The 57,275-nt window shown below is 64.3% G+C and carries 49 protein-coding genes (1 of these 49 running past the window's edge); 31 read left to right on the top strand and 18 right to left on the bottom strand.

Annotated features, from left to right (window positions below; translation table 11 throughout):
* A protein-coding gene (locus HMPREF3227_RS10590; RefSeq protein ID WP_066493482.1) for a superoxide dismutase crosses the window boundary here: on the bottom strand, positions 1–179 show its start. 424 nt of this gene lie to the left of the window's left edge; 179 of the gene's 603 nt are visible here — the first part of the coding sequence; the start codon lies at positions 177–179; its stop codon lies beyond the left edge, outside the window.
* A gap of 144 nt (positions 180–323) precedes the next feature.
* Here HMPREF3227_RS10590 and msrA point away from each other — a divergent pair, with 144 nt between their 5' ends.
* Positions 324–974, top strand: coding sequence for a peptide-methionine (S)-S-oxide reductase MsrA (gene msrA / locus HMPREF3227_RS10585; protein WP_066493483.1), 651 nt, complete (start codon positions 324–326; stop codon positions 972–974).
* Here msrA and HMPREF3227_RS10580 read toward each other — a convergent pair.
* Positions 971–2,764, bottom strand: a complete 1,794-nt coding sequence (locus HMPREF3227_RS10580) for an alpha/beta-hydrolase family protein (protein WP_066493485.1) — start codon at positions 2,762–2,764, stop codon at positions 971–973. The two genes, msrA and HMPREF3227_RS10580, sit on opposite strands and share 4 nt — an antisense overlap.
* Before the next feature lie 130 nt (positions 2,765–2,894).
* Between HMPREF3227_RS10580 and HMPREF3227_RS10575 the strand changes: the two genes are divergently transcribed.
* From HMPREF3227_RS10575 to HMPREF3227_RS10565, 3 genes are read left to right on the top strand one after another with little or no spacing between them, the layout of a single operon-like run.
* Positions 2,895–3,842: an L-lactate dehydrogenase gene (locus HMPREF3227_RS10575; RefSeq protein ID WP_066493493.1), complete on the top strand. Its 948-nt coding sequence runs from the start codon at positions 2,895–2,897 to the stop codon at positions 3,840–3,842.
* Complete coding sequence (locus HMPREF3227_RS10570; protein ID WP_066493495.1) at positions 3,842–4,546, top strand: glycerophosphodiester phosphodiesterase family protein; 705 nt, start codon at positions 3,842–3,844, stop codon at positions 4,544–4,546. Before HMPREF3227_RS10575 ends, HMPREF3227_RS10570 begins: the two co-directional genes overlap by 1 nt.
* Positions 4,547–4,569: 23 nt before the next feature.
* Entirely contained in the window at positions 4,570–5,493 is a 924-nt protein-coding gene (locus HMPREF3227_RS10565) for a DUF5926 family protein (protein ID WP_066493497.1), read from the top strand.
* A gap of 173 nt (positions 5,494–5,666) precedes the next feature.
* Here the strand turns inward: HMPREF3227_RS10565 and HMPREF3227_RS10560 are convergent, their stop codons facing one another.
* The 3 genes from HMPREF3227_RS10560 to HMPREF3227_RS10550 all read right to left on the bottom strand — a co-directional run bounded on the left by HMPREF3227_RS10560 (position 5,667) and on the right by HMPREF3227_RS10550 (position 8,859).
* A complete protein-coding gene (locus HMPREF3227_RS10560; RefSeq protein WP_082723347.1) occupies positions 5,667–6,905 on the bottom strand; it encodes an LCP family protein in 1,239 nt (412 codons plus the stop codon).
* Between the two features lie 110 nt (positions 6,906–7,015).
* Positions 7,016–7,726, bottom strand: coding sequence for a CPBP family intramembrane glutamic endopeptidase (locus tag HMPREF3227_RS10555; RefSeq protein ID WP_066493499.1), 711 nt, complete (start codon positions 7,724–7,726; stop codon positions 7,016–7,018).
* Positions 7,723–8,859, bottom strand: coding sequence for an amidase (locus tag HMPREF3227_RS10550; protein WP_066512952.1), 1,137 nt, complete (start codon positions 8,857–8,859; stop codon positions 7,723–7,725). Before HMPREF3227_RS10550 ends, HMPREF3227_RS10555 begins: the two co-directional genes overlap by 4 nt.
* 19 nt (positions 8,860–8,878) lie before the next feature.
* Between HMPREF3227_RS10550 and pheA the strand changes: the two genes are divergently transcribed.
* A complete protein-coding gene (pheA, locus tag HMPREF3227_RS10545) occupies positions 8,879–9,769 on the top strand; it encodes a prephenate dehydratase (protein WP_066493503.1) in 891 nt (296 codons plus the stop codon).
* A gap of 11 nt (positions 9,770–9,780) precedes the next feature.
* Positions 9,781–10,413, top strand: a complete 633-nt coding sequence (locus tag HMPREF3227_RS10540) for a histidine phosphatase family protein (RefSeq protein WP_066493505.1) — start codon at positions 9,781–9,783, stop codon at positions 10,411–10,413.
* On the opposite strand, the gene HMPREF3227_RS10535 is transcribed toward HMPREF3227_RS10540, so the two are convergent.
* Genes HMPREF3227_RS10535 through HMPREF3227_RS10525 form a run of 3 tightly spaced genes read right to left on the bottom strand, consistent with a single transcriptional unit; the run spans position 10,410 to position 12,542 of the window.
* Entirely contained in the window at positions 10,410–10,757 is a 348-nt protein-coding gene (locus tag HMPREF3227_RS10535; RefSeq protein WP_066493507.1) for a metallopeptidase family protein, read from the bottom strand. The two genes, HMPREF3227_RS10540 and HMPREF3227_RS10535, sit on opposite strands and share 4 nt — an antisense overlap.
* Positions 10,758–11,774, bottom strand: coding sequence for a septum formation family protein (locus tag HMPREF3227_RS10530; RefSeq protein ID WP_066493508.1), 1,017 nt, complete (start codon positions 11,772–11,774; stop codon positions 10,758–10,760).
* A gap of 27 nt (positions 11,775–11,801) precedes the next feature.
* Positions 11,802–12,542, bottom strand: a complete 741-nt coding sequence (locus HMPREF3227_RS10525; RefSeq protein ID WP_066493509.1) for a GntR family transcriptional regulator — start codon at positions 12,540–12,542, stop codon at positions 11,802–11,804.
* Between the two features lie 101 nt (positions 12,543–12,643).
* Here HMPREF3227_RS10525 and serS point away from each other — a divergent pair, with 101 nt between their 5' ends.
* Genes serS through glpK form a run of 4 tightly spaced genes read left to right on the top strand, consistent with a single transcriptional unit; the run spans position 12,644 to position 17,113 of the window.
* The gene (gene serS / locus HMPREF3227_RS10520; protein WP_066512947.1) at positions 12,644–13,903 is read left to right on the top strand and encodes a serine--tRNA ligase; all 1,260 of its coding nucleotides are present in this window, start codon (positions 12,644–12,646) and stop codon (positions 13,901–13,903) included.
* Positions 13,904–13,909: 6 nt separating this feature from the next.
* On the top strand, positions 13,910–14,833 hold the full coding sequence (locus HMPREF3227_RS10515) for a lysophospholipid acyltransferase family protein (RefSeq protein WP_066512943.1): 924 nt from the start codon (positions 13,910–13,912) through the stop codon (positions 14,831–14,833).
* 4 nt (positions 14,834–14,837) lie between these two features.
* Positions 14,838–15,659 (top strand): Cof-type HAD-IIB family hydrolase, encoded by an 822-nt coding sequence (locus tag HMPREF3227_RS10510; protein ID WP_066493515.1) that lies wholly within the window; start codon positions 14,838–14,840, stop codon positions 15,657–15,659.
* Positions 15,659–17,113 (top strand): glycerol kinase GlpK, encoded by a 1,455-nt coding sequence (gene glpK, locus HMPREF3227_RS10505; protein ID WP_066493517.1) that lies wholly within the window; start codon positions 15,659–15,661, stop codon positions 17,111–17,113. Before HMPREF3227_RS10510 ends, glpK begins: the two co-directional genes overlap by 1 nt.
* 48 nt (positions 17,114–17,161) lie before the next feature.
* Here glpK and HMPREF3227_RS10500 read toward each other — a convergent pair whose 3' ends face one another.
* The gene (locus HMPREF3227_RS10500; protein WP_066512937.1) at positions 17,162–19,075 is read right to left on the bottom strand and encodes an N-acetylmuramoyl-L-alanine amidase; all 1,914 of its coding nucleotides are present in this window, start codon (positions 19,073–19,075) and stop codon (positions 17,162–17,164) included.
* A 144-nt stretch (positions 19,076–19,219) separates the two neighbouring features.
* Between HMPREF3227_RS10500 and glf the strand changes: the two genes are divergently transcribed.
* From glf to HMPREF3227_RS13375, 7 genes are all read left to right on the top strand, one after another.
* Positions 19,220–20,416, top strand: coding sequence for a UDP-galactopyranose mutase (gene glf / locus HMPREF3227_RS10495; protein WP_066493521.1), 1,197 nt, complete (start codon positions 19,220–19,222; stop codon positions 20,414–20,416).
* A 338-nt stretch (positions 20,417–20,754) separates the two neighbouring features.
* On the top strand, positions 20,755–20,904 hold the full coding sequence (locus HMPREF3227_RS13380; RefSeq protein WP_154666880.1) for a helix-turn-helix domain-containing protein: 150 nt from the start codon (positions 20,755–20,757) through the stop codon (positions 20,902–20,904).
* 120 nt (positions 20,905–21,024) lie between these two features.
* The gene (locus HMPREF3227_RS10490; RefSeq protein ID WP_066493525.1) at positions 21,025–22,749 is read left to right on the top strand and encodes a carbon starvation CstA family protein; all 1,725 of its coding nucleotides are present in this window, start codon (positions 21,025–21,027) and stop codon (positions 22,747–22,749) included.
* Between the two features lie 6 nt (positions 22,750–22,755).
* The gene (locus HMPREF3227_RS10485; protein WP_066512933.1) at positions 22,756–22,998 is read left to right on the top strand and encodes a cory-CC-star protein; all 243 of its coding nucleotides are present in this window, start codon (positions 22,756–22,758) and stop codon (positions 22,996–22,998) included.
* The gene (locus HMPREF3227_RS10480) at positions 22,992–23,891 is read left to right on the top strand and encodes an ArsA family ATPase (protein WP_141628694.1); all 900 of its coding nucleotides are present in this window, start codon (positions 22,992–22,994) and stop codon (positions 23,889–23,891) included. Before HMPREF3227_RS10485 ends, HMPREF3227_RS10480 begins: the two co-directional genes overlap by 7 nt.
* A 116-nt stretch (positions 23,892–24,007) precedes the next feature.
* Positions 24,008–24,613, top strand: a complete 606-nt coding sequence (locus HMPREF3227_RS10475) for a three-helix bundle dimerization domain-containing protein (protein ID WP_066493531.1) — start codon at positions 24,008–24,010, stop codon at positions 24,611–24,613.
* Between the two features lie 306 nt (positions 24,614–24,919).
* A complete protein-coding gene (locus HMPREF3227_RS13375; protein ID WP_154666878.1) occupies positions 24,920–25,069 on the top strand; it encodes a hypothetical protein in 150 nt (49 codons plus the stop codon).
* Positions 25,070–25,272: 203 nt separating this feature from the next.
* On the opposite strand, the gene HMPREF3227_RS10470 is transcribed toward HMPREF3227_RS13375, so the two are convergent.
* From HMPREF3227_RS10470 to HMPREF3227_RS10460, 3 genes are read right to left on the bottom strand one after another with little or no spacing between them, the layout of a single operon-like run.
* Positions 25,273–25,545 (bottom strand): type I restriction enzyme endonuclease domain-containing protein, encoded by a 273-nt coding sequence (locus tag HMPREF3227_RS10470; RefSeq protein WP_066493533.1) that lies wholly within the window; start codon positions 25,543–25,545, stop codon positions 25,273–25,275.
* Positions 25,518–26,093 (bottom strand): histidine phosphatase family protein, encoded by a 576-nt coding sequence (locus HMPREF3227_RS10465; protein WP_066493535.1) that lies wholly within the window; start codon positions 26,091–26,093, stop codon positions 25,518–25,520. The genes HMPREF3227_RS10470 and HMPREF3227_RS10465 overlap by 28 nt, the downstream gene beginning before the upstream one ends.
* Positions 26,094–26,104: 11 nt before the next feature.
* A complete protein-coding gene (locus tag HMPREF3227_RS10460; RefSeq protein WP_066493538.1) occupies positions 26,105–27,451 on the bottom strand; it encodes a DUF5129 domain-containing protein in 1,347 nt (448 codons plus the stop codon).
* A gap of 583 nt (positions 27,452–28,034) precedes the next feature.
* Between HMPREF3227_RS10460 and HMPREF3227_RS10455 the strand changes: the two genes are divergently transcribed.
* From HMPREF3227_RS10455 to HMPREF3227_RS10400, 12 genes are all read left to right on the top strand, one after another.
* The gene (locus tag HMPREF3227_RS10455) at positions 28,035–30,005 is read left to right on the top strand and encodes a glycosyltransferase (protein ID WP_066493544.1); all 1,971 of its coding nucleotides are present in this window, start codon (positions 28,035–28,037) and stop codon (positions 30,003–30,005) included.
* Positions 29,995–30,552, top strand: a complete 558-nt coding sequence (locus HMPREF3227_RS10450) for a phosphatase PAP2 family protein (protein WP_066493546.1) — start codon at positions 29,995–29,997, stop codon at positions 30,550–30,552. Before HMPREF3227_RS10455 ends, HMPREF3227_RS10450 begins: the two co-directional genes overlap by 11 nt.
* Positions 30,549–31,541: a decaprenyl-phosphate phosphoribosyltransferase gene (locus HMPREF3227_RS10445; RefSeq protein ID WP_066493548.1), complete on the top strand. Its 993-nt coding sequence runs from the start codon at positions 30,549–30,551 to the stop codon at positions 31,539–31,541. Before HMPREF3227_RS10450 ends, HMPREF3227_RS10445 begins: the two co-directional genes overlap by 4 nt.
* Before the next feature lie 22 nt (positions 31,542–31,563).
* Positions 31,564–33,294 carry an arabinofuranosyltransferase AftB family protein gene (locus HMPREF3227_RS10440; RefSeq protein ID WP_231732351.1) on the top strand — a complete coding sequence of 577 codons (1,731 nt, stop codon included), beginning with the start codon at positions 31,564–31,566 and terminating at the stop codon, positions 33,292–33,294.
* A 112-nt stretch (positions 33,295–33,406) separates the two neighbouring features.
* Complete coding sequence (locus HMPREF3227_RS10435) at positions 33,407–34,438, top strand: alpha/beta hydrolase (protein WP_066493550.1); 1,032 nt, start codon at positions 33,407–33,409, stop codon at positions 34,436–34,438.
* Positions 34,439–34,709: 271 nt separating this feature from the next.
* The gene (locus HMPREF3227_RS10430; protein ID WP_066493551.1) at positions 34,710–36,680 is read left to right on the top strand and encodes an alpha/beta hydrolase-fold protein; all 1,971 of its coding nucleotides are present in this window, start codon (positions 34,710–34,712) and stop codon (positions 36,678–36,680) included.
* A complete protein-coding gene (locus HMPREF3227_RS10425; RefSeq protein WP_066493552.1) occupies positions 36,680–37,204 on the top strand; it encodes a DUF732 domain-containing protein in 525 nt (174 codons plus the stop codon). The genes HMPREF3227_RS10430 and HMPREF3227_RS10425 overlap by 1 nt, the downstream gene beginning before the upstream one ends.
* Positions 37,205–37,330: 126 nt before the next feature.
* Positions 37,331–38,275: a cutinase family protein gene (locus tag HMPREF3227_RS10420; RefSeq protein WP_066512926.1), complete on the top strand. Its 945-nt coding sequence runs from the start codon at positions 37,331–37,333 to the stop codon at positions 38,273–38,275.
* Between the two features lie 107 nt (positions 38,276–38,382).
* Positions 38,383–40,251, top strand: a complete 1,869-nt coding sequence (locus HMPREF3227_RS10415; RefSeq protein WP_066512921.1) for a FadD32-like long-chain-fatty-acid--AMP ligase — start codon at positions 38,383–38,385, stop codon at positions 40,249–40,251.
* Between the two features lie 359 nt (positions 40,252–40,610).
* Positions 40,611–45,470 carry a polyketide synthase Pks13 gene (gene pks13 / locus HMPREF3227_RS10410; protein ID WP_066512990.1) on the top strand — a complete coding sequence of 1,620 codons (4,860 nt, stop codon included), beginning with the start codon at positions 40,611–40,613 and terminating at the stop codon, positions 45,468–45,470.
* Between the two features lie 148 nt (positions 45,471–45,618).
* Entirely contained in the window at positions 45,619–47,163 is a 1,545-nt protein-coding gene (locus tag HMPREF3227_RS10405) for an acyl-CoA carboxylase subunit beta (protein ID WP_066512918.1), read from the top strand.
* Positions 47,164–47,668: 505 nt separating this feature from the next.
* Positions 47,669–48,262 (top strand): DUF4126 domain-containing protein, encoded by a 594-nt coding sequence (locus tag HMPREF3227_RS10400; protein WP_066493569.1) that lies wholly within the window; start codon positions 47,669–47,671, stop codon positions 48,260–48,262.
* Here HMPREF3227_RS10400 and HMPREF3227_RS10395 read toward each other — a convergent pair.
* From HMPREF3227_RS10395 to trmB, 5 genes are read right to left on the bottom strand one after another with little or no spacing between them, the layout of a single operon-like run.
* Positions 48,183–48,551, bottom strand: coding sequence for a DUF3054 domain-containing protein (locus HMPREF3227_RS10395; protein WP_066512916.1), 369 nt, complete (start codon positions 48,549–48,551; stop codon positions 48,183–48,185). The genes HMPREF3227_RS10400 and HMPREF3227_RS10395 overlap by 80 nt on opposite strands.
* On the bottom strand, positions 48,529–49,548 hold the full coding sequence (locus HMPREF3227_RS10390) for a lysylphosphatidylglycerol synthase transmembrane domain-containing protein (RefSeq protein ID WP_066493571.1): 1,020 nt from the start codon (positions 49,546–49,548) through the stop codon (positions 48,529–48,531). Before HMPREF3227_RS10390 ends, HMPREF3227_RS10395 begins: the two co-directional genes overlap by 23 nt.
* A complete protein-coding gene (locus tag HMPREF3227_RS10385; protein WP_066512914.1) occupies positions 49,545–51,788 on the bottom strand; it encodes an MMPL family transporter in 2,244 nt (747 codons plus the stop codon). The genes HMPREF3227_RS10390 and HMPREF3227_RS10385 overlap by 4 nt, the downstream gene beginning before the upstream one ends.
* 9 nt (positions 51,789–51,797) lie before the next feature.
* Positions 51,798–52,394 carry an NYN domain-containing protein gene (locus tag HMPREF3227_RS10380; protein WP_066512912.1) on the bottom strand — a complete coding sequence of 199 codons (597 nt, stop codon included), beginning with the start codon at positions 52,392–52,394 and terminating at the stop codon, positions 51,798–51,800.
* A complete protein-coding gene (trmB, locus tag HMPREF3227_RS10375; RefSeq protein ID WP_066493583.1) occupies positions 52,395–53,174 on the bottom strand; it encodes a tRNA (guanosine(46)-N7)-methyltransferase TrmB in 780 nt (259 codons plus the stop codon).
* Positions 53,175–53,489: 315 nt separating this feature from the next.
* On the opposite strand from trmB, the gene HMPREF3227_RS10370 reads away from it, so the two are divergent.
* The gene (locus HMPREF3227_RS10370; protein WP_066512910.1) at positions 53,490–55,322 is read left to right on the top strand and encodes a phosphoenolpyruvate carboxykinase (GTP); all 1,833 of its coding nucleotides are present in this window, start codon (positions 53,490–53,492) and stop codon (positions 55,320–55,322) included.
* 91 nt (positions 55,323–55,413) lie between these two features.
* On the opposite strand, the gene HMPREF3227_RS10365 is transcribed toward HMPREF3227_RS10370, so the two are convergent.
* Complete coding sequence (locus HMPREF3227_RS10365) at positions 55,414–56,151, bottom strand: class I SAM-dependent methyltransferase (RefSeq protein ID WP_066493595.1); 738 nt, start codon at positions 56,149–56,151, stop codon at positions 55,414–55,416.
* A gap of 24 nt (positions 56,152–56,175) precedes the next feature.
* On the opposite strand from HMPREF3227_RS10365, the gene HMPREF3227_RS10360 reads away from it, so the two are divergent.
* Entirely contained in the window at positions 56,176–57,243 is a 1,068-nt protein-coding gene (locus tag HMPREF3227_RS10360) for a glycosyltransferase family 4 protein (RefSeq protein ID WP_066493599.1), read from the top strand.
* Positions 57,244–57,275: the final 32 nt, after the last annotated feature.

The raw sequence follows: 57,275 nt of genomic DNA, 5'->3' as shown, positions 1-57,275 counted from the left end.
AGGCGGTCACCGTTGCCCTCGCCCTCAGCCTCGGCTTTGATGGCTTCGGTTGCAGCGTTAGCGCCAGCCACGTAGTTAGCGTGGTGCTTGGTGTGGTGCAGCTCCATGATCTCTGCGGAGATGTGCGGCTCGAGAGCGTCGTACGCGTAGTCGAGTTCCGGAAGTTCGTAAACAGCCATTGTTGTTTCCTTTCTTTGGGTACAGTGCACGATGATAGGCCCACTGTAAGAAATTTGCCACCATTAATTGGCAAATGTGGGGAGGCGGGAATAATACGCCCAGCTCCGCGCGCTGACTTGTAAGACGAAAGAAAAGGAGCCGCCATGTTTTTGTTCAAGCCTGAACCGAAGATTGTCGCGAAAACCGACGCCACGCCGGGTCGAGATACCCCGGTGCTCGCGGATCCGCAGCCGCACACCGTGCTCGGCACGCCGACTACGGGCCCGTGGAAAGACGGTCAGCGTTCCCTCCTTGTGGCGTTGGGTTGTTTCTGGGGCGCGGAGAAGATGTTCTGGGAGCTCCCCGGCGTCGAGTCCACCTCGGTCGGCTACGCCGGTGGCACGACACCCAACCCCACTTACTTCGAGGTCTGCCAGGGGATGACCAACCACGCGGAGACCGTCCAGGTGGTCTATGACCCGGACAAGGTCTCGCTCAAGGACCTCGTCGTAACCGCGCTCGAGGCGCACGACCCCACGCAGGGCTTCCGCCAGGGCAACGACGTGGGCACGCAGTACCGTTCCGCGTTCTATCCGGAAACCGAAGAGGAACGCCAGGAAATCCAGGAGATCGTCGACGCGTATGAGCCCAAGCTCGCCGAGGCTGGCTTTGGTCCAATTACCACCGAGGTCCGTCTGCTCTCCGAGACCGACTCGGGCGCGTACTACCTGGCCGAGGATGACCACCAGCAGTACCTCGCCAAGAATCCGAACGGTTACTGTCCGCATCACAGCACTGGCGTGAAGTGCGGCTAGCCGCGGGGCTGCGTTTTCACAATGAACTTCCGCATCCGGTCGGCCTTCGCCGCGTCGAGCGGGACACGGGCCTGCGAGCCTAGGACGGCGTCCCAGTACCAGAAGGTTTCTTCAAAGTAGTTGTGGCCGTGGCCGCCGGGCACGTTGAGTGAGTTCACCTGGTCGAGCGCAATCTGCCACCAGGTGATAAACGGCGCCCATTGCAGCCGCCGGAAGGCATCCGCGTGGAGCGTGGGCGGGACTTGTTCACGCAGCCAGTCCGGCCGACGCCACGCGAGCTGCTGGTCCCACCACACGATGGCATCGGAAGCATGCTGCGCGACCACGACCCGGGGGCGCTGCCAGGCGCGGGGATACGGCGCCCCGAAGGCATCGGCAGCAAGATGCGCGGGATTGGATACGTAGCGGACATGGCGCCCGCCGTCGATGAGTGGAAGCCGCTCCAGCGAGCCGCGGTCACGGGATGCGGCGAGCCTGCGGAAGAACCCTGTCATCCGCGGTGGGCCCGTGAACATCGCGCCATCGCATGCGGTGAGCAAATGCTCCAATTCCTCGAAGTTCTCGACCAAGGCGAAGGCACCGAGAGACTCACCCGCGAGGTAGAGACGTGGGCGATCGTCCTCCGGCAGAGATGCCATGCGAGCATGCACCATGTCGAGGAGGACGCGGGCGGCCGCGACGGGCGCGTCTCGATCGACGAGGAAAGCGAAGACGGAGGGCAGATACGAGTACTGGAGCGTGACTGTCGCGCAGTCGCCGCGGGTCAAAAATTCATACGCGCTCGTGGAGTAATTGTTGACCCAGCCAGAGCCAGCGGGCATGTGCACGACGATGGTGTCACGGCGGAACGCGCCGGTGCGCTCCATTTCCGCGATGACCTGCCGGGCGGAGCCCAGAAAGTCGCGGCCGGGGACGAGCCCGGCGACGATGCGGATGGGCTCGTGCGCGTGGTCGTAGCCCATGATGTCTTGGATGTCGCGGGCGCGTGGGCCGCGGGTGACGAAGCGACGGCCTTGCGCGCCGATGGCGGTCCAGGGCTCGTGTGACCAGGGGCTGCCGGAGCGCTCAGGTTCCCAGGGCATCATCGAGTCGGGGAAGATGAGCCGGTTGAGGCGCTCAGCGCGCACGGAGGCGGTCCGGATGAAGCGACGCCACACGACGCGGTCGCTTAAGGCGATGACGCTGGCGCCGAGGACGCCCGCCGCGAGGGGCCAGGCGACCCAGCGTGGGAGAAACCTTTGCGCACGGCGGCTGAGCTTTGTTGTCGCTGCTTGTGCCGCTTCGCCGAGGATGAGGAGGACGCCGTAACCGAGCGTGCCGAGGGCGACGCCGGCGGCAGCTTGGCGCGGGCCGCGCTCGTTTTCTTTGCCCACGAGCTGGGCTTGCGCTTCCTGGTTGCGGATAGAACGGATGCCGACGAGGACTGTTCCCGCCCCGAGCACTGCGTGGAGAGTGCGATACGGAATGCGGTCCTGTGGGCGCACGTCGTAGACGCGGAATGCCCGTTTGAGTCCGAATGCGAGCGCGGAGGCGCTCAAGTGACCCATGCCTTGGCCTAGCGCCACGTTGGCTGCCGTCACCCACCAGGGACGGGGGAGAAGCGACGGCGACACGGCGGCCCATGTGGCGACCTCGGCGCCCGCAGTGCCTGCCGCCATGTTCTGTGGTAAACGTCTCCTCCCGGTCATGCGTACACCAGGGGTAAGATCGCTCAACACTTCGAGGCCAAAAATGGCGGCAGACAGGCCTTTTGCGAGAACGCGTAGTGCGAAGCGATGCATGGAAACCATTGAACCAGGGAATTCGGCACTGTGCAGACCCTGTCCGAACGGGCATATGTGATGTGAGATCGGACATCCGACTGTGTGAGATCGGGCGCACAACGCGACAAGTCAGACATTTTCGTGCACAATCGGGGTCATGACGAATTTTGTGGGAAACAAGGTTGTATTGATTGGTGCAGGCGATGTCGGAATCGCCTACGCGTATGCATTGGTGAACCAGGGCACTGTCGACCACCTGGCCATCATTGACATCGATGAGAAGAAGCTCGAAGGCAACGTGATGGACCTCAACCACGGTGTGGTTTGGGCTCCGTCCCGTACCCGCGTCACGGTCGGTACCTACGAAGACTGCAAGGACGCCTCCATGGTCGTCATCTGCGCCGGCGCCGCTCAGAAGCCGGGCGAGACCCGCCTGCAGCTCGTGGACAAGAACGTCAACATCATGAACTCCATCGTGGGCGACGTCATGAAGAACGGCTTCGACGGCATCTTCCTCGTGGCATCCAACCCGGTCGACCTGCTCACCTACGCGGTCTGGAAGGCTTCCGGCCTGCCGCACGAGCGCGTCATCGGCTCCGGTACGGTTCTCGACTCCGCACGCTACCGCTACATGCTCTCCGAGATGGAGAATGTCGCACCGACCTCCGTCCACGCGTACATCATCGGCGAGCACGGCGACTCCGAGCTGCCGGTCGTCTCCTCCGCCAACATCGCTGGCGTTCACATGTCCCGCCGTTCTGAGGAGGACCCGGACTACAACCAGCGCATCGAGAAGATCTTCGAGCAGACCCGTGACGCGGCCTACCACATCATCGACGCCAAGGGCTCCACGTCCTACGGCATCGGCATGGCCCTGGCCCGCATCACCCGCGCTGTCATCCAGAACCAGGGCGTGGCCCTCCCGGTCTCGACTTACCTGCAGGGTGAGTACGGCGCCGAGGACGTGTACATGGGTACCCCGGCCATTGTGGACCGCTCCGGTGTCAGCCGTGCCATCGAGCTGCAGCTCGACGAGCACGAGCAGGAGCGCTTCAACAAGTCCTTCAATACGCTGAATGACATTAAGAAGGAAATCTTCGGCTAGTGCACATCGTTGCCCATAGGGGATACTCCGGAAAATATCCGGAGCTATCCCCTTCCGCTTTTGCTAAGGCGCTTGAGCTGCCCATCCATGGCGTCGAGTGCGACGTTCACCTCACGCGTGACGGATATCTGGTCGTCAACCATGACTCGACGCTCGATCGCACCTCGGACCGGACGGGCACGATCGAAAAGATGGACTGGGCGGACGTCCGCAAGGCCGACATTGGCGGCGGCGAGCACCCGCTGTTGCTCGACGAGTTGCTCGAGATGGTCGCTCCCACAGGCCATCACCTCTACGTCGAGACCAAGCACCCGAGCCCCTTTGGTGATCGGGTCGAGGAGGAGACTGTGGCGCGTCTTCGTCACGCAGGGCTTTCCGATGACCCCCGCATCCACCTCATTTCCTTCTCTCACCGTGCTATTCGCACGATGTCGCACCTTAATCCCTATATGGACCGGTTTTATCTGCGCCGCGACTGGGAGCGCCACCTCAACCGCCCGGACGTCCTCCTGTCCAAGCCCACCGGCCTGGGCATGTCACTCCTGCGCGCGAAAATGCAGCCGAGCGCCATCGGTGCCTACGGCCTGCCCACGTACCTGTGGACGGTCGACCGTCCGGATGATATGCGGTGGGCGTGGGCGAATGGAGTAGATATTCTGGCCACAAATCAGCCAGAAGTGGCCCTGCACACCCTGCAGTATTAATACGCCCGGTAGACTTGGGCGCTATGGCCAAGAAGAACAAGAAAAACAAAGAACAGCTGCCTGAGGGCATGTCCCGCCGTCAGGCTAAGCTTGCTGCCCGTGCCGCTGAGCGCGCGGCCCTTGAGAAGGACCCACGTCCCTACGCCGGCCTTGCTGCCGAGTCCCAGCTGGTCGCTCTGCAGGAATTCGTTCCTTCCGCTATTGCCAAGCTGACCTTGAAGGATGTCGACCGTGACGTCTACGTGGCGACGGTGCTGCCGGGGGCATCGGCAGCCCTTATCCGCGACGAGCAGTCCGGCGGCCAGGCCTTCGTGGGCCTGCAGGTGAAGACCCACTCCCACAACCCGGGCCGCGACCTTGCGTACGCGCTCAACTGGGTGAAGAACCACGGCGAGGGCGAGACCCTCGAGTCCACCGTTGCAGATGGCACCGAGCCGAAGATCACTGAGCTGCTGGACAACGACGCCATCCTCGACGTCGAGGTCTACCAGGACTTCGAGTGGTGGCTGCCGGAGGGTGCTCAGGTCACCCCGCAGATCGCGCAGTCCATGCAGATGGCCAACGACTCTGTCATTGAGTCCCACCAGGTCGGCGAGGGCATCGTCGGCACTGCTTTCTGGGCCAACGCTGGCGGCGGCAAGGCGCACATCCGCTGGGTCCGTCCGAACGATGACGAGGCCGCCCTGCTCAATGGCCTGGCACGCATTGCTGCCCGCGGTGACCTCAACCTCGGCGAGGGCACCAAGTTCGCTGGCGTCTTCCGCACCCATGGTCTCATCGCCCCCGTGTTCGATCTCGATCCCGAGGTCGCCTACGACTCCTACGAGGAGAAGCTCAAGGCTGTCGATGCCGCGATTACCGCCGAGCTTGACAACGACGCCGAGCTCACCGCAGACGAGCGTAAGCAGCTCCAGAACATTAAGTCCCGCCAGGTTACCTTGCGTTAGACGTTCCTTTTGCTCAGGCCAGAGCCCCCTCAGCGAGGCTCTGGCCTTTGCTTTCTTCTTAGGACCGTTGCGATGTCTGAATCCGCTGTCCTTACCGATACTCCTGCCGCGTTCCAGACACCCGACACCCCGGACACCGACCAGGAGGACAACACCCCGCCCCATTCTCAAAGCTAGGACTTCATCGACTCCCACAGAGCTGCCGTCTGTTCGTCATCCCAGAGCACGACGTTGCCGGAGGCTGTATCGGCGAAGCCGGATACAGGGATGGTCTCGGTTTCGACGCCATCCGCCATGGCGAGGGCTACGCGTGCCAGGTGCCATACGTGATCCTTCTTGCCCACGACGAACGAGTCAGCCGTGTGGTTGATGAGCGAAATCGTCCGGAAAGGATTGATGAGCGTTGTCGGGGCCGTGACCTTGTCGAGCAGTGCGGCGAAGAACTCACGCTGGCGCTGGACACGGTCAAGGTCGCCCATGGCTGTTGCACGCGTGCGCACATAGCCTAAGGCATCGCGGCCCTGTAGATTCTGGCAGCCCGGCTGCAGATCGATGCCAGCCAGCGGATCGTTGATGGCTTCCTGGACGCAGATGTCTACGCCGCCCACGGAATTGACGACGTTGGCCAGTCCACCCATGCCGACTTCCGCATAGTGGTCGATGTGGAGCCCCGACCATTCTTCGACGGTCTGTGCCAGCAGCGGCGCACCGCCGTAGGAGAAAGCCGCATTGATCTTGTCCATGCCGAATCCCGGGACGTTGACCCAGCTATCGCGCGGCAACGATACGAGCTTCGCCTTACCCGACTTCGGGATGTGCAGAAGCATGATCGTGTCAGTGCGGCTCGATCCCACGTCGCCACCGGTGCCAAGCTCAATTTGCTCTTCCTCGGTAAGGCCTACGCGGGAGTCGGACCCGACCAGCAGCCAGTTGGTGCCCGGTGTGTTCGAGACCTGTGAATCTGGCATGGCTTCAATGCGCGTGAGCTTCGAATCGCTCCACAGCGCAATCGCCAGCGTAAATACCACAATCGCGACAAGCGCTGCGCCGAGGCAGCCGATGCCCCGTCGCACCGGGTTGACTTGCTTGCCATGGCGGTGCGGGCGCACGGCTGGCTGCGCCGACCGGGACGAGTAGTTGCGCGGCACCGGCTGGCGTGCCTGCTGCCGAGGCGTGCGTTGTGGCGCAGGCTGGGGCGCGGGCTGGTGGGCTCGGTGTTCGCGCTGCCAGTCCTGCACGGAGAACTGCGGGGTCCGCTCCGCGCGGGGTGCAGGCTTCGCGATGGAACGGCGGAGGACGGGACGGCCGTAGCGATCGGTGATGGGCTTGCCGTCGGCGCCGAGCACGTAATTGCTCAGGTCGTCGCCAACACGCCGGTTTTCCCGGTGGGGGTCGCGTCCTGTGTCAGTCATGCGAACAGGATACCGCGCGCCTCCTCGGGAACGGGACTAGCGCAGACGCAGGGTATCGCCACACATGCCAGAGCCGGTCTTATCGGTGTAGATGTGGTCGGGGTTTAGCGCTAGATTCTCAGGAAGTCGAGGCTGGGCAGGAAGGCGTAGCCTACGAAGGCGACAGCATCGATAAGGAAATGCGCGATGATAAGTGGCCATACCTTGCCGGTTTTGTGGAAGTAGTAGCCGAAAATGAGACCCATGGCGAGATTGCCGAAGCCTGCCGATACCCCCTGATAGAGGTGGTAGGAGCCGCGCAGCACCGCCGAGGCAGCGATCGCTGCCCACGGCGAAATCCGCAGTTGCCGCAATCGTGAGATAAACCAGAAGACGACGACGGTCTCCTCGGCAAAGGCGTTGGCGGCAGACCACACGAGGAGCGTGGGGACCTCGACCCACGGATTATTAAAATCCGTAGGGACAACTTCTTTGGTCCACCCGAAGTGGAGGGCGGTGATATAGAGCGCGAGCCCTGGGACGCCGATAAGAAGGGCGAGGGCGGGGGAGGAGGCGGCATCGGAAAGCTGGGGCCGGGGGAGTGAGCGTTGAAGGAGGAAGAGGGCGAGCGCGCCCCAGGCGAAGAGGACCCCGGCGGAACATAGCTGGAGAGCGATGTCGAGCCACGCCAGGTCCGATTGGGAAGCGTTGAGGGTGACGGACTGTTCGGACAACGGCGCTGGGTTAAGGAGGCCATCGACGAGTCGGAGCAGCGAGCGGAGCCCGGACATGCCGAAGGTGACCGCAAGGACGATGAGGATCTCGGAGCGGACGCGGTTCATGGGTGGAGCACCGTGGCCAGGCCGAGAAGCTCGGGCTCGGAAAGGGTAATCGCGCCGAGCTGGAGGCCGACGGGCTGGTGATTATCGAGGGCCCACGGGACGGAGATTGCGGGGAGATGCGCAACATTGAAAAGAGAACCCCACGGCGACCAGCGAGTTTGTTCCTCGAAGTTCTTCTCGTGGGGCAATGCGCGGAAGGTGCCGTGGCGTGGTGGGTCGAACGCGAGCATGGGGGAGACAATCGCGTCGACGCGCCATTGGAGGGTGAGGATCTCCTGTAATGCCGTCCCATGCTTCTTCGCCAGGGCGAGCTGTTTGGGGGAGACCCGGCGCCCGAGCGCACGGATCCAGTCCACGTAGCCTTCGGCCTCGTCGAGGTTCGCCAGATGCGAGGTGAAGATGTGGCGGAAGGACTCGAAAGTGGTGTTTGCCTGCGGATATTTTCCGATGTGGACGACGTCGAAGCCGCGGGCGCGCAGTCGCTTTTCTGCTTCGCGGACCGCCTCGAGCATGACGGGATCGACGCGGGTGTCGATGAAGAGCGGCTCGGTGAGCACTCCAATCCGCGCGCGGGGGACAAGCGGGTGAATGTCGTGGAGGAAGGCGGCATCGGCAACGGTGCGGGTGATGAAGCCGTCGACCGCGAGTGAGTCCCCACCCGGTTTAAATCCGACCACTCCGCAGGCTGCCGCGGGAACGCGAATAGAGCCGCCGCCATCGCCGGCGTGGGCGGCACGGAGCAGGCCCCGTGCCACCTGGACCGCCGCACCGCCGGAGGAGCCGCCCGGGGTGCGGCCAGGCCAGAGAGGGTTATCCGGATGTGGCAGCCCGATGGGCTCCGTGTCGACCATGAGTCCGAGCTCGGGTGCAGCGGACTTGCCGATAATGACAGCGCCTTCGGACTCCAGCTGCGCAAGGAAGGGATCCGTCGCAGTGGCGGTGTACGCCCGATCGATATGTCCCAGCGTCGTGCGCATACCCTTGACGTCCGCCAGATCCTTTGCGGAGAGCACCCAGCCGTCGAGGCGACCGGACGCTGTGGGGCTCCGATCCAGATCGAGGTAGGTAAAGCCATGTTCTTCGGGGGTAAGGCCCTGAAGGTCCTGGCGTAACTGTCCAAGGGAAAAATCCATAGGTGTTAGGGTAATCGCTATGCATACGACAGTCGCGTATTTGGGCCCTGCCGGGACGTTTACGGAAGCCGCCCTCCTGCAGTTTGATCTGGGGGAGGTGACGGGGCTTCCGGTTAGTTCCCCTTCCGAAGCACTGGGAGCGGTGCGCTCTGGTGCTGCCCAGTACGCCGTCGTCGCGATCGAGAACTCCGTGGATGGCGCCGTCACGGCGACCTTTGACGCGCTCGTCGAGTCTGATGAGCGAGTCCAGGTCTTCGGAGAGGTCGATCTTCCCGTCGAGTTCGCCATTATGGTGCGCCCGGGGTCGCGGGATCGAGCGAAGTTTGCGACGCATCCGGTCGCGTACCAGCAGGTGCGGAGCTGGATCGCGCAGGAGCTTCCCGATGCCGCCTTTACCCCGGCGTCCTCCAACGCCGCGGCCGCGGAGATGGTCGCGCAGGGTGAGGCCGACGTCGCTGCAGCACCGGCGCGCGCGGCGGAGATTTATGGACTGGAGATCATTGAATCGGGCGTGGCCGACGTGCGCGGCGCGACGACGCGGTTTCTTCTTGTTGGTGCGCCCGCGGCTCCGCCTTCCCCGACCGGTTCCGACCGCACGTCTGTCGTCTTTACGCTTCCCAACCAACCAGGCTCGTTGGTGGGCGCGCTCGAGGAGTTTGCGATTCGCGGCGTGGATCTCACGCGCATCGAGTCCCGTCCCACCCGACGAGAGTTCGGCACGTACCGCTTCTACGCGGATCTTGTGGGGCATATCGAGGACGAACCCGTCGCTGAGGCCTTGCGTGCCCTGTGGCTGCGGACGGAGGAGCTCGTCTTCGTCGGCTCGTGGCCCGCGGCGCAGGAGCTGGACTCGAGCCGTCGTCTCGCGGCCGCAGACGAATGGGTAGCGCGGGCGCGCCGGGGCCAATAAACTTCCGGGGTATGCGTATCTACCTCGTGCGTCACGGGCAGACATTCTCTAACGTCGAGCACCTCATGGACACCCGCCCGCCGGGTGCGGAACTCACCCCGCGCGGCCGCGACCAAGCCACCGCGGTGGGGTTGGAGCTGGCGGATCTCATTGAGGGGGTTCCGCGTTTCCTTTCATCCATCGCGATTCGCACGCAGCAAACGGCGATGGCGGCGGCGCGCGCCTTCGAGGAAGCGCGCGGCTGGGATCCGTATACGTTGCCCGTCGAGCCGACGCCGGGGCTCCATGAAATCCTCGCCGGTATCCACGAGATGTCCGGAACCGATGCGACGCGTGATGCCTATACCTTCGCCCTGCGCGGCTGGCTCACCGGGGATATGAATGCGTGCATGGAAGGCGGCGAAACGCTGCGTGACGTGCTGGGGCGCTACCAGCCCATCCTGGAGTCGGTCGTCGGATCCGATTCGGACGTTGTTGTCTTTTCGCACGGCGCCGTCATCCGTACCGTGACGACGCATGCCTGCGGCGTGGATCCAGACTTCGCCTTCACCGGTTACATGCCCAACTGCCGCTTCACGGTCATGGAGCCGACGGGGCGGTTTGGGGAATGGACGCTGGAGCGCTGGGCCGACCTCGAGCTTTAACCCCAGCCCAGCTCGTGCAGGTGCTCGTCGTCGATGCCGAAGTAGTGCCCCAGTTCGTGGAAGACGGTCACCATGACTTGGTGCTCAAGTTCCTCTTCTGAATTGCACCAGTCTTGGAGCGCGCGACGGTAAATGAATATCGCATCGGGCAGGTAGCCCGTGTGGTCAAACGTGCGCTCGGGCAGCGCGACGCCCTCGTAGAGACCCAGGATGTGGGGCGACTCCTCGTTGTAGTCTTCGACGAGAATCGCCAGGTTGCGCATGCGCGCCACGAAATTTTCGGGCACTTTGTCCAGCGCTGCCTCGACCATTTCATCGAAGCGCTCGTCCTCTACGTAATACATCTACGGGTTCCGCAGCGGGTTACGCGTGGGCGGCGCGGCCGGGGTGGCGCCGTCGATGGTGAGGGATTCGCGGCCATTCTTCGCCGAACCCGTGATGGCGGAGAAGGTCTTCGTTTGCCTGTTCACGTGCATGAGCGAGCAGTTGACCGAGCGCGATCCGCCGTTCCACGAGGACTCCGCGAGCGAGCCCCAGTAGGGCTGCAGCGTGGACTGGTAGAGCGCTTCCTCGCCGCCGAGGTAATCCTCGACCGCCTGGGTGCAGCGTTCCGAGAGGAACTTGTTCTGGTCGTCGATGGACGGCGTGCCCTGTGGGAATTGCTGGGACAGGTCCACGATGGACACCGTCTCCAATTGGTGCGGCTCGGCGCAGTCGACCGTGCGCAGCACCTGGTCGTCGCCGATGGCGCGGCACGCGCCAGGCTCCGCGATATTCGCTTGGTCAACCTCGACGACGCGTCCGCTAAAAGGCTGTGCGACGCCTTTTTCATCCGTGGTTTGCAGGCCGCAGAGCATGGTGCGGTCTCCCTGCGCCCAGGCTTCCGCCGGCGGCAGGATGGGCGCGATGGAGAACTTGCCCGCCGGATCGAAGCGGCCGTCCACGTACGCGAGCGTCGCGCCGTGGCAGAGCTCTTCGCGCAGCTGCGCCTGGCGCTCCTGGTTGGGCATCTGCGCGTTTTCGCCGAACTCACTTGTGGGGTAGACAGACAGATCCTCGCGCGCGGCGACCTCGAAACGGTGCTCTGTCGAACAGTCAGTCTGCGAGAAATTCGAGACTTTCCCCTGCGCGTCGATATCCCAGTTCAGGCACGAGCCCGCGTCCGCCGTGGTGAACGGGGCAAGCTCTGCGGCGACCTCTGCCGAGCTTGAGGCTGCGGCGGCACCGTGCGTCTTGGTCGTGGTCTCGCCTCCGAAGAGACCGTAGGAGCCGACGAAGACGGCGGAGGCCGCCGCCGCTATCAATACAGTGTTGACGGCGGTGGCGCTCCGGAGGGCGCGGAAAGTCTGTCGGCTACTCATATACCTGCGTAGTTTACACTCGCCCGGCTACTCTTCCATCGCACGTCCGACGCGGGCTGAGAGGTGATAGCGGTCTGTGCGGTAGACCGAGGAGCACCACTCGACCGGTTTATCGCCCGAGCGCGAGTACCGAATGATGTGGAGCAGCGGCGTGCCGGGCTCGACATCGAGTAGTTGTGCGACCTCCGGATCCGCGGCGACGGCTGTGACGATCTGGTCCGCCTCCGTAATCGGTACCTGAAAGTCCGTGTCGAGAATGTGATAGACGGACTTGTAGATGTCGTTCTCCAGCAGATTGGGCACGTACGTGGAGTTGTACCAACCGTCATCGATGGAATACGGCTCCCCGTCGCCCAGGCGCAGGCGCCGCAGGTGCGTGTGCGGGGTTCCCGCCGGAGTTCCGAAGAACTCCGTGACCTCGTCCGGCGCTGGCGAACGTCCGCCCAGCAGGATCTTCGAGGAAGCCTCCACGTCCTGGGCGCCCATCTCATCCGAGAAGGATGCGAGGTGTAGGCGGGAGACGAGCGGGTTGGGGGCGACGAAGGTGCCCTTACCGCGGACCCTCCGCAGCTGCCCGGCGGCGACGAGATCACCAATCGCGCGGCGGACCGTGATGCGGGAGACGCCGTAGGTTTCTTCCAAGAGCCTCTCCCCGGGCAACATATCTCCAGGTTTGAGCTGCGTGTGGCACAGCTCCGCCAAAATATCGCGTAGCTGCGCATGCTTCGGGATGGGGCCGTCCTCGATGATGCGTGCTGGGATGTTCATGTCATGTATTTTAGGCCGGTGGTCATAACCAGGCAAGGGGGTGGTCGCCCCCGTGGCGAGCGTAAGCCGTGGTGAAAGTCCCTATGCGCTAGGATTGTTGCGTGATTGATCTCAAGTTCCTCCGCGAAAACCCAGACGTTGTCCGTGCCTCCCAGGTCACCCGCGGCGAGGATCCGTCGCTGGTCGACGCCCTCATTGCTGCGGACGAGCGCCGCCGCGCCGCCATCGTCGCGGCCGACGAGCTGCGTTCCGAGCAGAAGGCCTTTGGCAAGAAGATCGGTAAGGCCTCCCCGGAGGAGCGCCCAGCCCTTCTCGAGGGCTCGAACGAGCTCAAGGCCAAGGTCAAGGAAGCCGAGGCCGAGCAGGTCGCGGCCGAGGAGCAGGTCACCGAGCTGCAGTACAAGCTCTCCAACGTCGTCGAGGGCGCACCCGCCGGCGGCGAGGACGACTTCATCGTCATCGAGGAGGTCGGCGAGATTCCCACCTTCGACTTCGAGCCGAAGGATCATGTGGAGCTGGGCGAGTCCCTGGGGCTCCTCGACATCAAGCGGGGCGCCAAGGTGGGCGGCGCGCGCTTCTACTACCTCACCGGTGACGGCGCCTTCCTGCAGCTGGGCATGCTTATGCTCGCCGCGCAGAAGGCACGCGAGGCTGGCTTCCAGCTCATGATCCCGCCGGTGCTCGTGCGTCCGGAGATCATGGCCGGCACCGGCTTCCTCGGCCAGCACTCGGACGAGATTTACTACCTCCCAGCGGATGACCTGTACCTCGTCGGCACCTCCGAGGTCGCGCTCGCGGGCTACCACAAGGACGAGATCATCGATCTCAAGGACGGCCCGCTCAAGTACACTGGCTGGTCTTCCTGCTTCCGCCGCGAGGCCGGCGCCAGCGGCAAGGACACCCGCGGCATCCTCCGCGTCCACCAGTTCGACAAGCTCGAGATGTTTGTCTACTGCAAGCCGGAAGAGGCCGAGGACATGCACCAGCAGTTGCTGAACATGGAAAAGTCCATGCTCGAAGCCATGGAGCTGCCGTACCGCACCATCGACGTCGCCGGTGGCGATCTTGGATCGTCCGCTGCCCGCAAGTTCGACAACGAAGCGTGGGTCCCGACCCAGGGGACGTACCGCGAGCTCACCTCCACCTCGAACTGCACGACCTTCCAGGCCCGCCGCCTGCACACCCGCTACCGCGACGAGAACGGCAAGACCCAGTTCGCCGCGACCCTTAACGGCACGCTTGCGACCACCCGCTGGCTTGTTGCCATCCTGGAGAACCACCAGCAGGCTGACGGCTCCGTCGTCGTGCCCGAGGCGCTGCGCCCGTTCGTGGGCAAGGACGTCCTCACGCCGGTGAAGTAGGGCACCATGGATATTCGCGAAGGTCTCGTCCACGTCCCAGTCTCGCTTGAGAAGCTCCCGCGCCACGCTGAGGCGGGCGAGCCGGTCTACCAGGGCATTATTGCTGTTCTCAACCGGATCATGCGGGCGCAGGGCATCCAGATTTCTGTCTACGGCGCGGAGAATGTCCCGCAGTTCGGCGGCGCGCTCTTCGCGATGAACCACACGGGTTACTACGACTTCATTTTTGGCCAAATCCCGCCGTATATCCGCGGGCGTCGCCTCACCCGCTTCATGGCGAAGAAGGAAATCTTCGATGTCCCCGTCGTGGGCTGGCTCATGCGCACGATGAAGCACGTACCGGTGGACCGCTCGGCGGGTGCCTCGTCTATCGATGCCGCCGTGCTCCACCTGCGCTCCGGTCGTCTCGTGACGATCTTCCCGGAGGCCACGATCTCCCGCAGCTTCGAGCTCAAGGACTTCAAGAACGGTGCGGCGCGCATCGCCGCGACCGCAGACGTGCCGCTCATTCCCATGGTGACGTGGGGTTCCCAGCGCATATGGACGAAGGGCGGCGAGAAGCACCTCGGCCGCACCAAGACGCCGGTCATCATCCAGGTGGGCGAGCCCATTACTAGGACCGGGGACCCGGACACCGACATCGCGACGCTCAAGGCCGCGATGCAGGCACTGCTCTCGGAGGTCCGTACCCGATACGACAAGGAGTACGGCCCGTTCGAGGACGGGCTCGACTGGCGCCCGGCCGCGATGGGCGGCACCGCGCCGACCCTCGATGAAGCCAACCGCATGGATCATGCCGAGCGCGAGGCCAAGGCCCGCGCCCGCGCGGAGAAGGCCCATCGCGCCGCCGCACAGAAGGAAATCAAGGAAGATAAGCGGCTCGCCCGCCGGGTGCGACGCGCCTGGCGCCGTCTGAAGAAGGAAACTTAAAAAAGTGATCCCACGGCTCATCGCCAGCGATATCGACGGAACGTTCCTCGATCCCAACCACCGCGTCACGCAGCGCACCCGCGACGTCGTGGCGCGCGCGGTCGAATCCGGAACCCACTTCGCGTTGGCGACGGGCCGTCCGTTCCGGTGGATCGCGCCGGTGCTCGAACAGATTCCTGTGCGTCCGCTCTGCGTGACGAGCAACGGGGCCGTCATTTACGACTCCGCGGCAGATCAGGTGGTCCTCGCTCATGAGCTGCAGCCGGAGACGCTTACCACCATCGTCGAGACCGCGCAGTCCGTCATGGCGCGCTACGGGGGCATCGCCGTGGGCGCCGAGCGCGCTGGCACGTCGACCCGTGACAACGTGGCGGAACTCTTCGTCGTGGATCCCGCCTACGGCGACGATGATCTATTTGGGGAGTTCAAGAAGGATACGACGGAGGGAGTTATTTCGGTCCCCTGCGTCAAGCTCATTCTGCGCAACCTGGAGTACAGCTCGCGGGAGCTCTATGAGCTCATTGCCCCGCACGTCGATCCTGATGAGGCACACGTGACCTTCTCCATGGACGAGGGCATCCTCGAGATTGCCGCGCCGGGCATCACCAAGGCCACGGGGCTTACCTGGCTCGCGGATCACTACGGCGTCGCACAAGACGAGACCATCGCGTTTGGCGATATGCCCAATGACATTGAGATGCTGCGCTGGGCTGGACGTGGCGTGGCCATGGGCAACGCCGCGGACGCTGTGAAGGAGGCGGCCGACGAAGTGACGACCCCGAACCATCAAGCCGGGGTGGCCACAGTGCTGGAGCGCTGGTTCTAATGCCGCTGATTGCCGCCATCGACCAGGGGACCACCTCGACGCGTTGCGTCTTCGTTAACGAGGAGGGGCACATCGTCGCCTCTGCACAGTACGAGCACGAGCAAATCCTTCCGCGCCGGGGTTGGGTTGAGCACGATCCGCGCGAGATCTGGGACAACACGCGCCGCGCCGTCTCCACGGCGATGGTGGAGCTCGACATCACCGCGGCGGATGTCGCCGCGCTCGGCATTACCAACCAGCGCGAGACGGCAGTGGTGTGGGACAAGGAGTCCGGCGAGCCTATCTATAACGCGATCGTTTGGCAGGACACCCGTACCGCGGGCCGCCACGAGCCCGCCGATAAATGGCACAAGAAGACCGGCCTGCTCGCGAATTCCTATCCGGCAGGGCCCAAAATTGCCTGGATCCTCGACCACGTGGAGGGGGCCCGGCAACGCGCCGAGAACGGCGAACTGCTCGCCGGCACCATCGACGCGTGGCTCCTGTGGAATCTCACGGATGGCGAGATCCACGCGACGGACGTGACCAATGCGTCGCGGACGCTGCTCATGGACTTGAATACCCTCGAGTGGGACGAGGACCTCTGCCGTGAGGTGGGGGTTCCGGTCCAGATGCTTCCCCACATCCTCCCCTCCGTCGGCGCCTTCGGCGTGGTGCGACACCGCGGGACGCTCTCCCGCGTGCCCATCATGGGTGTGCTCGGCGACCAACAGTCTGCGCTCTTCGGCCAGGCCGGATTTACCCCGGGACAGGTGAAGAACACCTACGGCACCGGGCTCTTCCTGTTGCACAATACCGGCGCCGAGCCGCACTTTTCGGACCACGGCCTGCTCACCACCGTCGCGTACCAGCTTTCCGATGCCGCCCCCACCTACGCCCTCGAGGGCTCCGTCGCCGTAGGCGGCGCGCTTATCCAGTGGTTGCGGGACCAGCTGGGGATGATTCCGACGGCGGCGGCATCGGAAAGCATTGCAGCGGAGGACAACGGCGGGGTGTACATCGTGCCGGCTTTCTCCGGGCTCTTTGCTCCGCGCTGGCGGCCGGACGCGCGCGGGGTGATTGTGGGCCTGACCAGATTCGCGGACCGCTCGCACATCGTGCGCGCCGCGCTCGAGGCCACGTGTTTCCAGACCCGCGAGGTCGTGGAGGCGATGGTCGCGGACTCGGGCGTTGCGCTCACAGAGCTGCGCGTGGACGGCGGCATGGTCGCCAACGACCTCCTCATGCAGCTGCAGGCTGACATTATGGGCGCGAAGGTTACGCGCCCGAGCGAGATTGAGACCACTGCGCTTGGCGCTGCGTTCGCCGCAGGGCTCGGCGCTGGCGTGTGGGAAAACCTCGAGCAACTCGAGGGACTCGTTGCCCCGGATAAGACGTGGGAGCCGCAGGCCAACCGGGACGACATCTTTGCCGACTGGCAGCGCGCGGTGGAGCGCAGTCTGGACTGGGCTTAAATATCGCATAAAAAATGCGCCCCGAGGGGCGCATTTTTCGTGTGCGTCTTACTTGGTGAAGACCTGAGCCTGGCCGCTGGTCGGGTCAAACGTAATGTAGCCACCCTGGAAGTCAACGCGGATGGTCGTGCCGTCTGCGGATTTGTATTCGTCTGAGGTGGGCAGGCCCAATGCCTCCGGGTTCTCGGCCCACTTCCGAGCGATATCGCCCACGAGCGCGTGGGTGCCGGTGTCTTTGCTGGACAGGACGACGCCGTTGGTGAACAGCTGGGAGACGAGCTGGGAGTCGACGTCCTTGAGGTCCGGGCCGCCCACGGGCAGGCCGAGGACCGGGCCGAAGGCGTTGAGGACCGCGGTCCACGTCTCGGCCAGACCCTCGTTGCCGGTCACGGCGATGACCTTCGACACGATATTCGGGACCTCGCCCACGGTGATGCTGCCGGCGAGCTCGGCCTTCTGATCGACCTTCATGCCGTCGACGTTCGAGGCTGCGACGATGCCGATGAGCGCCGCTGCGATGCCGATGATCGCCTCGATGGTGGACATGGGAACCTCGGTGCCGCCGATAGACGAGGTGGCATTCGAGTTCGAGGTCTGCGGAGTCGAGGAGTGATCCGAGCTCGTGTTGTTCTCCTGCGCCTGGGACTCGTCCCAGCCGTCATTGATGCCGTCGTTGATGTTGAGGTCATCCGCAGCGCCGCCGCCGTTCTTGATGGCGTTGTACTTCGTCGTCGCCTTCGCACGGATTTCGTCCCAGCGGGCAATGGTATTCGCACCCGGGCACTGCGTGTAGTGCAGATCCGAGTGGCCCATGAAGGCCGGGCCGGTGTAGGTCTGGCCCGCGGCGTAGCGCGAACCGTTGAAGCCACCGGAGGTCAGCGAGACAGTCGATGACGGGGAGAAGCCGGATTTCGCGGCCTTCCAACCAGCGATGGAGGCGACCGAGTCGAGCATCTCCTGGCTTGGCTGCGCGGTCTCGTAGTTGCCGATCATGGAAATGCCCCAGGTGTGGGAGTTGAAGCCGCCCACGTGCGCGCCCTGGATGGCGCGGTCGAGTCCGCCGTAGCGGCCCTCGTAGATGGTGCCGAACTTGTCCACGAGCACGTTGTATCCGATGTCGCACCAGCCCAGGGTCTGGGCGTGGTAGGCGTAGATGCCGCGCACCTGCGCGGCGGCGTCCGCCTGCGTGTAGTTATTGGAGCCCGCGGTGTGGTGCAGCGTGAGCGCCTTGACGTAGCCGTCATCGGTCGGCTGCTGGCAACGGATGCCTTCGTTGGCGCCCCAGCCCGCGCGGGAGACGACGGACGGCATGCCTGCGTCGCGGTAGTCTGCGACCGGCGCGATGCCGGACTGCGCCTTGCCGTCGATGAAGACGACGTCGAGGTCGCTGGGCATGGTGTCCGCGACCGGCGCGATATCGCCCACGTTGGTAAGCAACGGGTTGATGGTATTCGCTGCCTGGTCGAGGATGTTGTCGTTATTGTCCTGGTAGAGGTCGACGTTGCCCACGGAGACCTGGACGTCATTGGTCTGGCCCACATAGATGAGCTCCGTGCCGGTTTTGCCGTTGCTGCCCTCGGTGCCGATAGGCGAGGCGTCGTACCACTCGGACCACGAGCCATCCGGCTGCTTCGCGCGGACGAACGCGGCGATATCGCGCTCACCGGACCACGTGAGCGCAAACTGGGAGAAGGCCTCGTCGCGGTGGAATTCCTTCACCGCGCGCGGGCCGTCGCCCTCGCCCTGGGAAGCGATGGCCGGATCGTCAACAACGGTCGTGGCGCCATCGGCGAAGGACGCCGAGTTGACCGCCGGGTCAATCGGACCAGAGCCGATCTCCTGCGTCTTGAGGATGTCGTGGCCGCCAAAGGCTGCGGCGGCAAACACGGAGACGGACGCGATGACGGCAGCTACCGGCGTCCACACGGAACGCTGGCGTCTATTGATACGTCGTAACTGCACGGTGAGGACTCCTCGGATTGGTCGCAGCATGCTGCCGCGACGAGAGTATACGTTTGGGGCCAATGTTAAAGCTGATAAAAGTGTGAACTCTGTTGCGACACGCCGCTGCCTTTCTTTGAGCCTTTTCCCATTAAGCTGGGAGCCATGACTTCTTATGACCTCATCGTTGTTGGATCCGGCTTCTTCGGCCTCACCGTCGCCGAGCGGGCTGCCTCGCAGCTGGGCAAAAAGGTGCTCATCGTCGAGCGCCGCAACCACCTGGGCGGCAACGCCTACTCCGAGCCCGAACCCGAGACCGGCATTGAGGTCCACAAGTACGGCGCCCACCTCTTCCACACCTCGAATAAACGTGTGTGGGACTACGTCAATAAGTTCACGTCGTTCACGGACTACCAGCACCGCGTCTTTGCCATGCACGACGGCACGGCCTACCAGTTCCCCATGGGCCTGGGCCTTATCAACCAGTTCTTCGGCCGCTACTACTCCCCGGACGAGGCCCGCACGCTCATCGCCGAGCAGGCCGGCGAGTTCTCCCCGGAGGAAGCCACCAACCTCGAAGAGAAGGCCATCTCGCTCATCGGCCGTCCGCTCTACGAGGCCTTCATCCGTGATTACACCGCAAAGCAGTGGCAGACCGATCCGAAGGAGCTGCCGGCCGGCAATATCACGCGCCTGCCCGTGCGCTACACCTTCAACAACCGTTACTTCAATGACACCTACGAGGGTTTGCCCGTCGATGGCTATGCCGCGTGGCTGCACGCGATGGCTGACCACGAGAACATCGAGGTCCGCCTCGATACTGACTGGTTCGAAGTTCGCGACGACATCCGTGCCGCCAATCCGGACGCACCCGTCGTCTACACCGGCCCCCTCGACCGCTACTTCGACTACGCCGAGGGCGAGCTCGGTTGGCGCACGCTCGATTTTGACCTCGAGGTTCTGCCTACCGGCGACTTCCAGGGCACCCCGGTCATGAACTACAACGATGCGGACGTGGATTACACCCGCATCCACGAGTTCCGTCACTTCCACCCGGAGCGCGCGGATAAGTACCCGACCGATAAGACGGTCATCATGAAGGAGTACTCCCGCTTCGCCGAGTCCGGCGACGAGCCGTATTACCCGATTAACACCCCGGAGGACCGCGCCAAGCTCGGGGCCTACCGCAAGCGCGCGGCGGCCGAGGCTAAGGACAATCAAGTCCTCTTCGGCGGCCGCCTGGGCACGTACCAGTACCTCGACATGCACATGGCCATCGCCTCGGCGCTGTCCATGTTCGACAACAAGCTGGCACCGTTCTGGAATGAGGGCAAAGCCCTTGAGCAGGAGCGCGGTCACTAAGTCTCCTCCGCTGAGGTCGCGAAGCTTCGACCTTTAACACTGCACATAACACTCAACACAACACGCGCACGTGCTGAGTGTTGTGTGCAGTGTTGTGTTGTGGGGTGTGCCGTTTTCGCGCGCAGTTAGTCGTTCTGAACTGCGGGGATAAACACACGCACGGCGGGGCACTTCATCGTGCAACCGGCTGTATCGAAATCCTTGATCAACTTCTGCGGCATGTGCTGCCGCCGCCAGAACCGCGTGACTCTCTGACGGCGTGTGAACTTGTCTTCCCACAGCGCGACGCGACGAGGACGGAGAGAGCTGCTGCAAGCGGAGGGAAGTCTCGGGATGCTGTGATCGACTATGTGCAGGAACATGTGACGGCATCGAGTCGTGAGCTCGCGGCGGCGGGCATATCGGTGGGCGGTATTCGTCGTGTGCTCAACGAGATGGTGGAAGCCGGCGAACTTGTATGCACCGAGCCTTTGCGCAGCCCGAAATAACGGTAGCGGTTCGCGTGATGGGTGGAAAATACCCCCATCACTCACGCGCGATGGCGCCCCATCTCGTGATGTGCCATAATCCTCCCAATTAATGTGAACCGCAGCACACGGAGGATTGGTATGAACTCTCTCATCCTTATGGCCATCGGTCTTTCGATGATGGCCGTCGGCTACTTCTTGTACTCAAAATTTTTAGGCTCAAGAATCTATAGACTCTCCGATAGCTATAAGACGCCTGCCCACACCATGGAGGACGGCGTCGACTACGTGCCGACGAATAAGTACGTGCTGTGGGGTCACCACTTCACTTCGGTCGCGGGTGCGGCGCCCATCATCGGCCCGGCCGTCGCCGTCATTTGGGGTTGGCTACCGGCCTTCCTGTGGGTGACCATCGGCACCGTCTTCATGGCGGGTATGCATGATCTCGGCGCGCTGTGGGCTTCCCAGCGCCACCGCGGCCAGTCCATCGGTACGCTCTCCGGGCGCTACATCGGTGCGCGTGGCCGCAACCTCTTCCTGGTCGTCATCTTCCTCCTCCTGCTCATGGTGAACACCGCCTTCGGTGTGGTCATCTCCAATCTGCTGGTTTCGACGCCGACCTCCGTTATCCCGACGTGGGGCGCCATCATCGTCGCGCTCCTCGTGGGCCAGGCCATCTACCGTCTCAAGTGGTCGCTGCCGCTCGTTTCTGTTGTGGGCGTCGTTGCGCTCTACACGCTCATGATCATCGGTGATCGTTTCCCCATCGTGCTGCCGGAGACCGTTCTCGGCATCCCGGCGAACGGCGTGTGGATCATCGTTCTGTTCGTCTACGCGTTTATCGCCTCGCTGCTGCCGGTGTGGATGCTGCTTCAGCCGCGCGACTACATCAACGGCCTACAGCTGTTCATCGGCCTGGGCATCCTCTACGCTTCCTTCCTCTTCACCGCGCCCGACGTCGTCGCACCGGCGTTGCGCGACAACCTGCCGGCGGAAACACCCGGTATCTTCCCGCTGCTCTTCGTTACCATCGCCTGCGGCGCGATTTCCGGCTTCCACGGCATGGTTGCCTCTGGCACGTCGTCGAAGCAGCTCGATAAGGAGACCGACGCTCGCTTTGTTGGTTACTTCGGTGCCGTCGGCGAGGGCCTTCTTGCACTGGGCACCATTATCGCCACGACCTCCGGTTTCAAGACGCTCGCCGACTGGGAGCAGATCTACTCCGAGTGGAACGCCGGCGGTGTGTCCGCCTTCGTTGAGGGCGGCGGCAACCTCATCAACGAGGGCCTGGGTATTTCCACCTCGTTGTCCGCAACCATCCTTGCGACCATGGCCGTCCTCTTTGCGGCGACGACAATGGACTCCGGCGTGCGCCTCCAGCGCTTCGTCGTCCAGGAGATCGGCGAGATCATGGGCTTCAAGATTGGTGCCCTCGGCGCAACGTCCATCGCGGTGGGCATCGCTTTCGCCCTCACCTTCTCGCAAGGCGCGGACGGTTCCGGCGGCATGACGATCTGGCCGCTCTTCGGTACTACGAACCAGCTCATGGCGGGTCTTTCGCTCGCCGTCATCACGGTCATTCTCACGCATCTGCGCCGCCCCACGTGGCCGGTCGCCATCCCGCTCGTCTTCGTTACCGCGATGTCTCTGTGGGCTGCAGTCAAGCAGCTGGGCACGCTGTGGGCTGCCCAGAACTGGCTGCTCTTCGCTATGGACGTCGTCATCGTTGTTGCTGCGGTGTGGGTCATCGTCGAGGTTATCGGCGCCGTCTCTGCGGCACGCAAGGCCCCGCCCGTCGAGTGGAGTGACGAGGACACGGACGCGCCGCATCCGGTGCGTCAGACTGCCGATGCCCCGGTGGCCTAAGTCTGTATGAACCTCACCAGTCTGCTCAAAGAGTTCTACGCCGCGCCGTACCGGCGCGAGTTCTCCCGGGCGCGCCGGGACGAGGACGACTTCTTTCGTCTCCTCGTTCTCTCCGAGGCGCTGGGCATCCCGAATCCGGCGAGCTTCTACACGATTGAGTTGCTCCCGGTTATCTACGAAGACCTGCACGAATGGCATACACGCATGGGCATGGATCGGTCGCCGATTGAGGGGATGAGCTGTTGCTAACGTTCTTTGGCGGCAAGGGCGGCGTGGGGAAAACCACGTTGTCGAATGCCTACGCGCTGGGCCGCTCGAAGCAGGAACGCGTCCTCGTTGTTTCCACCGATCCTGCCCACAATCTGGGCCACCTGTGGCATCAGGAGATCGGTCCGGAACCTGTGACGGTGCGCGAGAACCTCGACCTCGTGGAGCTGGACCCGGAGAAGGCGACCCGCGCTCACCTCGCGCAGGCGGGGGAGACCATGCGCGCCCACATGCCGGAGCGCCTCCATAAGGAAGTCGATAAGCATCTGGAGCTTGCCGCAGCCTCCCCGGGCACGCATGAAGCTGCGCTCCTCGAGCAGATGGCCGTCCTTATCGAGGACCACGAGGGCTCCTACGATCACATCATCTTTGATACCGCTCCGTCCGGGCATACCGCGCGTCTCATGGCGTTGCCCGAGCTCATGAGCGCGTGGACGGATGGTCTCCTCAAGCGCCGCGATAAAGCGGATAAGTTCGCGGACGTCGTCGGCTCGCTCGGTGGCGAGACCAAGTCGCAGCGCCGTGACGCGGAGTTGCGTTCCATCCTTTATCGCCGCCGCACGCGCTTCGCGCATCTGCGTGACGCGCTGCGGTCCTCGACCTTCAATATCGTGCTCACGGCCGAGCGCCTGCCGGTCATGGAGACCATTGAGCTTTACGCGGAGCTCGCCGAGCATCGCATACCGGTGGGAGGGTTGTTCATTAACCGCCGATCTCCGGCGGCGCTGCCTGGCCGGCGCGCGGTGGAGGAAGAAGCGCTCGCGACGCTGTGCGCGGCGTTGCCTGACGTGCCCGTCACTGAGCTTCCGCTGCTTGATTATGAAGTTGGCTCGCCCGAGGCACTTGAAGAGATAGCGACCTACCTGCAGCGATAGCTCAAACTTTCATGACACGAATTGCTGGGTTGGTTCCCACTATTTGACCACTCCCATTACCCTTGCTAAAGTTAACAGTAGGTTAACGAGATAAGAAAGTGAGTGGGTGAATAATCATGCTCAACATCCAGAATGCCCTCGATACCCTGCGCAAGGACCTTCACGAGTCCTACGGCCATAGCTTCTCCGCAGAAGAGATTGACTCGAAGCTGGATGAGGTTATCGCTCGCCACCTCAAGCGCGCGACGCTCGACGAGTTTGTTCCGGTCATGGTCGAGCGCGAGATCTCCGAATACTTTGGCCAGCACCGCGTGCACGTTCGTTTCGCGTCTGGTGTGGATCCTTCACTGGCTGCCGCTGCTGTCGCGCTCACCAAGAAGCGCGCGGGCGATGCGCTGTATGTCGATGCTGCTGTCACGCACCCAGAGAACCTCTCGGATTCCCACATGGCGCACGTCCTCGGCGAGCGTGGCTTGGGCGAGGACCCGGCCCGCTACCTCGATGAGGTACGCACCGTCGCCATGCCGGATTACATCGTCTACCTTGGCCGCGACCTTGAGCGCGACGAGGCTGGCAAGGACATCAAGATCTGGGACATCGAGCCCGCCACCACCGTCGAGGAAACCCGCGAGCTCGCGGACGACCTCGAGGCCCGCGTGCTCTACATGCTGGGCAAGCTCGGCATCGAGCCGATTTCTGAGGACGCGCCCGTCAACGTCTAAATTGCGCCTTGTAGCTGCATTACAACCCGTGACCGCACAAACGCGGCCACGGGTTGTGCGTTCTTGGGGCAGAAAGTCTCCCTGCTTTCGGGGTCGAACCGAGGCCGTTCTGAATTACATCTCGTGGACTATTGTGCTCCGGTAATGTGGTCGGCGAGCGCGTAAGTGCTTCCCTTTTGACGGTGCTGTTGGTTCGGGTTTCCCGAGCGGTCTCCACCGCCATATAGGGGGTCGGGGGCCGATTGTCCAGGCAGTTTCTGTCGGAGGGATCGGGTTCCGCCTACCTGATGAAGGGAGGTGAGATGGATGTCCTCTTCTGACTTGGAGCCCCCGCGTGGCGGCAATAATAAGAAGAAGGTCTGGATCGCGATTGTTGGTGCAATCGCAACCCAGACCCTCGGGACGCTGGCAGCCAATTACCTGATCGTCGCAATCGATCAGTGGCTGGCTAGCTAGTCTCACCGGGGAAGCCTCGGTGCCCTAAAAAGCCGGGGCTTTCCTGCTGTTGGTGACAATCCGGCGGCGCGCTTTCATGTCACTTGCCATGATACGCGGTACAAGGAGAGGACTCAATGCCGGGCATCGATGTGCTTTGACATGCAATCTCGTATCGTGGATGTCGTCACGTCAACAGCGGACGCAACCGAAGCGGTCACCATTTAGAATTCATCATGTTCGCGTGCCTGTGCCGAATACCTCGGCGCGAATTTCTCCATCTGCTCAATAACAAGCTTGATGGCCTCCGGTGCCTTGTCCGGCGGGTACTTGTAGTCACGCAGCGTGGCCACGAGCTGGCGAGCGATCTCCGCCAGGGCCTCATGGTCCATGAGTTCCGCGGCGGACTCATTCGTGGAGACGGCGTCGAAGAACGAGAAGACGGCACGCTGGTGCCGCAGGTGTCGGCCTAAAGACTGCCCACGCGGCTGTTCCACTTCTTGAGTGCGCGGCGGCCGCGGTAGTGGCCGAGGAGCGAGACGGTCGCGGTATCGAGGGGGAGTTGCGAGCCGAAGCTCAGAGGCATGCCCAACCACGTCATTGCGAGCACGCGCAGGGCGTGGCCGTGGGCGAAGACGAGAATGCGCTCGTCGCCGGTATCGATCATGCGGTTGTAGAAACGCGTGAGCCGTGCGGCGACCTGCTCTGGGGTTTCGCCGCCGGGCGCACCGTGGGTCCAGATCTGCCAGTCGGGAATGGTGGCGATGATGTCCTGGCGGGTCTTTCCCTCGTACTGGCCATAGTTCCACTCGGCGAGGTCCTCGGTGACCTGATAGTCCGAGAATCCGGCGAGCTGGGCGGTTTCCTGTGCGCGCAGGCGCGGGGAGCAGTAAACCGTGTCGAATTGGTCAGGGTCGAGGACACCCGCGAGCGCCTTCGCCTGCTCGCGGCCCTTCTCGGTGAGCGGCAGATCCGTGGTCGAGGTGTGCTGGCCAGTGCGCGACCAGGCGGTTTCGCCGTGGCGAACGATAAACAAATTAGTCATGTAAGTCCTTCTTAGAACGAGCTGGATCCGCCCGAGCCGGAGAATCCGCCGGAGGAGTAGCCCGTGGAGACGCCGCCAGAATCCGAACTTGCCTGAGCGTGGGCGGCGACGTCCGACTGGTGCCAGTCGTTGATGACGACATAAGGGACATAGTAGGAGCCGACGCCGGGGCGCCAGGCGGCATCGGCAAGCGTGGCGGCGCTGTGGTCCTCGCGCTCGATGTTGGAGGCGGCGTAGAGCTGGTCTTGGAGTGCGTCGATGAGGACCTTGTAATCGCCGAGGATGCCGGCGTAGGTGTCCATGAAATCGGGGGCATCGATGTATTTCCGCAGCTCCAGGACGCGGGCGTCGAGCACCTCGAGCTTGCCCTTGAGATCACCCTCCGCCTTGGTGGTGGCGGCGAGGACGTCCTCATGGAGATCCGTGAGCTCACGACGGCGGACTTCGGTGTTGCCGTGCTCCATGCGGGCGAGTTCCTCGATATTGGCCTCGGCGTTCACCGCGGCTTCGACGGCAGAGCGGGCATCGGCAAGCTCGCTTGCCTTGGCACGGAACTCCTTGTCGTCGGCGGGGGCAGTCGGCATGGACGCGTGGGCGGCGAGGAACTCGCGGCGCACGTCCTCCCACTGGGCGCGCAGCGTGTCATTCGCCAGGGGAGAGCTGAGCGAATGGGCGCGGACATTGATCTGGTCGAGGCGCTGCGCGATGTCGCCGTGGTGGGCCAGGATATAGTCCCAGTCCTCGCGGGCTTTCTTGGCCTTCTTCTTGCGGGTGGCCGCTATTGCGGTACCCGCAGCACCGAGGCCGAGGACGCCGAAGGTGCCGCCGATAATGCCGCCCACGAGGCCGTCGTTGGAGTCCTTGGCGGTGAGATTGGTATCGGCGGCGGCCTGCACGCCACGGAGCATGCCGTCCTTGTACTTCTCGTCCGCGAGGAGCCCGCGCATTTCGTCGGTAATTGCCTCGAGACGCTTCTCGTCGCGGAGGTTGAGGTCGCCTGCGACGTCCTCGCCGGCGTAGACACCCATGCGACGCGGGTCCATGCCCACGGCGACGATGAGGTGACCGTCGGCGTATTTCTCGCCCGAAGCGTCATGGAGCCCGTGGTCGCCGGTATAGAAGCGCACGGTGTCATTGAGATTGTCGTCGTTGCTTTCAAACGTGACGAAGTCGATAGCGGTGACGCTCTCGGGTAGGGTGACGTTGCTGGCGTCCTCCTTGAGCTGGGATTCTTCCTCAGAAGTGAGAAGGTCTGCTTGGTCATCCACCGTGACGGTGGAGGGCTCCACCGCGAAGGCGGGAGCGGCAGGGCCAAGGAAGAGCAAGGACGCGGCGGCGAGGGTGGGGAGGATACGCATGATTTAAGTGTATGTGCGTCTGGGCGTGGCAGCAGGATTTGTGCGAGAGCAGCCAGGACGCGCCTTACAATGCGTCACCATGTCCGCTAGAGGCACACTTGTGAGATACCGGTTCAGGTGTCATGCCGTGAAGACAATGCATACGTTAGCTAGGGCTTTTGTTTCGCGCTAAAGCTGAAGAATCGTGAGCCAGCTACGGAGGCCTGGATCTATGTAACGAACTATTTCTGTTGCATCGTGCAGTCGCGCATGCGGGTTGGAGTCGAGAAGGTTGTCTACGTGTGCGGCGCGATTCCGTAGCTGAACAAGCCGGTGCACTCGTTCGTAGACGAGTTCTACTGCAGGTTTACACAACCTTCCGTTCCTGCCATACTCACGGAGAAAGTTGCAGACAAGTACTGTAACTGCTTTCCCAAGACTTCTAGTTCGGCTAGAGGATCTTCGAAGACAGCGCTGAGACACAGTCGTCTCGGTGCTGTCCTTTTTTGTATAGGCATGGCCTGCTTGGTCGTGGCAACGCGGCAACCGCGCTGAAAACAATTAGGCTAGTTCGGCAGAAGACGTCCCTACATCAAGGAGAACTGTGTCTACTTCCTCGGCCACTGAAGCCACCGGCACCCAGGCCAAAGAACCGCTCGCGCGCATCTTGCTGCCCAAGCGCGGCGAGCCGAACGATGTGCGCATGCTCTACCTGCTCGAGGCGAAGCAGAATAACAACCGCCCGCGCTGGTCGAACCGCACGACCGTGACGGTGCCTGCCGGCGCCGAGGTCTCCTTCGAGACCTACTTCAATGCATTCCCGGCCGCGTACTGGCGCCGCTGGTCGCAGCTGGAATCCGTGGTCCTCTCCGTCGAGGTAGAGGGCTCGGCCACGCTGTCCTTCTACCGTTCGAAGGAAGACGGCCAGCGTATCTCCATCGCGCACCATGACGTGGAGACTGGTCACCACGAGTTCGAGTTGCCGCTGCGCAACTTCGAGGACGGCGGCCTGTTGTGGTTCGACGTGTCGGCTAGCGCCGACACGACTTTACGGAATGCCGCCTGGTGCGCGCCGCACGCGCCCAAGCCGCAGACGCTGCCGGATGGCACGGAGTACCCGGTCCAGCCGCGCAAGGTCGCGGTGGGTATCCCGACGTTCAACCGCCCGACCGATGCCGTGGCGGCGCTCGATGCGCTGCGTTCGGACCCGTTCGTGGATGACGTCATCGAGTACGTGCTCATGCCGGACCAAGGCAACCAGCACCCGGCGGACGAGCCGGGCTACGCCGAGGCCGTGGCGCACTTTGGCGAGCGCTTCCGCGAGTTCCGCCAGGGCAACCTGGGCGGCTCGGGTGGCTACTCGCGCATTATGTTCGAGGCCATTGAGAACACGGACGCGCCGTACATCCTCTACATGGATGATGACATCGCGATCGAGCCGGACTCTGTGTACCGAGCACTGCAGGTCGCGCGCTTTGCGGCACGTCCGTTCGTGGTGGGCGGCGAGATGCTCAACCTGCAGGAGCGCAGCCAGCTGCGCACCACGGGTGAGCGCGTCAACCGCGCGGACTTCATGTGGGGTGCGGCGGAGCACGCTGTGTACGACCACGACTTCGCGAAGTACCCGCTGCGCGCGATTGGTGACGCGCAGTCGCATCTGGACCCGAAGAAGTACGACTCGCGCGCGCTGCACCGCCGCGTGGACGTCGAGTACAACGGCTGGTGGATGTGCCTGTTCCCGCGCGTCATCGCGGAGACCATTGGCCAGCCCCTTCCGCTCTTTATCAAGTGGGATGACACGGAGTACTCGCTGCGTGCCGCGGCGAATGGCTTCCCCACGGTGACGTGGCCGGGTGCCGCGATCTGGCACATGGCGTGGGCGGATAAGGACGATGCCATCGACTGGCAGGCGTACTTCCACCTGCGCAACCGCCTTATCGTGGCGGCGCTCTACCACGAGGGTGACGTCAAGGGCATTACCAAGTCCATCTTCAAGTCGTCGCTCAAGCACACGATGTGCATGGAGTACTCGACCATGGCCATCCAGCTCGAGGCCATGAAGGACTTCCTGGCCGGGCCGGATCAGCTCTTCGACATCCTGGAGACCTCGCTGCCGCGCATTGCGAAGATTCGCCAGAACTACTCGGACGCCGTCATCCTCCCGTCCGCCTCGGACCTGCCGGCGCCGACGGGCGCGCCGGGTGTGCCGCGCAAGAACGTGGGCGGACGCCTGGGCAAGGTGAAGAAGCTGCCGTGGGCCGCCAAGGCGGCGCTGCATCTGCTCAAGAAGGAAGACCCGGCGCATCACACCGCGCCGCAGCTCAACCTCACGCCGGAGGAGGCGCGCTGGTTCACGCTGGCACGCGTGGATTCGGCGACGGTCTCCACGGCGGGCGGCACGGGCGTGGCGTTCCGCAAGCGCGACCGTGATCTGGCGCGTGACTTGGTCAAGCAGACTCGTGAGTTGTTGGGCGAGATTGAGGAGAACTTCGACGGCTTGAAGGCGCAGTACCGTGCGGCGCTGCCGGAGCTTACCTCGCGCGACTCGTGGCGGGAGGTCTTCGATGCGCAGTAATCCTCCGGGGAAGCTTTCCGTCGCGGAATCCCACATCCTGGAAAAGATCCAGGAGGTCGCGTTTGATAAGCCGGGCGTGCTGCCCACCGCGCGGGGTTTGAGCCACTTTGGCGAGCATGCGCTCGGCTGGATGGGCACCTCGGCGGTGCTCGCGGGGCTTGCGTACCGACGCGGGGATAGCGATCGCGTGCGTGATTGGGCGCGCGTGGGCGTGAGTGCCTTTTCGGCGCATGCGGCCTCGGTGATCATCAAGCGCATCGTGCGACGCAAGCGTCCGGACTACCCGTACGTGCGGGTGGGCGTGGGCACGCCTTCTAAGCTGTCCTTCCCGTCCTCGCACTCGACGTCGACGACGGCGTTCCTTGTTGGTGCGACGCGCGTCACGGGAAACCCGGCATTCTTGCTGGGTATTCCCGTCATGATGTGCTCGCGCATGGTGCTGGGCGTACACTACCCGTCGGACACGGCGCTGGGCGCCGCCCTGGGCGCGGCCACGACCTGCGCCCTCTTTGAACTTGATTCCGCCCGCGAGGAGAAGACTGCATGAGCCCCAAGGACGATGGCACCCAGAGTGTGTTCCACTCTGAGCCGCACACCGCTGGCGTCGATACCGGCCGCAAGCGCCAACCGCCGAAGAACCTAGCCGATGGCATGGTCAAGGCCCTGCGCCCCAAGCAGTGGGTGAAGAACGTCCTCGTGCTGGCCGCGCCCGCCGCAGCCGGCGCGGACGCGCTCTTCCACTCGAGAGTGCTCATCGATGTGGCGCTGGCGTTCGTGGTTTTCTGCTGCGCGGCCTCGGCCATCTACCTCATCAACGACGCGCGCGACGTGGACGCGGACCGCGCACACCCCACCAAGCGCTTCCGTCCCATCGCGGCGGGCGTGCTGCCGGTGGGACTCGCGTACGCGATGGCCGTCGTGCTCATCATTGCCTCGGTGGGCCTATCCTTCCTCGCGACGGCGGGGGTCGAGCTCGCCATCGTCATGGCGGTCTACATCGCGCTGCAGTTGGGCTACTGCTTCGGCTGGAAGCACATGCCGGTGATCGACATCGCGCTCGTGTCTTCGGGCTTCATGCTGCGCACCATGGCTGGCGGCGTGGCCGCGGGGATTGTCCTCTCCCAGTGGTTCCTGCTCGTCGCGGCATTTGGTTCGCTGTTTATGGCCTCGGGCAAGCGCTACTCGGAGATCCTGCTCGCGGAGCGCACAGGCGCGAAGATCCGCAAGTCCCTCGAGGGCTACACCCCGACGTACCTGCGCTTCGTGTGGACGCTCGCGGCCACGGCCGTGGTCATGAGTTACACGCTGTGGGGCTTTACGCTGTCCAACTCCGTCGATGGCGCGGCCGCAGTGTGGTACCAGGTCTCCATGGTGCCGTTCACCATCGCCATCCTGCGCTACGCCGCAGACGTCGACCGCGGCAACGGCGGCGCGCCGGATGAGATTGCGCTCCAGGACCGTGCGCTGCAGATTCTGGCGCTACTGTGGCTCGCATGCATCGCAATTGCCACGTATGTGATTCCAGCTTTCTTCTAAACTGCTGGTAGATTTTCTACTCGTGCCGAATACCGATACCTCGCGGGAGAACCTGATCGTCCGATGGACGGTGTGGGGCTCCGTCGTTGTTATCGGTATTTTTTCATTCTGGGGTGCGTGGACCCGCCGCTGGATCGCGGACGATGGCCTCATCGTGCTGCGCACGGTGCGCAACCTCATCGCAGGTAACGGACCCGTCTTTAACGCGGGAGAGCGCGTCGAGGCGAATACCTCCACGCTGTGGCAATACCTTATCTATGCGGTCCAACGCATCACGCGTGGCGACCTCGAACACATCGTGATGTGGCTGGCGCTGCTGTTGTCCGTTGCGGCGATGACGGCGGCCGTGTGGGCGACCTCGCGCGTGTTCGCGGGCCGCGCCGTCGTTCCGGCGGGTGCGCTGGTGTATCTGGCGCTGCCGCCGGCGCGCGACTTCTTTACCTCGGGCCTCGAGTGGGGCCTGGCCATCTTCTATCTCGCTTTCTTGTGGTGGCTGCTCATTGAATGGGCTCGCGGGGAGAGGAATGCGCTCGTCTACGTGCTCGCCTTCTGGGCGGGGCTGTCCTGGCTCGTGCGCCCGGAGTTGGCGCTCTACGGCGGTATCACGGGCATCGTCCTGCTCGCCACGCACCGTCACTGGCGCGCGTGGCTGGGCATCCTCGGCGCGGCGCTGCCGGTGCCGGCGGCGTACGAGCTCTTCCGCATGGGCTACTACGGCCTGCTTACCCCGCATACCGCGGTGGCGAAGTCCGCGGCTGACTCGGCTTGGGGCCAGGGCTGGGCCTACCTCATGGATTTTGTGGGGCCGTACTGGCTGTGGCTGCCGGTCCTCGTGGCGCTCATCGTCGGGTACTTCGCGTACCGCGGGGGTGTGCTGCGCGGGCGGCGCGTGGCGGCCGTCGCCATCATGGTCGGTTGCGCTGCCTTACATACGCTCTATGTGCTGCGCGTGGGCGGCGACTTTATGCATGGCCGCATGCTCTTGCTGCCTCTCTTCGCGGCGCTGTTGCCGGTCTTCGTCGTGCCGCTGAAAGCGGTGGGGGCATCGGCAAGCGCGGCGGTGCTGGGTATCTGGGCGTTCACGGTGGTCCTGCGCGGACACCCGGTGGATTGGGCATACTTCGAAGATGGGGAGATTTCCATCGTCGACGAGCGCGAGTTCTGGACGTACGCGAACAGGCTGGAGCGCGGCGACGCCCCGAAGGGGATTGCAGACTACGCGGACAATAAGCTGCTGGGCGGCTTCGACAAGGGCATCAAGGGCCTCGAGGACGGGGATGCACTGGCCATGCGCTACCTCGAGAACGAGGACCCGGAGACCTACAGCTGGCTGCCGGTGGAACGCGAGACCGGGCGCACGGAACCGCCCACGCTCTATCTAGTGAACATGGGTATGTCCTCGGCGCGCAGCCCGTTGAACGTGCGTGTGCTCGACAATATTGGCCTGGCCACGCCGCTCGCGGCGCGTCAGCCGCGCCTGCCGGAGGGGCGCATTGGACATGACAAGCTGCTCTCGCGCGAGTGGCAGGCGGCGGATTCCGCAGTGGATATCGACGAGCTGCCAAGCTGGATAAACAAGGACGAGGTGCGCAAGGCACGCAAGGCTTTGCAGACCGAAGATTTCCAGAAGCTCTTTGCGACCTACCGCGATCCGCTAACGTTTGACCGTTTCATGGCGAATATTAAGTGGGCGCTCACTGACGGGCGCACGCTGCAGTTGTCCTCGAACCCAGACGATTACCTGGGAAGCTAACGGACAACACCCGGCGGGAGCGACTTTTTCGCGCTCGTCCGCTAAGCTACTGCAGAACCTTCGTTATAGATTTGTGACGAAATCAGAATTCTTTCAATCTCAAAGGAGAGACATGTTCACCTTGTCCTTGACCAAGGTACAGACGGTGTCTCAGCGCGTCCTCGCGGTCCTCGTGGCCATCGTGGTCGCCTGCGGCCTCGCCGCCGTCGCCGCCCCGCGCGCCTCAGCTGCCCCGCGCGACTTCCTGCGTGCGGACGCAACCGGTACATGTACGTGGGATCCCGTGGGCTGGTGGGTCCAGCGCTGCGACGTGTGGTCCCCGTCCATGAACCGCACTATTCCGGTGCAGATTCAGCCGGCGAAGCGCGGCGGCAACGCGGCGCTCTACCTGCTCGACGGCCTCCGTGCGACGGATAAGACGAACGCGTGGGTCAACGACGTCAACGCGGCACGTCTCTACGAGCCGAATAACATCACGCTCGTTATGCCGGTGGGCGGCACCGCATCCTTCTACCAAGACTGGCAGGGTCCGGCCACGTATGACGTCATCAACCCGGTCACCTACCAGTGGGAGACCTTCCTCACCTCCGAGCTGCCGGGCTACCTCGAGCGCAACTTCGGCGTGGCACGCAACAACAACTCGATTGCGGGTCTGTCCATGGGCGGCACCGCCGCCATCACGCTGGCCGGCAAGCACCCGGGTCAGTTCCGCCAGGCGCTGAGCTTCTCCGGCTACCTCACCACCTCTCTGCCGGGCGCTCACACCTTCATGCGCATGGCCCTGCTCGATGCGGGCGGCTACAACATCAACGCCATGTACGGTTCTTCGCTCAACCCGCAACGCTTCGAGAATGACCCGTTCAACCAGATCAATGGTCTGCGCAACACGGACGTCTATATCTCGGCCGCCTCGGGTGTTCCGGGCCCCAAGGATAAGTCCATCCCGGCCAACATCCAGGCCGCCGGTATTGCTCTGGAGGGCTTTTCCCTCGCGACTACCCGCCTGTGGGAGGCGAAGGCCCGTGCTATGGGTCTTAACCCCACCGCGGATTACCCGGCCACCGGTGAGCACAACTGGATCAACTTCGGCGATCAGCTCGTGAAGACGCACAAGCGCGTTCTCGACGTCATGAACGCCTGGTAAATCTCCACGCTCTTCGCCCGCGCACCTCGCACCGAGGTGCGCGGGTTTGTGCGTTTTTCCGCGTGTCCTCCCCCACAAAGTCTCAAGTTTTACTTAAGGTAGAGCGCACAATAGACATAGACAGCTTCGCCAGCACCCTGGCTGCCAGTCCGGAGGAGGGGAACCTTCGGAATGTGGCTCGCCGCGGTGCCTCCTCTCCACGCCTCGTACCGGGCGTGGTGGGGAATACTCGTGACCTCGCCGCCACTTCAGAGATTTTTAAAGGACTTTCATGCGCACACCATCTCGCTTCCCCTCTCGCACCGCCCAGACGCCGCGCGCACTCCGTCGCGGCATCGCTGCCGCCGCTCTGCCCACCGCCATCGCCGTGGGCGTGGCCCTGCTGCCGGGCGCCAACGCACAGTCGTCGCTGCCGAATGGTCTCTCCAGCAACGGCTCGAGCCTCTCGGATGCCTTCGCGCCGTCCAACCCGCCGCAGCGCACTCCGATTTCTACGGAGGATCATCCGAAGATTGAGGGTCTGCCGGAAGGCGTGTCCGTCAACCGCATCGAGTATCTTTCCCCGCGCCACGTTAAGGTGTGGGTGAAGTCCGCCGCCATGCCGGAGCAGGAAGTGGGTGTGCAGATCCTGCTCGCGCGCGATTGGTACTCCCAGCCGGATAAGACCTTCCCGGAGGTCTGGGCGCTCGATGGCCTGCGTGCGCGCGACGATGAGTCCGGCTGGACCATCGAGACCAACATCGAGTCCTTCTACGCGGACAAGAACGTCAACGTTGTCATGCCCATCGGCGGCGAGTCCTCCTTCTACTCGGACTGGCAGAAGCCGGACAACGGCAAGCACTACATGTGGGAGACCTTCCTCACCCAGGAACTCACGCCGATCCTCAAGAACAAGTTCCGCTCCAATGAGCAGCGCGGCGTCATCGGCATCTCCATGGGCGGCACCGCCGCCATGAACCTGGCCGAGCGTCGCCCAGACCTCTTCAAGTTCGTCGGTTCTTTCTCCGGCTACCTGGACACCACCACGCAGGGCATGCCGGAGGCTATCCAGGTCGCGCAGATGGATGCGGGCGGATACACCTCCACCAACATGTGGGGCCCGCACTACTCTCAGGACTGGGTCGACCACGACCCGAAGCTGGGCATCGAGGCTCTCAAGGACATGACTGTCTACGTCTCTGCTGGCTCCGGCAAGGACGACTTCGGCACCCCGGGCTCCGTGGCCAAGGGGCCGGCCAATATGGCGGGCGTCGGCCTCGAGGTGCTCTCGCGCATGTCCACCCAGACCTTCGTGGACTACGCGAAGAAGGCTGGCGTTCCGGTCACCACCAAGTTCCGCCCGTCCGGCATCCACAACTGGGAATACTGGCAGTTCGAGATGGAGCAGGCCTTCCCGTACGTCGCGGACGCCCTGGGTCTGTCCAAGGAAGACCGCGGCGCGGACTGTACCCCGGTGGGCGATATCGCTGCCGCCACCAAGGGCGGCATCATCGGCACCTGCGTCAACAACGAGTACGACGTGGCGGACGGCAAGGGCAAGGCCGAGGACTTCACCGGAGGCACGGCCTACTGGTCCCCGGGCACCGGCGCACAGCCGCTGTTCGGCCGCATTAACGCCCGCTACGCGGAAATCGGCGGCCCGTCCTCCTGGCTGGGCTTCCCCACCTCCGGCGAGCGGAAGACTCCGGACGGCAAGGGCCGCTTCGTTCACTTCGAGCACGGCTCCATCTACTGGACCGCGGAGACCGGCGCGTGGGCCATCCCGGGCGACATGTTCACCGCGTGGGGCGCGGGCGGCTACGAGACGGGCGACCTCAAGTACCCGACCGCAGCTGTGCGCCAGGTCGGCGAGGGCTACGCCCAGGACTTCCAGAACGGCGTCCTCACCCGTAACCCGGACAAGTCCAACTCCGTCGTCCACGGCGCCATCGGCGCGAAGTACAAGGAGCTGAACGGCCCCGAGTCCGCTCTCGGCTTCCCGAAGGGTAACGAGAAGGCTATCAACGGCGGTGCCTTCCAGGAGTTCGAGCACGGCTCCATCTACTGGTCCCCGTCCACTGGTGCACACGTCATCATGTACGGCGACATCTTCAACACCTGGGGCGCCAATGGCTTCGAGCAGGGCGTGTATGGCTGGCCCACCGAGGACTACGCGCAGATCCCCGCCGGCGGTGAGATCCAGAAGTTCCAGCACGGCGAGATCAGCCAGGTCTTCGGCGCTATCCAGGAGAAGAAGAACTAATGCGTGCCCCGCTCGCTGCTGCCGTCCTCGCCGCCGCCGGCCTGCTGGCCGCATGCGGCTCCGCGACGGTGGAACAGGAAACCCCCACCTCCATCGCCCCGCTGGAGACCACCGCGCTTTCCGATGCCCCCTCCTCCGAGTCCGCCGAGGCTTCCGCCTCGGCATCAGGGGCGGCGTCAGCGTCTGAGTCTTCAGCGAGCGCATCCTCCGAGCCGGAGTCTGAGGCCGCGGCCGTCGCCACGGCCCAGGACGAGGGCGCCCGCGCCATCTCCGAGGCTCCCGCGCCTGCACCGCTCGTGGACCGCGACGCGGACTACCTCGCGGCACTCACGCAGTCTGGCATCAACACCGAGGGCGTCGAAGACCAGCTCCTCGGCGTGGGCCAGAACTCCTGCGAGGGCCAGGATTCCGTCACCATCGGCGCTGTCGCCGGCCAGCTCATCGAGCAAGGCCGCACGCAGCTGCCGCACGAGCAGGTCGTGGCGCTCATTACGAATACCGCCATGGCGGCCTACTGTGGCTAATCCACCTGGCTAATCTAGCTGCAGTGACAACACTGCAGTACAGAAACGGGGCACAGCCAGCTCCCATGTAGTCCGCATGGGGCTGGCACCTTTCCCCAACGTTGAAGGAGTAGTTCTAAGAAGACTATGAAAAAGGTTGTCACAGTCATCGCTGTCGTCATCGTTCTACTCGTCATCGGTGGGGGAGCGGTCCAATACTTCAACTCGCGTCAGACGGGAACGAGCACGGATAACGCGCTCGATCCTGCCGCCCCGGACAACCCCGAGGGCGAGGACGCGACCACGCCCGAGCAACCGGACTGGTGCCCGGCCTATGAGTTCATCTCTGCCCCTGGCACGTGGGAATCCGCGAAGGACGATAATCCGCTCTCGCCCACGGCCAACCCGCGGTCGTTCATGCTGTCTATTACGAACCCGCTGCAGCAGGCTTATACCCCGGACCACGTCAAGGTGTGGACCCTGCCGTATACCGCGCAGTTTAAAAACATCAACGCGCAGCACGAGATGAGCTATGACGAATCCCGTCAGGAAGGCACCTCGACGCTCGAGGGCGAGCTCAACTACATGCACAGCGAGTGCCCCAACATGCAGTTCATCCTTTCCGGCTTCTCCCAGGGCGCCGTCATCGTGGGCGACATCGCGGACCGCATCGGCGGCGGCAACGGCCCCATCCCAGCCGAAAACGTCGCCGGCGTCGCCGTCATCGCGGATGGTCGCCGCATGCCCGGCGTGGGCATTAACCCGGGCAACCCCGTGGACGGCATCGGCGCGGAGGTCGCCCTCCTGCCGGTCAATTCGCTTATCCAGGCCGTCGTCCCCGGCGCCACCATGCGCGGCGAGCGCGCCAACGGCTTCGGTTCGCTCGCGGACCGCACGTATCAAATCTGTGCCCCGGATGACTCGGTGTGTGATGCCCCGCGCGATATTGGCAACGGCATTGACCGCGCGGCCGCCCTCATCGCTGCCAACGGCGTCCACGCCATGTACGCCTCGAACCCCAACGTCATTCCGGGCACGACGGCGAATGCCTGGGTCGTGGACTGGGCGCGCGGCATCATCGACGCCGCATAAGCGCACCGCAGCGCTTAACTATCCTCGCGTGGTGTTGCTGACGCCGCGCGTCTCTGTGCTATATTTTGCAGTCAAAACAAAACTACATCGAAAGTAAAGGAACCCCCATGGATCTTGCCAAGATGTTTGCCAAGTTCTTCGACGAAAACGGCCAGATCGTCCTGCCGCCGCAGCTGACCCTGCCGGGCCTGGCCGAATTGCTCTACGCCCAAGAACAGGCTGCCGGCGCGGACCTGGACCGCCCCATCCTGCGTCAGTGGGATTACAGCGAATCCCGCGAGGGTACCCCGCGCGAGGTCTCCCGCCGCGAATTCAACACTCGCGTCAAGGCCGTCGCGGCCCGCCTGCAGCAGGTGGGCGGTATTGGCGACCGTGTCGCCGTCCTCGCCGGCAACTCCCCGGAGTACATCTTTGGCTTCCTCGGCGCGATGTACGCGGGCATGATCCCGCTGCCGCTCTACGACCCCAACGAGCCGGGCCACACCGCACACCTCAACGCCGTCTTCGGTGACTCCAACCCGAAGATCGTGCTCACCAACAACGTGTCCGCCGCCGCGGTGCGCAAGCACTTCGCAGACCTCCCCGCCAAGGAGCGCCCGCGCGTCATTGTCGTCGATACGCTGCCGGATAATCTGGCGGAGAGCTTCGTCAACCCCGCGGAGACCCCGCAGGGCAAGGCCATTGCCGCCAACTCCACTGTGGCCCCCATCGATATGCCGGCCTTCCTGCAGTACACCTCCGGTTCCACCCGCACCCCGGCGGGCGTGCAGCTCACCAACCGTTCCATCCTCACGAACGTGCTGCAGATCTTCACCAGCGTGCAGATCAAGATGCCGCCGCGCGTCGTCTCGTGGCTGCCCATGCACCACGACATGGGTATCATCCTCGCCGTCTTCGTTACGATCCTCGGCTTCAACTTCGAGATCATGACCCCGCGCGACTTCGTTCAGCACCCGAAGCGCTGGATCAACCAGATCAAGCGCCAGCCGGTCGACGACAACCTTGCGGGTACCTACGCTGTTGTCCCCAACTTCGCGCTCGAGCTCTCCGCACGCTACGGTGCCCCGGAGGAGGGCGAGGAGCTCGACTTCTCCAACATCGACGGCATCATCATCGGCTCCGAGCCGGTCACCGAGTCTGCCGTGAACTCCTTCTGGGAGACCTTCGGTAAGCCCGAGTACAAGATGCGCCGCGACGTCCTGCGTCCGTCCTACGGCCTGGCTGAGGCCTCGCTTATCGTCGCGACCCCGCAAACCCCCAACCGCCCGATCATCGCGCACTTCGACCGCGATGCCCTGGCTGAGGGCAAGGGCGTCATCGTTGATAAGTCCGAGACCACCGTGGCGTTTGCCTCCAACGGTCAGGGTGTGCCCGCGCAGTATCTCACCCTTGTCGATCCGGAGACCCGCACTGAGGTCGAAGACGGCGTCATCGCTGAGATTTGGCTCCACGGCCGCAATATGGCGTCCGGTTACCTGGGGCGCGACAGCGAGTCTGACGCCACCTTCCGCAACACCCTCGCCGGCCGCCTGCCGGAGGGCTCCCGCGTGGACGGCGCCCCGGATGATGACAAGTGGATGGCCACCGGCGACCTCGCCACCATCATCGATGGCGAGCTCTACATCACCGGCCGCCTCAAGGACCTCATCGTCATCGCGGGCCGCAACCACTACCCGCAGGACATCGAGGCCACCGTCCAGGAAGCCTCCGAGCGTGTCCGTCCGGACTCCGTCGCTGCCTTCTCCGTGGAGGGCGACAACACCGAGTCCCTCGTCATCCTCGTCGAGCGCCCCGACGGTGTCACGGCTGACGATGCCGCCGATGCCGAGGCCACCGAGGTCATCCGCGGTGCCGTGACGAAGAACCACGGCGTCACCCCGGACCAGGTCGTCTTCTTCAACGCTGGCGAGATCAACCGCACCTCGTCCGGCAAGATCGCCCGCCGCGTGGCGAAGAAGCATTTCGTCGAGGCATAAGCACGTAACGCTACTGCCCATCACACCGAGCCCCAGCCATTTACGGCTGCGGCTCGGTGCGAGCATTTTTCGCGTGGGTGACCGTGATAGAGCGCGGCTTCGCGCGTTCGGGCCGACCGCGGGAGTTCCTCACGTATCGCGCCGCGGCCGCATTCAAGCGGCGGGCGAAGGGCAGAAATGGGGCATGCTGGTGGCGATCTTAAGGCGTGTTTTCCCAGTACATGGGACATAAATGGATGTCGCAATTCGGCAGAGGACTAACAAAGTGAGACAATGGGGCGATATTTCTTGTTATGAGGGCGCGCCGGAAGGCGCTGCGCCGGCAAGTAACACCCGCCATAGAAAGACTGATGACTTTTATGACCGTTGAAGAACTACGCGTCTGGCTGCGCAATTGGGTGGTTGAGACCACCGGCGTCGAGCCTGAGGAAGTGACGGACACCAAGCCCCTAGAAAACTTCGGGCTGTCCTCCCGCGACGCGGTCGTGCTCTCCGGCGAGCTGGAAAACCTGCTGGGCACGCACCTCGACGCGACCGTGGCTTACGAATACCCCACCATCGCGCAGCTCGCGGACCGCCTTATCAATGGCCCCGCAGATCCGCAGTCGCTGCGGTCGCAAGCGCCCGCAGGTGGTGACGCCGCACCCGCCCGCAAGGCTGATGAGCACGACATCGCAATCATCGGCATGGCCGGTCGTTTCCCGGGCGCCAATGACGTTGCGGAGTTCTGGCAGATGCTTACCGAGTACCGCACTGGCACGGGCCCGCTTCCCATGGGCCGCTGGAGCGAATACACGGCAGACCCGGTGATCTCCGCGAAGCTGGAAACCGAGAACACCACCGGTGGTTATATCGAGGACATTGCGGGCTTCGACCCGGAGTTCTTTGGTCTCAGCCCGCTCGAGGCCACGAACATGGACCCGCAGCAGCGCATCATCCTCGAACTGGCCTGGGAAGCCCTCGAGGACGCCGGCGTTCCCGCCAACGAGCTGCGCGGCACCGCCACCGGCGTCTACATCGGCTCCACCAACAACGACTACGGCATGCTGCTCGCCGCCGACCCGGCGGAGATGCACCCCTATGCGCTCACCGGTACGTCCTCGGCCGTCATCCCGAACCGTGTGTCCTACGCGCTGGACCTGCGCGGCCCGTCCATCAACGTCGACACGGCGTGCTCAACCTCGCTGGTGGCCATCCACCAGGCTGTGCGCGACCTGCGCACGGGTGCTGCCGATGCCGCCCTCGCCGGCGGCGTCAATATCCTTGCGGCTCCGTACGCGTCGCTGGGCTTCAGCGAGCTCGGCGTCATCTCGCCCACGGGCAATATCCACGCGTTCTCGGACGACGCGGATGGCATCGTGCGCTCCGATGCCGCCGGCCTCGTCGTCCTCAAGCGTCTGTCCGACGCCCAGGCGGCCGGCGATAACATTCTGGGTGTCATCCGCGGCTCCGCCGTGAACTCGGACGGCCACTCCAACGGCATCACCGCGCCGAACCCCGAGGCCCAAGTCGACGTCCTGCGCCGCGCCTACGCCGACGCTGGCATCGACCCGCGCACCGTCGACTACGTAGAGGCGCACGGCACCGGCACCATCCTCGGTGACCCCATCGAGGCCTCCGCGCTCGGCCGCGTCATCGGCCACGGCCGCGACGTCGCAAGCCCCATGCTGCTCGGCTCCGCGAAGTCGAATATCGGCCACTCCGAAGCCGCCGCCGGCGTCGTGGGTCTTATCAAGGTCCTCTCCGCCATGCGCGCCAACGAGCTGCCGGGCCAGGTCAACTTCACCGAGCCCAACCACTACGTCGACTTCGACGCCGAGCACCTCGAGGTTGTCGCCGACACCCGCGAGTGGCCCGAGTACTCCGGCCGCAAGGTCGCGGGCGTCTCCGGCTTCGGCTTCGGTGGCACCAATGCCCACCTCGTCCTCACGGACTACCGTCCGGATCTTGACGGTGAGACCACCCGCCGCCCGGCCCAGGTGCGCCTTGAGGAGAAGCCCGCCGTCGACGAGGACCACCCGGCCGTCGTGCCGTCCTTCTCTCTGGCCGTCTCCGGCCTCCTGCCGTCGCGCCGCAAGGCGCTGGCCGCCCAGCTCGCGGACTTCATCGAGGAGACCCACCCGGATCTCTTCGACGTCGCCCGCGTTCTCGCCGGCCGCAACCACGCGCGCTCCCGCGCCGTCGTTACCGCCACGAACGAGGAAGATGCGGTGCGCCGCCTGCGCCAGGTTGCCGAGGGCAAGGTCTCCGTGGGCATTTCTTCGGCCGACGCGCCAGCGTCGGCCGGTCCCGTCTTCGTCTACTCCGGCTTCGGCTCCCAGCACCGCAAGATGGTCAAGGACTTCCTCGAGGTCTCGCCGTTCTTCGCTGAGCGCCTCGCCGAGCTCGACAAGATCGTGGACTTTGAGTCCGGCTGGTCCATCCTCGACATCGTCCGCGACGACTCGCAGACCTACAACACGGAGACGGGCCAGGTCGCCGTCACCGCCATCCAGATCGCGCTCACGGATCTCCTCGCGCACTTCGGCGCCCGCCCGTCCGCCGTCATGGGCATGTCCATGGGCGAGATCGCCGCGGCCTACGCCGCCGGCGGTATCTCCGCCGAGGACGCCATGCTCATCGCGTGCCACCGCGCCCGCCTCATGGGCGAGGGCGAGGCCTCGCTCACTGAGGAAACTCAGGGCGCCATGGCCGTCGTCGAACTGTCCGCCGAGGAAATCTTCGCCCTCGGCAACGACATCGAGCCCGCCGTCTACGCCGGCCCCGGCATGAATACTGTCGGTGGCCCGCGTCAGCAGGTCCTCGACCTCGTCGAGCGTCTCGAAGGCGAAGGCAAGTTCGCCCGTGCCCTCAAGGTCAAGGGCGCCGGCCACACCTCCGCCGTCGAGCCGCTCCTCGGCGAGCTCGCCGCAGAGATCGCTGGCATCGAGGCTCGCCCCATCCACACGGCGCTCTACAGCTCCGTGGATAAGGCGGTGCGCTATGAGCCGGGCGCCACGGTCCACACGGACGAGTACTGGCTCCACATGACGCGCCAGGCCGTCTACTTCCAGGACGCCACGGAGCAGGCGATCGCCCACGGCCACACCCAGCTCGTGGAAATCTCTCCGAACCCTGTCGCGCTCATGGGCATGATGAACACCGCGTTTACCGTGGGCAAGGCCGATGCCCAGCTGCTCTACGTCTTCAAACGCAAGATCGACGAGTCCGCCTCGCTGCTCGACCTCCTGGCCAAGCTCTATGTCGCGGGCGCGCCCATCGACTACCGTGCAGTCTTTGGCGATCTTTCCGCTGCTTCCGCCAACGCGGCAGCGCCGGCGGTGCCGCATACGCAGTTCAAGCGTCAGCACCTGTGGACCAATGCTCGCCCGGCGTCGGGCGTGTCGGGTCTGCCCGGCGCCCGCGTCACGCTGCCCACCGGCCAGATTGCCTTCGGCACGAACGCGGACCAGGCGCCGAGCGTCCTCGCGCTGCTCGAGTCCGCCGCCGAGGCTGTTGAGCCCGGCGCCCAGCTCGCCGCCGTTGAGGAGCACGCCGACCTTCCGCCGGCGGGTGACATCACGGTGACGGTCGACCGCTCCCTGGGCGGTCTCTCCGTTGCCGCGTACCTCGCCACGGACGGTTCGCTGCTTGCCGAGGGCTTTGCCTCCACGCTGCAGCTTTCCGATGCCCCCACGCTCCAAGGCGTCCAGGCGCCTTCCGCTTCGACGTCTGCGGCGCCAGCCGCCGATGAGCTCGCTGACATCGAGGCCGTGCGCTGGGATCCGTCCCAGGAATCTGTCGAGGAGCACCTCGCCCTCATCGTTTCTGAGTCCATGGGCTACGACGTCTCGGACCTGCCGCGCGAGCTGCCGCTCATTGACCTGGGGCTTGATTCGCTCATGGGCATGCGCATTAAGAACCGCGTGGAAAACGACTTCCAGATTCCGCCGATCCCGGTCCAGGCCCTGCGTGACGCGTCGCTCGCCGACGTCATCGCCATGGTCGAAGAAGCTGTCCAGACCGGCGAGACCCCGTCTGAAACCCCGGCCGCGGCGGGTGCTGCAGCCGACGCTGAGGATGAGGCGGCATCGGAAAGCCCGGCCCCGCAGACCTCCAGCGAGGACGCCCCGGCGGGCGCCGTCGATGCGGAAGGCGTCGGCGTCGCCCCGCGCGACGCCTCCGAGCGCCTGGTCTTCGGTACCTGGGCCACGTTCACAGGTAAGGCCGCCGCAGGCGTGACCTCCACGCTGCCGGCTATCTCGGACGAGGTGGCGCAGCAGATCGCCGAGCGCCTTACCGAGCGCGCCGGGATTGAGGTCACCGCAGGGCAGGTCAAGGAAGCCCAGACCCTCGAGCCGCTCGCTGATCGCGTCCGCGAGGGCCTGGAGACTGAGGTCGAAGGCAACGTGCGCGTGCTGCGCGAGGCCGATGGCTCCGCCGTGTTCATGTTCCACCCGGCCGGCGGCACGACTGTCGTTTACCAGCCGCTCACTCGCCGCCTGCCGGACGACGTTGCCGTCTACGGCATCGAGCGCGTCGAAGGCTCCATCGAGGAGCGCGCCGAGTCGTACCTCGATGACATCATCACGTACGCACGCGGCCGTACGATCGTCCTCGGTGGCTGGTCCTTCGGTGGCGCACTGGCTTACGAGGTAGCCGCGCAGCTGGGCAAGCGCCGCGCCGCCGGCGAGGACGTCCCTGAGGTGGGCTTCATTGCGCTGCTCGATACGACGCAGCCGGCTCACCCGGCTCCGGATACCCTCGAGGAGACCAAGGCCCGCTGGGGTCGCTACGCGGCGTTCGCGAAGAAGACCTACGACCTGGACTTCCCGGTGCCGTACGATCTTATCGAGACCGTCGGCGAGGACGCCGTCATGGCGATGCTCGCGGAGTTCCTCTCCACGACCGATGCCTCTGAGCACGGCCTCGCCGCCGGCGTCCTCGAGCACCAGCGTGCCTCCTTCGTGGACAACCGGATCCTGGCGAAGATCGACTTCCAGCGTTGGGCTGAGGTCGACGTCCCCGTCCTGCTCTTCCGCTCTGAGCGTATGCACGACGGCGCCATCGAGCTCGAACCTGCCTACGCGGAGATCGCTCCGGATGGCGGCTGGGGCCAGATTGTGAAGAACCTGGAGATCGTCCAGCTTCCGGGCGACCACCTCGCTGTGCCGGATGAGCCGGCCATCGGCATCGTGGGCAAGCACATGCAGCAGTGGATTGAAGAGAAGCTCTCTTAAATTCTCCGCACTGAGCGCGGCTCGGCTTCGGCTGAGCCGCGTGCGACGTTTTCTCCTCCCCAAGGGGGAGTTATCATTGAGGACTGACATGTCGGCGGCTGCCTTCACGGCGACCGCGCGATAACCCAAGACACCGAGGAGTTCATTCGTGACAACCACGGCTGAGAAGCTAGCCGATCTGCGCGCACGGCTTGAGAAGGCGCAGGATCCCGGATCCGAGCGTTCGCGTCAGCGCCGCGACGAGGCCGGCCGGTCCACGCCGCGCCAGCGCATTAACGCGCTGCTCGATGAGGGCTCTTTCGTGGAAATCGGCGCCCTGGGCAAGACCCCGGGCGACCCGGACGCCATCTACTCGGATGGTGTGGTGACGGGCTACGGGCGCATCTCCGGCCGTCCGGTGTGCATCTACGCGCACGATAAGACGGTCTACGGCGGTTCCGTGGGTGTGACCTTCGGCCAGAAGGTCACTGAGGTCATGGATATGGCCATCAAGATTGGCTGCCCAGTTATCGGTATTCAGGACTCCGGCGGCGCCCGCATTCAGGACGCGGTGACCTCGCTGGCCATGTACTCCGAGATCGCCCGCCGCCAGATGCCTTTGAGCGGCCGCAGCCCGCAGATCTCCATCATGATGGGCAAGTCCGCCGGCGGCGCCGTGTACGCACCCGTGACGACCGACTTCGTCATTGCCGTGGACGGCGAGGCCGAAATGTACGTCACCGGTCCCAATGTCATCCGTGAGGTCACCGGTGAGGACATCACCTCCGCGGACCTGGGCTCCGCGCGCCAGCAGGAGCTCAACGGCAACGTCCAGGCCGTCGTCGGCTCCGAGGAAGAGGCCTTCGACTTCGTCCGCGACCTGCTCGACCACCTGCCGCTCACCTGCTTCGACCCGGCCCCAGAGTTCCCGGCGCCGTCCGACGCGGAGCTTGACGATGCCGCCTTGGACTCGTTCATGCCCGACGACACCAACGCCGGCTATGACATGACCGAGCTGCTTCCGCTGCTGGGCGACGATGAGGACATCATCGAGCTGCAGCCCAACTTCGCGCCGAATATGATTACGGCCTTCGGCCGTATCGACGGTAAGACCGTGGGTTTTGTGGCGAATAACCCGATGTTCAACGCGGGCTGCATCGACGCCGATGCCGCCGATAAGGGCGCGCGCTTCATCCGCATCTGCGATGCGTATAACATCCCGCTCGTCTTCGTCGTCGACACCCCGGGCTACCTGCCGGGCGTGGAGCAGGAGAAGGCCGGTCTTATCCACCGCGGTGCGAAGTTCGCCTTCGCCGTCGTCGAGGCGACCGTCCCGAAGGTTTCGCTCATCGTGCGCAAGGCTTACGGCGGAGCCTATGCCGTCATGGGCTCGAAGAACCTCACTGGTGACATCAACCTGGCGTGGCCGACCGCGCAGATTGCCGTCATGGGTTCCGCCGCTGCCGTCGTCATGATCGCCGGCAAGCAGCTCGCCGCCGCCGAGACCCCGGAGCAGCGCGCCGCGACGAAGAAGATGTTCATGGACTTCTACGACGAGACCATGACCGCGCCCTACGTTGCTGCGGAGCGTGGCTACCTCGATGCCATGGTCAATCCCTCCGAGTCCCGTCTGGCCCTGCGCCGTGCGCTGCGCCAGCTCGCCGACAAGGATGTCCACGACCTGCCGAAGAAGCACACGATTTCGCCGATGTAGCACTTGCTGGTCTCGACGCGATAGACTCAACGAGACATTTTTCAAAAAATAGGAGGCCGGCATTATGCTCAGCAGCGTTCTCGACCTGTCGGGAGACATCATCAACTACATCATCATGGCGGTCAACCAGCTGATTGCCGCGGTTAGCCCGCGCTAGAAGTTGCGACGCGTCTCGCCTCTCTGTATTCCCGGTCCACGGTGTTATCTCGCGGGCCGGGTTTCTCATGTGGTGAGCACACTCGTGGTTCGTTACCTCGTTGCTATCAAACTGTGAAGTTTTTGACAGGTTTAAATCATGCTTATTGCAGAAGATTGTGCCATAATAGAGTCATGCGTTTGAGAGAGGCGCATGAGAGATAGAGAGAACCCCTCCTCCCGAGGGGCGAGCGGCCTGAGAAACCACTCGGAGTCGGGAGATTTGAGAGAGACCATCGGCCCCCAGGAAACTGGGGGCCGATGGTATTTTTCTTCAGCCCCTGATGCCCGTCGTGCTTAACTGGAAACCATGGAACTTTCCGCAGCCCTCGGCCTGGCCACCTCGGCGGGCCTGAACGCCTATATTCCTCTGCTCATCTACGGCGTGCTCGCGCGCTACACCGATTGGGTAAACCTGCCGGAGGGGTGGACGTGGCTTTCGGACCCGATTCTGCTCATCATCATTGGCGTGCTGCTCGCCATCGAGATTGTCGCGGACAAGGTGCCGGCGGTCGACTCGGTCAATGACATTATTCAGACGCTCGTGCGTCCGACCTCGGGCGGGCTTATGTTTGCCTCGGCGTTCGGGGATCAGACGGTGGGTGACTCCAGCGTGTGGTCGGAGCCGAAGACGTGGATTCTGCTCGTCGTTGGCTTTGGCGTTGCGTTGGCCATGCACCTGCTCAAAACGACAACGCGGCCCGTCGTGAACACCACCACCGTGGGCGTGGGTGCCCCGGTGGTCTCCACGGCGGAGGATGTGTTCTCGGCGGGCCTGGCGGCATCGGCAGTCTTTGCGCCAGCGCTGGTGCTCGTGCTGATTGCTATCGTCGTGGCGCCTGCTGCTTGGCTAATCTGGCGTTTCGGCGCATCGCGACGACGCGCCAAGCAAACATCAGAATAAAGCTCATCACGGACGCCACGATGAGGAAGCTGTAGTGGGGCATGCGCCCGTTGACCACGGTCCACAGGATCATGCCGATGATAATGGCGCTGGGCCAGACGATGATGCCCTCGCCGTAGTGGTTGCGGGGCTTGACCAACGTGACAATGCCCCAGCCCACGAGCGCGCCCACGGCCCACGGCCAGAACGCGTCGATGGCGCCCAGGAACGTGAACGGCGGGTGCGCCGCGCGGGCGAAGAGCGCAAAGAGGACGAGGGCAGCGATATCAAGAAGCGGTGCTGTGCGCACTGGAATCCTTTCCATTGAGGGCCTGATAGGTAAGGCCCTGGCGAGCGTAATGCCAGAAGTAGATAACCCAGCCAATGATAGTAACCAGGGCAAAGGAAATCAGGCGGTAGATGAGCGCGGCGGAGGTCGCGCCCACGGCCGTCATGCCCGTGGCCACGAGTGGGCCGATGATGGCGGCCTCGACCGTGCCCAGGCCGCCGGGGGTGACCTGCGCGGAGCCAGCAAGTTTGGCGGTGAGGAAGGCGAGCGCGACGCCCGCCATCGTGGTGGCGTTCTCACCGGCGCGCAGCCACGGCATTTCACCGGTGACGGCCCACACGGCCGCCCACAGCGCGAGCAGGTCGAGCAGGCGATGGACGAGCGAGGCGCCCGAGACAATCCCGAAGGCCCAGCGCGACAGGTGCACCTCGCCCAAGTGGTCGACCTCCGCGCGCAGGCGTGCGAGCTTGGGATGGCCGAGCCACTTCTTGAGGGTCTCAGGGTGCTCCGTGAGCCAGAAGATGCCGCCCGTCGCCGCGGCCATGAGCGTCACGGTGAGGATGAGCGAGCCCAACGCCATATCTGCGTTGAGGAAGAACACACCTGCGATGCCGATGAGCGCGAGCCACATCGTAGAGATCGCGGAGGACAGGAAGAAGAAGTAGCTGCACAAGGCTACCGATGCCCCCCAGCCGCGCTGCACCTGAAAAGTCAGGATTGCAGAGAAGGCGGGCCCGCCCGGCAGCGTCGTGGACCAGGCGTTGGAGGCCATGGAAATCGCGAAGGCCTCCCGCAGCGGAACGTGTACGCCGCCTGCTCCGATGAGTCGGCGCATGACCTCACTCATCGAGGCCACTGCGCCTAGCGCGAAGACGACCACGAGCACCACGGGCAGCAGCTCCGCGTGCCGCAGGCTGCGCAGGCCGTCGCCGATGAAGTCGAGCTGGTCCCTAAAGAACCAGCCCAGCGCCGCAAGCGCGACGAGCGAGACTATCCACGTAATCCACTTGCGGTTCATTCTTTTTCCAAACGTTTCACCAGCTCGCTGAAGGGCACAAGCTCCGAATCGGTGTCCGCGGTGCGGCGGCCGCGGTAGGGGCCTTCCGGTTCCTCCATGCCTGCCGTCTCGGCAGCGGGCGCGGCGGGGGAGGGGGCATCGGCAAGCTGGGCGTGGCCCATGCGGGTGTAGGCGCGCTGGATAAACCGCGGGGCCCACCAGTTGTCCTCGCGCAGGAGGTGCATGACGGCGGGGACGAGGAGCATGCGCACGACGGTTGCGTCGAGGAAGAGCGCGAAGATCATGCCGAAGGCGATGTACTTCATCATCACGATATCGGAGAAGCCGAAGGCGGCGGCGACGACGATCATGATGAGCGCGGCGGCGGTGATGATGCCGCCGGTGTGCGCGGTGCCCTTGGCGATGGCCTCGTCGGTGGAATCGCCTGCGCGGCGGGCCTCGACCATGCGGGAGACGAGGAAGACCTCGTAATCCGTGGAGAGGCCGTAGACGATGGCGATGATGAGGACGAGGACCGGCGACATGAGCGGGCCCGGCGTGAAGCTGAGCAGGCCCGAGCCCGCGCCGAGGACAAACATGCCGGTGAGAATGCCCAGCGTGGCGCCGGCGGTGAGCACTGTCATGATGACGGCCTTGGCCGGCAGGACGAGCGAGCCGAAGACGAGCGCCATGAGGATGAACGTCGTCGCCACGATGTAGAGAGTCATCCAAGGGAGCTTGTGGATGAGGGCATCGAGGGACTCGACTTCCATGGCGGGTGTGCCGCCGACGTAGAGTTCGACGCCCTCCGGAGCCTCGATGTTTTCGAGCTCGTGGACGATGCGCGTGTAGTCCGCGCGGTCCTGGATGCCGGCGGAGAGCACCGTCGTGCCGTCCACGGTGGAGGTGGACGGCGTCATGGGCTCCGTGAGGCCCTGGAGGCCGCGGACCTGCATGTAGACGTCCACGAGCTGCTGGTTGCTCTCCGCGCCAGTGACGACGAGCTTGACCGGCTCCGTGCGGAAGCCCGGGAACTCCTCGTTGAAGCGGTCCTGCGCGACGCGGGTCTGCTGCGTAGGCGGCAGGTAGGTTTCGTTGATGCCGCCGAAGGTCATGGCGAGCGTGGGCAGCGTGAGCGCGATGAGCAGCCCGGCGATGCCCACGGTGACCCACGTGGCGCGCTTCATTGCGAGCTTGGGCAGCCTGTACCACCAGGAGTCTTCAAGCGTTCTCGCTTTTCGGCTTGTGCGGCGCACGGTCCACTTGTCGATGTTCTTACCGAGAAGGCCGAAGAGCGCGGGCAGCACCGTGACCGAGAGGAGCGCGGCGAGGCCCACGGCGGAAATCGCGCCGTAGGCGACGGACTTGAGGAAGGCCTGCGGGAAGATGAAGAGCCCGGAGAGCGCGAAAGCGACCATGAGGGCGGAGAAAACCACGGTCTGGCCGGCGGTCGCGGTGGTGCGGGCGACGGCGTCCTGGGTCTCGCGGCCGGCGTCGAGCTCCTCGCGGAAGCGGGAGACCATGAACAGGCCGTAGTCGATGGCCAGGCCCAGGCCCAGCAGCGTGACGACGGCCTGGGCAAACGTATTGACCTGGAGGAAGCCCGCGAGCACCGAGAGGATGCCCAGTGAGCCCAGGATGGATAGGCCGCCCACGACGAGCGGCATGAATGCCGCGACGACGGACCCAAAGACCACGAGCAGCAACAGGCCGACCAGCGGCAGGGCGGCCTTCTCGGCGCGCGCAATGTCGTTGGCCATGCCGTCATCGAGCGCGTCCGCGACGGCGGTGGCGCCGGCGACCTGGACGGGCAGCTCCGTGTCGTAGAGGGAGTCCTCGATGGCGCGGTAGTCCTTGAGCGTCTGCTCCCCGTCGCCCTTCAATCCAATGGCGGCGAAGGCGACGTTGCTCTCCGCGTTCTTGAGCTTCGGGTTGCGCGAGTCGAAGTAGCTCGTGACGTGGTCGATCTGGTCCGGGTACTGCTCCTTGAGCCCCTCGATATAGGACTTGGCGGCGTCGAAGTTCTTATCGGGATCGTCGATGAGCAGGATGACGTCGCCGTTGTTATCGCGGCCGAACGTGTCCTGCTCGATCTTTGCGGCAGCCGTGGACGCCGAGTTCGGATCGTCCCAGCCCTCCTGGCTCATCCGGTCGCCCAGTTGGGTGCCGAAGACGCCAAAGAGTACGAGGATGGCCGCCACGATGAGCAATGGCACGACCTTGCGGTGCTTATAGGAAAATAGGCCCCAGGAATAAAACACGCGACCTCCTTATTTAAGCAACGCGGCAAGCGGGCGGAACGGCTGGAGCCACGCGCCGCCCTCCGGCAGGTTGTCCAGGTTGACGCGCGGCAGCGGCTCGCGGAACGAGCCCTCGATGTCCTCGAGATCCACGAACTCGAAATGCGCCACCTCGCCTGCTGCATGCAGCGCCCAGTTGGCGTGTTCGCGGAAGCCGAGCACCGTGACGGCTACGCCCGTGTGGGCGAGTTCGCGCAGGAGCGGCTCGAAGTTCTGGCCGTCCGCGCTCGCGACGACGACGCCGGCGAGCTGGCCCCGGTTGGCCTGGATGTGGTCAATCATGTCCGGGTCGACGTCCGAGTCCTCCGTGAGCTTCGGCTTGGCGAAGACGCCAAAGCCGACGTTGCGGATGGCTTCGACCCAGCTGCGGATGGCATCGGCATTGCCGGGCGTGACGTTGGTGAAGACTCCTGCCTCAGGGTCGGCGCCCACGGCCTGGGCCTGCTCCACGAGCCAGCCGCCGATGACGTCGAAACGCGGCCGGTGCGCGGCATCTGGGCGGTGGCCCAGGATGGCCCCCAGGCCCATGTCCATATTGGGCGCGTCCCACACGAGCAGGTACTTCATTTACTTCTTCTCCCAGAGGTATTCCTTGATCACGTGGTCTGCGTCGAGACCCTTGCCCTCAAACTTCGTAATCACCTGGCGGTCCGTGAGCTGCGGGCACTCCGGCCACGGCCAGTCCTTGTACTCCAACTGGGGCTCGACGTTCACGAGCTCATCGATCCACTCGGCGTAGCCCGCGTGGTCCGTCGCGACGTGGAGCACGCCGCCTTTTTTCAGGCGCGAGGCAAACAGATTGAGCGGGCCCGACTGGATAATGCGCCGCTTGTGGTGGCGCGCCTTGGGCCACGGGTCCGGGAAAAACACGCGAATGCCGTCGAGCGACTCCGGCTCCACCATGCGCATGAGAACCTCCATGCCGTCCCCACGGACCATGCGGATGTTTCCGATGCCCCCGCGCACCACCGCGCCCAGCAGCTTGGCCAAGCCCGGCTTATACAGCTCGACGGCAATGACATTGGTGTCCGCTTCGAGCGGGGCCATTGCGGCCGTCGAGGTACCGGTGCCGGAGCCGATCTCCAGGATGGTCTTGGCACCAGTGCGGCCGAACCACTCGTCGATATCGATGCGCTCGTTGGCGAGCTCGCGCCCTAGGCGCGGCCAGTGCTCGTCGAAGAGCGCCTGCTGGTTATCGGTGAGCGTGCCGCGCCGGAACGTGACGTTGCCTAGGCGCGGGTAGTCGAGCTCGTTGCCGAAGGTGGCGTTGAAGTCGGTCTGCATGGGACCGAACTGGCCGCGCTCACGCTCGGTGAGGGCCTGTTCAGGGTTCTGTGGTGTAGTCATCGCACCCTATTGTTCCTGTTTTTAGGTCAAGGACCAATATTGACAGGCATTGCTGTTTCTCTCGTCCGCCCGCGCGGTTATAACCAGGGCGTCGGCGCGCCGAGACTGCGTGCGTGCTTTGTTGGCATCGGGGGCACTGTTCCCCCGTTTGAGGGTGCAGGAGTGTGGCGCATTTCCCACGGCCCCCAGGGGTGCCCGCGGTTTCAGTTAAGGTGGGGAGCGTGGATATAACCTGTTGGTTTTTATTTAGCCCACAAAAGTGTTTGTAGCGGCTACTCTGTACATGCCAACACCTGATCACCCAAGGAGAAGTGAATGACCGCTCAGATTCGTGGCCTCGTTGGAGAAATTCCGACCCAAAATGAACAGCTCATCTCGTGGATTAGTGAGTCTGTCGAGCTTTTCCAGCCGGAGAGCGTGGTCTTCGTGGACGGCTCCCAGGAAGAGGCTGACCGCCTTGCGGCCGAGCTCGTGGAGAAGGGCACTCTGATTAAGCTCAATGAGGAGAAGCGTCCGAACTCCTTCCTCGCGCGCTCCAACCCGTCTGACGTCGCCCGCGTCGAGTCCCGCACCTTCATCTGCACGGAGAAGGAAGAGGACGCTGGCCCGACCAATAACTGGATGGACCCGACCCAGATGAAGGCCGAGATGACCGAGGCCTTCCGTGGCTCCATGAAGGGCCGCACGATGTACGTCGTGCCGTTCTGCATGGGCCCCATCAACGATCCGGAGCCGAAGCTCGGCGTTCAGCTCACTGACTCCGCCTACGTTGTGCTCTCCATGCGCATCATGACCCGCATGGGCAAGGAAGCCCTGGACAAGATCGGTGCCAACGGCAACTTCGTCCACGCGCTCCACTCCGTGGGTGCCCCGCTCGAGCCGGGCCAGGAAGACTCCGTCTGGCCGTGCAACGAGACCAAGTACATCACCCAGTTTCCGGAGACCAAGGAAATCTGGTCCTACGGTTCCGGCTACGGCGGAAACGCCATCCTCGCCAAGAAGTGCTACGCCCTGCGTATCGCTTCCGTCATGGCGAAGGAAGAGGGCTGGATGGCCGAGCACATGCTTATCCTCAAGCTCACCAACCCGGCTGGCAAGTCCTACCACGTTGCCGCTGCCTTCCCGTCTGCCTGCGGTAAGACCAACCTCGCCATGATCACCCCGACCATCCCGGGCTGGTCCGCACAGGTCGTGGGCGACGACATCGCGTGGCTGCACCTGCGCGAAGACGGCCTGTACGCCGTCAACCCGGAGAACGGTTTCTTCGGCGTCGCGCCGGGCACCTCCTACGACTCCAACCCGATCGCGATGAAGACCATGGAGGCCGGCAACACGCTGTTCACCAACGTTGCGCTCACCGATGACGGCGACGTCTGGTGGGAGGGCATGGGCGGCGACACGCCGGAGCACCTCATCGACTGGCTCGGCAACGAGTGGCGTCCGAACGAGGCGACCAGCAAGGCCGCTCACCCGAACTCTCGTTACTGCGTCCCGATTGCTCAGTGCCCAACCGCGGCTCCGGAGTACGACGACTGGAAGGGCGTCAAGATCGACGCGATCCTCTTCGGCGGCCGCCGCGCGAAGACCGTTCCGCTCGTCACCCAGGCTTTCGACTGGAACCACGGCACCATGATCGGCTCTCTGCTTTCCTCCGGCCAGACCGCTGCCGCGGCCGAGGCCAAGGTTGGCTCCCTGCGCCACGACCCGATGGCTATGCTGCCGTTCATCGGCTACAACGTCGGTGACTACCTGCAGCACTGGATCGACATGGGCAAGGAAGGCGGCGACCGCATGCCGTCCATCTTCCTGGTCAACTGGTTCCGCCGCGGCGACGACGGCCGCTTCCTGTGGCCGGGCTTCGGCGAGAACTCCCGCGTCCTCAAGTGGATCGTCGACCGTATCGACGGCAAGGTTGAGGCCACCGAGACCGTCGTGGGCCACACCGCCCGCCCGGAGGACATCGACCTCGCTGGCACGAACGTCCACATGGCCGACGTCAAGGAAGCTCTTGCCGTGAACCCGGCTGACTGGGCCGCCGACATCGAGGACAACGAGGCCTACCTCAAGTTCCTCGGCGACCGCGTCCCGGCTGAGGTTCACGAGCAGTTCGAGGCTCTGAAGAAGCGTCTCGCTGACGCAGGCGTTTAAAAAACGACTGCAGCGCCGCCCACCCGGGCGGCGCTTTCTTTTTCTTGGACGAACCTCAGGGCCTTCGTCGCCGACGCGCGCGGCCGAGCGGTCACGCCCGCAGCACGAGCACCAGATTCGACGTCAAGAACTCGCGCAGCACCGGCACGCGCACGACCCACCACGCCCACCACGGGTGGTAGCGCGGAAAGGCACACCACGACCGGCCGCTCGAGCGAGCCCAGGACAAGCCTTCCCGCGCCGACACGGCGAAGAGCGACTCACCAAACACGTTCTTCGGCGCGTGGCCGTGCACTCGCGTGTAGCGGTCGCGCGCGAACGCGCCGCCCACATAGTGCTGCCACAGCCCGGTCTCGTGCCCGCCGAAGGGCCCGAGCCAGACCGTGTAGCTAATAATCACCAGGCCTCCGGGCTTGGTCACCCGCAGCATCTCGCGCGCCATGTCCCACGGCCGCGGCGTGTGCTCGACAACGTTGGACGAGTACGTCACGTCGAAGGCGCCGTCTGCGAAGGGCAGGTCAGCGCCGTCCCCGCGCACCGCATTCGCCACACGGATGCCGGCCGCAGACATCTCCGAGTGCGAAGGCTCCACGCCGAAGTAGGACGCCCCGCGCGCCGCGAACGCCGAGGCGAAGTAACCCGGCCCGCCGCCCACGTCGAGCACGCGGCCCATCGGCACGCCATGGTCCGCGCAGAGTGCCGCGACCAAAGAAGCGGTGTCGTCAGCTAACCCGCCGTAAAAAAGAGACGGCGCCGTTTGCTCAAAGCGGAACGAGCGCAGCAGCCGCCACGAGCGGCGCAAGGTGGCCAAGGCACGGGTTTTCTTCATAACCCATTAGGCTAGTAGCTCGACATGAGAATTCTTTTACTGTGCTGGCGCGACTCCACCCACCCGCAGGGCGGGGGCTCGGAACGCTACTTGGAGCGCGTGGGCGAGTACCTCGCCGCGCACGGTCACGAGGTTATTTTCCGCACCTCGAAGCACATGAACGGCGCCCGCCGCGAGAAGCGCGACGGCGTGACGTACTCCCGCGCAGGCGGCAAGTTCACCGTCTACCCGTACGCGCTCTTGGCGCTCGCCACGGGGCGGTTCGGCAAGCTTGGCGCTGTCATTGACACTCAGAACGGCATCCCATTCTTCGCCCGCCTGGCCACGCGAAAGCCAGTCGTCCTGCTCACGCACCACTGCCACAAGGCGCAGTGGCCCGTCGCCGGCCCCTTCCTGTCTCGTCTCGGCTGGTTCCTCGAGTCCAAGGTCGCGCCCCGCGTCTACCGCGGCGTGCCCTATGTCACCGTCTCGCGCGGCTCCGCGGCGGACTTGGAGAAGCTCGGCGTCACGGGCATCGAGATCATCGAAAACGGCGTCGACCCCATCCCGGCCCACGTCCCGCGCCTCGAGCGTGAGGCCGGTCTGCACCTTGTTACGCTCTCGCGCCTCGTCCCGCACAAGCAGATCGAGCACGCCATCGACACGGTCGCGGCCGTGCCGGGCTCGGTCCTCGACATCATTGGTAGCGGCTGGTGGGAGGCTCAGCTGCGTGAGTACGTCGAGAAGCACGACCTCACTGACCGCGTGCGCTTCCGCGGCCAGGTCACCGAGGACTACAAGCACGCGCTGCTCGACCGCGCCGATATCCACCTCATGCCCTCCCGCATGGAGGGCTGGGGCCTCGCCGTCATGGAGGCCGCCCAGCATGGCGTGCCCACCATCGGCTACCGCTTTGGTCTGCGCGACTCCGTCCGCGACGGCGAGACCGGCGTGCTCGTCGAGACCCTGCCCGAGCTCATCGCCGCCACCCGCCAGCTTTCCGATGCCCCCTCCCGCCGCGCCGCACTCGGCACCGCCGCCCGCGACTTCGCGGCCGGTTTCTCCTGGGAGTCGACCGGCCGCCGCTTCGAAGAACTTCTGTCTTCGCTGTAAAACGGCATGCTGAAGTGCCCGCCCTTCGGGCG

The sequence above is a fragment of the Corynebacterium sp. CMW7794 genome (assembly GCF_001563605.1).
GTDB classification, from domain to species: Bacteria; Actinomycetota; Actinomycetes; order Mycobacteriales; family Mycobacteriaceae; genus Corynebacterium; species Corynebacterium phoceense.
Note: the sequence above shows the minus strand (reverse complement) of the source record. Positions and strands in the feature narration are given on the sequence as shown.

What these genes read in the sequence shown, in the direction of transcription:
- msrA (WP_066493483.1), top strand. Translation starts at nt 324, where the DNA reads ATGTTTTTGTTCAAGCCTGAACCGAAGATTGTCGCGAAAACCGACGCC.
- HMPREF3227_RS10580 (WP_066493485.1), bottom strand. Translation starts at nt 2,764, where the DNA reads ATGGTTTCCATGCATCGCTTCGCACTACGCGTTCTCGCAAAAGGCCTG.
- HMPREF3227_RS10575 (WP_066493493.1), top strand. Translation starts at nt 2,895, where the DNA reads ATGACGAATTTTGTGGGAAACAAGGTTGTATTGATTGGTGCAGGCGAT.
- HMPREF3227_RS10565 (WP_066493497.1), top strand. Translation starts at nt 4,570, where the DNA reads ATGGCCAAGAAGAACAAGAAAAACAAAGAACAGCTGCCTGAGGGCATG.
- HMPREF3227_RS10560 (WP_082723347.1), bottom strand. Translation starts at nt 6,905, where the DNA reads ATGACTGACACAGGACGCGACCCCCACCGGGAAAACCGGCGTGTTGGC.
- HMPREF3227_RS10555 (WP_066493499.1), bottom strand. Translation starts at nt 7,726, where the DNA reads ATGAACCGCGTCCGCTCCGAGATCCTCATCGTCCTTGCGGTCACCTTC.
- HMPREF3227_RS10550 (WP_066512952.1), bottom strand. Translation starts at nt 8,859, where the DNA reads ATGGATTTTTCCCTTGGACAGTTACGCCAGGACCTTCAGGGCCTTACC.
- pheA (WP_066493503.1), top strand. Translation starts at nt 8,879, where the DNA reads ATGCATACGACAGTCGCGTATTTGGGCCCTGCCGGGACGTTTACGGAA.
- HMPREF3227_RS10540 (WP_066493505.1), top strand. Translation starts at nt 9,781, where the DNA reads ATGCGTATCTACCTCGTGCGTCACGGGCAGACATTCTCTAACGTCGAG.
- HMPREF3227_RS10535 (WP_066493507.1), bottom strand. Translation starts at nt 10,757, where the DNA reads ATGTATTACGTAGAGGACGAGCGCTTCGATGAAATGGTCGAGGCAGCG.
- HMPREF3227_RS10530 (WP_066493508.1), bottom strand. Translation starts at nt 11,774, where the DNA reads ATGAGTAGCCGACAGACTTTCCGCGCCCTCCGGAGCGCCACCGCCGTC.
- HMPREF3227_RS10525 (WP_066493509.1), bottom strand. Translation starts at nt 12,542, where the DNA reads ATGAACATCCCAGCACGCATCATCGAGGACGGCCCCATCCCGAAGCAT.
- HMPREF3227_RS10515 (WP_066512943.1), top strand. Translation starts at nt 13,910, where the DNA reads ATGGATATTCGCGAAGGTCTCGTCCACGTCCCAGTCTCGCTTGAGAAG.
- glpK (WP_066493517.1), top strand. Translation starts at nt 15,659, where the DNA reads ATGCCGCTGATTGCCGCCATCGACCAGGGGACCACCTCGACGCGTTGC.
- glf (WP_066493521.1), top strand. Translation starts at nt 19,220, where the DNA reads ATGACTTCTTATGACCTCATCGTTGTTGGATCCGGCTTCTTCGGCCTC.
- HMPREF3227_RS10490 (WP_066493525.1), top strand. Translation starts at nt 21,025, where the DNA reads ATGAACTCTCTCATCCTTATGGCCATCGGTCTTTCGATGATGGCCGTC.
- HMPREF3227_RS10485 (WP_066512933.1), top strand. Translation starts at nt 22,756, where the DNA reads ATGAACCTCACCAGTCTGCTCAAAGAGTTCTACGCCGCGCCGTACCGG.
- HMPREF3227_RS10475 (WP_066493531.1), top strand. Translation starts at nt 24,008, where the DNA reads ATGCTCAACATCCAGAATGCCCTCGATACCCTGCGCAAGGACCTTCAC.
- HMPREF3227_RS13375 (WP_154666878.1), top strand. Translation starts at nt 24,920, where the DNA reads ATGTCCTCTTCTGACTTGGAGCCCCCGCGTGGCGGCAATAATAAGAAG.
- HMPREF3227_RS10465 (WP_066493535.1), bottom strand. Translation starts at nt 26,093, where the DNA reads ATGACTAATTTGTTTATCGTTCGCCACGGCGAAACCGCCTGGTCGCGC.
- HMPREF3227_RS10460 (WP_066493538.1), bottom strand. Translation starts at nt 27,451, where the DNA reads ATGCGTATCCTCCCCACCCTCGCCGCCGCGTCCTTGCTCTTCCTTGGC.
- HMPREF3227_RS10450 (WP_066493546.1), top strand. Translation starts at nt 29,995, where the DNA reads ATGCGCAGTAATCCTCCGGGGAAGCTTTCCGTCGCGGAATCCCACATC.
- HMPREF3227_RS10445 (WP_066493548.1), top strand. Translation starts at nt 30,549, where the DNA reads ATGAGCCCCAAGGACGATGGCACCCAGAGTGTGTTCCACTCTGAGCCG.
- HMPREF3227_RS10435 (WP_066493550.1), top strand. Translation starts at nt 33,407, where the DNA reads ATGTTCACCTTGTCCTTGACCAAGGTACAGACGGTGTCTCAGCGCGTC.
- HMPREF3227_RS10430 (WP_066493551.1), top strand. Translation starts at nt 34,710, where the DNA reads ATGCGCACACCATCTCGCTTCCCCTCTCGCACCGCCCAGACGCCGCGC.
- HMPREF3227_RS10425 (WP_066493552.1), top strand. Translation starts at nt 36,680, where the DNA reads ATGCGTGCCCCGCTCGCTGCTGCCGTCCTCGCCGCCGCCGGCCTGCTG.
- HMPREF3227_RS10420 (WP_066512926.1), top strand. Translation starts at nt 37,331, where the DNA reads ATGAAAAAGGTTGTCACAGTCATCGCTGTCGTCATCGTTCTACTCGTC.
- HMPREF3227_RS10415 (WP_066512921.1), top strand. Translation starts at nt 38,383, where the DNA reads ATGGATCTTGCCAAGATGTTTGCCAAGTTCTTCGACGAAAACGGCCAG.
- pks13 (WP_066512990.1), top strand. Translation starts at nt 40,611, where the DNA reads ATGACCGTTGAAGAACTACGCGTCTGGCTGCGCAATTGGGTGGTTGAG.
- HMPREF3227_RS10400 (WP_066493569.1), top strand. Translation starts at nt 47,669, where the DNA reads ATGGAACTTTCCGCAGCCCTCGGCCTGGCCACCTCGGCGGGCCTGAAC.
- HMPREF3227_RS10390 (WP_066493571.1), bottom strand. Translation starts at nt 49,548, where the DNA reads ATGAACCGCAAGTGGATTACGTGGATAGTCTCGCTCGTCGCGCTTGCG.
- HMPREF3227_RS10380 (WP_066512912.1), bottom strand. Translation starts at nt 52,394, where the DNA reads ATGAAGTACCTGCTCGTGTGGGACGCGCCCAATATGGACATGGGCCTG.
- trmB (WP_066493583.1), bottom strand. Translation starts at nt 53,174, where the DNA reads ATGACTACACCACAGAACCCTGAACAGGCCCTCACCGAGCGTGAGCGC.
- HMPREF3227_RS10370 (WP_066512910.1), top strand. Translation starts at nt 53,490, where the DNA reads ATGACCGCTCAGATTCGTGGCCTCGTTGGAGAAATTCCGACCCAAAAT.
- HMPREF3227_RS10365 (WP_066493595.1), bottom strand. Translation starts at nt 56,151, where the DNA reads ATGAAGAAAACCCGTGCCTTGGCCACCTTGCGCCGCTCGTGGCGGCTG.
- HMPREF3227_RS10360 (WP_066493599.1), top strand. Translation starts at nt 56,176, where the DNA reads ATGAGAATTCTTTTACTGTGCTGGCGCGACTCCACCCACCCGCAGGGC.